Origin of the sequence: Cytobacillus sp. OWB-43, assembly GCF_034651445.1 — a bacterium.
In the GTDB taxonomy this organism is placed as follows: Bacteria; Bacillota; Bacilli; order Bacillales; family Cytobacillaceae; genus Cytobacillus; species Cytobacillus kochii.
Genome location: NZ_JAYEFF010000008.1, coordinates 57672 through 115342 on the forward strand (window position 1 = coordinate 57672; position 57671 = coordinate 115342).

Below are 57671 nucleotides of genomic sequence, written 5' to 3' on the forward strand. Positions count from 1 at the left end.
TTGGATTAGCGAAGGGTAAAAAGAAATATGATAAGCGCGAAGACTTAAAACGAAAAGAAGCGAAACGAGAAGTTGAGCGTGCCTTCCGCGAAAGACAAAAAATGTAATATACCAAAAGCTTACAATTGATATTTCGTTTGTTTGTGCTATAATAGTAATTGTCACTTCAAATAGAAGTGCACAATCTTTGCTCAAAGTTTATCGAGCATTCCGTATGCTGCAACGACTCAGTTGCGCACCTAATACAGTTAGCAGCTTTAAAAAACTGCTACTATCCAATGGGGACGCTACGGATTCGACAGGGATAGTTTGAGCTTAGGTTGCGAGTCGAGGGGATCGTCCTCGTTAAAACGTCAAAGCCTATAACTGGCAAACAACAAAACAACTTCGCTTTAGCTGCCTAATAGGCCTTTAGCGGTTCCTCCCTCCATCGCCCATGTGGTAGGGTAAGGGACTCAAATTTAGTGGGCTACGCCGGATTCCACCGTCTGAGGATGAAGGAAGAGAACAACCAGACTAGCTGCCCGGACGCCCGTCGATAGGCATAAGGAGCAGCGAAACACGAATATATCGACTACACTCGTAGAAGCTTAAGTGCCAATATCTTTGGACGAGGGTTCGACTCCCTCCGTCTCCACCAAATACATATTTGGTGGTTTTTTATTTGGTTAAAACCAATAACATATAAAACCAAGCTATTCACAAAAATTAATAATCCTCCAATAGGTTAACATCAAACGTCTCTTTATTGCCATTCCATTCTATTTCGAATGTATGCATTTTATTTGGCGTAAACATGAATGTCCCATCCTCTCTTTTACTAAGCTGGTTATTATCATCAAGCGTTTCCCCACCGTCGCCGGTGCCAAATAGTGAAGAATGAAAATACCAATGGTCAACTAATACATTTTTGTCATCACCAGTATATTCTATTTTTATCTCATGCCTATAGTTATCCTGATGAATAGATGTATATTTAGAGGTAACAACCCAGTTTTGTCCTTCACCCCTAAAAGAATAAACTTCACTAGCAAATCTATAATTGTTTATATAGTTATAAATCAAAAAAGTAATGACACCTAGCAGAATTAATAAGGCAAATATTTTATAGTATCTTTTTTTCATTAGGGTTTACCCCTCCTTTTTCTGCTACTACACATCCTATTATAATTGAAAATTAGGAATATTATGTACATAATAAGCAGGATTTGAGAGGCACTAAGAAGTACAGTATTGTTGTTAAGCAAACATATTAATACTAAAGGTAGTTATATTTCACTTTATGCTCCATGTGGAGGATTATAGTAAGTTAAAAACAAGGCACTGATTAGTATATATGTTTTTTAAATTACTTGTTATTTTAGGAAATGAAAGAAATATCCCTTAAATATCTACACAGCATCCCTCACTCTGAACTTCACTATCCGCCTTCGTATAAAAAAACTCCCACTCATTCCCATCTGGATCGGTGATCCAAAACTTGTCTTGCAGAGCGTAGCAGCAAGTGGTATCCCGTTCTTCACGTGCGAAGAATCCTTCTTGTTCTAATCGTTGTTTATGGTGATCGATTTCTTCTTGTGTTTCTACTTGGAAACCAAAGTGATTCACTTGATTACCGTTTACTTCGTCTTTAACATTAAGGGTAAAGTTGAGTCCAGGTTGTTCTAGTAAAAACTTACTGTAAGTGGGTTCGACCTTGATTGGAGAAACACCAAATACTTTTGAATAAAAGGCGATAGATGCTTCTAAATTGGTTACGTTAATGCCGATATGCACATATTTCATTTGAAATGCCTCCTTTTAATTGCAACAAGAATTACTTGATTTTCTAAAGATACAACAAAGTTCTTCTGATAAGAGATGGTTAACGGATTGCTCATTTAATTCATAGTAATTCCATTTTCCTTTTGTCTCTTTTGTAATTAAACCAGCATCGAGCAAAATCTTTAAATGATAGGATAATTTCGATTGCGGAAGAGAGAAAATCTCGGATAAATCACAAACGCATGTCTGTCCCCGTTGGCATAGCTCATACATAATTTCTAGTCTTTTTTGGTCGGCTAATGCTTTAAATTGTTTTTCATATTCAATGAATGGTTTCATGGTTTGCACTTCCTATCAAATTTTTTTGATGTGTTATCAGTATACTTTAACTATAATTGGAAAATCAAGAAATAAATCAAAAAAATTTGATGCGTTTTTTTCTAACAGGGATTGCTTAACTATAGATTTATCTATAAAATAGCATAAGGATATAAGCATTTACTTATACGATAAAGGAGTACCTTAATGAAAAGTACAATTGAGGAAGTTGCGCTTGTGTTAAAGCTGTTAGGCGATAAAACAAGGCTAAAGATGGTGAAGATTCTTGAATCAAGGGAATGCTGTGTTTGTGAGCTTGTTCATTTATTTGATATGAGCCAGCCAGCTATTAGTCAGCATTTACGTAAGTTACGTGATGTTGGTTTGATCTTTGAATCAAGAAGGGGTCAATGGGTTTATTACGGTTTAAATAAACAATATGAGAACTTTCCCTTCGTTTGTATTTTATTAAATCAGCTTCCAAGTCAAGAGGGGCTACTTGAAAGTCTTGAAAAACAAGGTTTGCGCGTATTGTGTGATTAAGGAGGAATGGGTATGACAACGTCAGTGGTTTTGGCATCAGTGATTTTTTTAATCACACTTATTTTAGTCATCTGGCAACCTAAAGGGTTGTCTATTGGTTGGTCTGCCTGTGGTGGAGCGATATTGGCTTTACTAGTTGGTGTGGTAGATTTCCAAGATGTTTTGGATGTAACGTCGATTGTATGGAATGCAACGTTAACATTTATCGCTATTATTATTATTTCTTTAATTTTAGATGAGATCGGTTTCTTTGAATGGTCTGCCTTGCATATGGCGAGAGCGGCAAAAGGGCATGGTGTAAAAATGTTTGTCTACGTGATTTTGCTTGGAGCGATTGTATCTGCTCTGTTTGCGAATGACGGGGCTGCCTTGATTTTGACACCGATTGTTCTTTCGATGGTAAGGAACTTGAATTTTAATGAGAAAATGGTCTTTCCATTCATTATTGCAAGTGGTTTTATCGCTGATACAGCGTCATTACCCCTTGTGGTAAGTAATCTTGTTAATATTGTATCGGCCGATTTCTTTGGCATCGGATTTGTGGAATTTTTCACTGTCATGATTGTACCGAATTTATTTTCTGTTGCGGCAAGTATTTTGGTTCTCTATTTGTTTTTTAGAAAAAGCATACCCGGTCGTTATGATGGTACGCAATTACGGGAGCCACGTGTAGCGATAAAGGATCCACGATTATTCAAGTACTCATGGTGGATTTTGGCGATATTACTAGTTGGCTATTTTGCAAGTGAGTTTGTTGGTGTGCCTGTATCGATTATTGCTAGTATCATTGCTTTTATTTTTCTTATGATCTCTAGAAGAAGTGATGCAGTTGATGTGAAATCCGTCATGAAGGGGGCTCCGTGGAATATTGTTTTCTTCTCAGTCGGAATGTATGTTGTTGTGTATGGTTTGCGGAATGTTGGGCTAACGAGCTTATTAACAGATGTTCTTCAATTAACCGTTGATCAAGGATTGTTTGCCGCAACAATGGGCATGGGCTTTATTGCTGCCATTTTGTCTTCGGTCATGAATAACATGCCGACAGTGATGATTGATGCGTTAGCCATTGCAGATACGAATGCAACAGGTATGATGAAAGATGCCTTGATTTATGCCAATGTCATCGGATCTGACCTTGGACCAAAAATCACGCCAATTGGTTCACTTGCTACTTTATTATGGTTACATGTGTTATCGCGTAAAGGGGTGAAGATTTCTTGGGGTACCTACTTTAAAACAGGTATCATTCTAACGATTCCCACCTTATTTATCACCTTATTAGGTCTTTATATATGGTTATTAATTATTCATTAAAGGAGTGTTCATATGACGAAAAAAATCATTTATTTTCTTTGCACAGGGAATTCTTGCAGAAGTCAAATGGCTGAAGGTTGGGCAAAGCATTATTTAAACGAAGATTGGCAAGTCTATAGTGCAGGCATTGAAGCACATGGACTCAATCCAAAAGCTGTAGAAGCGATGAAAGAAGCAGGGATAGATATCTCACAGCAAACTTCGGATGTGATAAATACCGACATCTTAAATCAAGCGGATTTGGTTGTCACCTTATGTGGCGATGCTGCTGATAAATGTCCTATAACACCGAAAGAAGTGAAACGAGAACATTGGGGATTTGATGATCCTGCCAAAGCAATTGGCACGGAAGAGGAAAAGTGGCAAACGTTTACTCGTGTAAGAGATGAGATAGGCGAGCGGTTGAAGCGGTTTGCTGATGCTGGTGAAAAGTAGTCATACACCGTCATGGAAGTACCTCCATGGCGGGTATTTTTATTCTGAATAGTTAAAATATATAGTTAATTAAACTTTTGTTATGCTACACTTGTAATAAATAACGACCAACATTGTCTAAGTCACTCAATGAAATAAGGGTAGGAGGGAATAGACGGTTTATGACTAAAAAAGTTGTTCGTAGGAATGGGAAGCGTAATGAAGGCAAAGCTAGACAATTGACAAATGAAATTGATAATTTTTTAATTCTATGTATTTATGAACAGCAAAAAGAAGCAATTGCCAAACAAGAGTCGATTGAAAAAGAGAAGGCACCTATTTATTATATCTCAGGTGTCAAATCTTTTATGATTTGGGAAAAGGCATATCAAGAAAATCCGGCTGTTTTTAATTCGTTAAGACAAATCGCAAGAGATCGCTTTATTCATCAATTGGCAGATCATATCGTGCATTTTCTTATCGAGAAAAACAAAAATTATTCCTCCCTATTTACAATGGTTTTTTTAGATCATCAACTAAGGGGACTTGCCATTTCAGCAATTGAAAATAGGCTAAGGGCGGATACCTTTTTAAATGAGGAAGCTGCTTGGGAAGAGTTTTGTCAGTGGTTTCAGCGGGGAATCGCAGAGTGGGTATTAGATGTAATGGCTGACGAACTTGGGATGGAGCACCTCAGTCAACTAAAGAAAGCTGAATTAAATCAGCTCTTCTATCAATACCTGTCTAATTTTTTGCTGAACAGTAAAGAATTTCTTTCTATGTTCACGATAATCGTAAATGATTATGCTGATAAATGGATCAATCAACTTTTTAAATATAGTAAATGCACTGTACAGGAATTAGAAAAGGCTATCGCTCATGGAGTAGATTGGAGAAATTCATCTCTAGTCCCTTCTCAGAGAGAGAATATTTGTGTAATGAATAATGCCCCTTATCAAGCGGTACGAGAGGCGCTATATCAAGTTTTTCATTGGGATCAAGAGAAAGAAAGGTATTGTAGAAGAATCCAGAAAGGTCATGTGCAAGGCTTATTGATGATTAACGAGATAGTAGAAGATCAAAATGTAGATCGCTTTACGTTAACAGATTTGGATGTTGATGTACTCGATATGTTATGTGCCAACTTTCTTGCTATCGCCAAGCATCATGAAGATGTTATTACGATAGAGGTGGATGAACTGCTTCGGATGAGGGGCTTGTTACCTAAACGCGGTGGAGAAGGGAGACGCGGAGGGTATGAGCGGAGTCAACGTCTAAGAATTATGAAATCGCTTACAATCATAAAAAATCTTTGGATCGATATAGAGACTGTGGTATATCAAAAAGGAAAACCAGTCGAGAAAAGGTTAATGGGTAATGCTTTTGACGTGTATGACCAAAATGAATCACAGCAAGTGTTGAAATATAAAATGGGTCCTATATTTTCCCCATTTCTATATGGATCCGGTAGGCAGGTTATACATCTACCACTTAAAATATTGCAGTATGATCCTTACAGAAGGTCTTGGGAGAAGAGGTTAGGGAGATATATGCATTGGCGTTGGAGAGTCCAGGCAAAGAAGGGCGATTATTTAAAACCACATTATATTTCAACATTACTCGCAGCGATAGGTGAATCATTAAATATAAGATTGCCTTCAAGGACAAGAGAACGATTTGAGAGCGCGCTTGATACGCTACAAGAGGATGGTTTACTCTCTGCATGGTATTACGAAGCATGGGAAGAATCCATTGTGGATAGTAAAGGCTGGGGGAATACTTGGAAGCAAGCAAAGATTATTATTCAGCCACCTGAGGAAGTTGTTGAAAGGTATGCTCAATTGAAGAAAACGACTTTTGAAGTGAAAGTGAAAGACCATCAATCGTTAACAGATCACGTCCTTTTAGGTAAACGTGTAAGAGAAGTAAGAGTGACAAATGGCTTGTCGTTATCACAATTAGCGCAAGAAGTTGAGGTGTCACAAGCTTATATCAGTACGATAGAACGAGGAATTAAAGTCCCATCTAAACGGGTGGAAGGTAAGTTATTACGCTGGATAGAGATAATGGAAAAGAGGCAATGAGCACAAGTTGTGTGATCATTGTCTTTTTTTCGTGGTAATCCCTTGCCATTGTCGAGGTGATCTTGTGTCATAGTCGAGATGATATAGTACGTAAAAAAATAATTGTGAAAGTTTCTGCCTACGGTAAGTAAAGGTTTAGTTGATATTTACTTTTTTTTACTACCTAATAATTAAATGTTTAATGTTTTCTTTACGCCTGATCCATTAGCGTTCATTTTGTAAGCTATCGATAGAAAGAAATTGATTTTTATTTAGTGAGGTGAATGTAATGATAAATGAAAACGTTTCCGCAAAGGATGAGCTACATTCTTTTTTTTATCCGCAATCAGTAGCCGTGTTAGGTGCATCTGAAAACCCGAAGAAGCTTGGCAATATCCAGGTGAAGGCATTATTAGATGGGGGCTTTCAAGGAGATATTTTTCCTATTCATCCTACTTCAAATGCAATTCATGGAGTGAAGTGCTACTCATCCTTACAAGCGGTTTCACATGCAGTTGATTTAGTCATCTTTTGTTTAAGTGCTCACCAGATTCAGCAAGGGCTAGAGCAATGTGTAGAAAAGAAAGTGAAGGCAGCGATTATTTTTGCTTCAGGATTTTCTGAAACTGGAGAGTCGGGAGAAAAACAACAAAAACAAATAGCGGATTATGCAAAAAAGCATGGTCTCCGTTTACTTGGTCCAAATTGTGTCGGCCTTGTTAATACGCTGAATGGTCTGGTCGGTACATTTTCTCCTGCTGTTATGAGCTATCCTCTTAGTGAACAACGCGCAGTTGGGTATGTATCGCAAAGCGGCGCCTTTGGTGTGCTTACGTATATGGCTGCTGCCCAACATGGATTAACGTTCAATTATTTTGTGAGTGTTGGAAATGAAATGGATACCAGTTTTGAAGATGTAGTTGAGTATATGGTTCATGAAAAGCAAACGAAAGTGATCAGCGGTTATTTGGAAGGTGCGAAAAAACCTAAAAAATTAAGGGGATTGGCATACGAGGCGCTTGAAAAAGGGAAACCGATTATCGTTATGAAGGCAGGGCGAGGAACTGCAGGAAAAAGAGCAGCCGCTTCTCATACGGGTTCATTAGCCGGCTCGAACGATATTTATGACGCATTTTTTAAACAAACTGGCATGATTAGAGCCAATGATTATGATGAAATTATTTCATTCTCGAAATTATTCTTATCTGGCAAACTGCCAACAGGGAGAAATACCGTAATTATTACAAGCTCGGGTGGCAGAGGGATTAACGAAGCCGATCGTTGTGAAGCTAATGGCTTGTTGATTCCAAAATTAAATGAGGAAACTCAACGGAAAATCAAACAAGTGATTCCTTCCTTTGCTAGTGCAGCCAACCCAATTGATCTAACTGCAGCGGCTTCTGTATCGGCACCAGAGCTATTTACTGCGCCATTAAAAGCCTTAATGGAGGATCCGGATGTAGACAATATCATTCTTACAGAGTTCCCCTTATTTTGGGATGAAGAGACGAAGGAATTACAAGAATTTGTTGAGATGTGTAAAAACACGAATAAATTTGTGTTTGTAAGTACATTTCCGTTAGAAGGAATGAGTATACCTAAAGGGCAACAATATATGGTCGACCATGGTGTTCCAGTGATACCGGGTAACTTACAAGCGATATCTGCGCTCGCAAAGTTAGTCGAATATAGCGAAAAATATCGTGCGTATCAAAAAGAGAGTGTTCGAGAACGGGCATCTATTCAGAAGAAAGAGAACGTAGCGTATTTACTGCAAGAGAATCAAATTTTAAGCGAATGGGATGCAAGCAAAGTGCTACAGGCTTACGAAATTCCCACTACAAAAAAGAGCTTAGCAACTACCGTGGATGAAGCGGTTCAGCAAGCGAACAGTATTGGTTATCCTGTTGTATTAAAAATTGATTCAAAAGACATTTTGCATAAAACAGAAGCAGGTGGTATACGTCTTTCCTTGCAAAATGCAGAGCAAGTAAAGCAAGCATTCGATGACATTCTTCTGTCCGCTCACAAATATCATCCTGATGCCCACATTAATGGGGTGATGGTGCAGGAAATGGTGGCAAAGGGGACGGAAGTTATCGTTGGTGTGACGAGAGATGCCAGCTTTGGACCGGTGATTATGTTTGGTTTAGGCGGCATTTTTGTTGAAGTGTTCAAAGATATTGCTTTCCGGGTTGCACCGATCACAAGACAAGATGCGCTTGAAATGATAAATGAGATTAAAGGAAAAGCCATTTTCGACGGTGTACGAGGTGAAGAAGCGCTTGATGTAGAGGGCATTGTCGACATCTTACTGCGTGTATCCTCACTTGTACAAGATTATGACATTGAAGAGCTAGATTTAAATCCAATCATTGTGACTGAAAAGTGCGCAAAAGCGGTAGATGCACTAATTGTAACAAGCGCTGCACAAACAGAAAATATGCTCGCTAGGAGGTAGTGGTATCGATGCTCGATCAGACAATTATCGGTAAGACTGGGTCAACGTTCATGTTTGAAGTGGATAAAAGACATGTTAAACAATTTGCTCAAGCTATAGGTGATGACAATCCATTATATACGGAACCAACTTATGCTAATCAGAGTCCCTATAATGGGCTGATTGCGCCACCTACTTTTCCGGTGGTAGCAGGGGTAGAGGGTGAAGGAATAGAGCTAGATTTAGATAAAAAGAGAATGCTTCATGGTGAGCAGTCCTTTATTTATCATCGCCCACTAAAAGTAGGCGAGTCTCTTACTTGCCAAATAAAAGTAGCAGACCTTTATGAAAAAGAAGGAAAAAAAGGAAAGATGCAATTTATTATTCTGGATACCGAAATGAGAGACACAGAGGGGGATTTAGTGGTTACAAGTCGCATGAATATCATCTATACCCAGCCTCCAGTCCAGGCAGTATAACGATACGAGGAGGAATGACAATGCTAAGATTTGCCGATTTGGTAGACGGTCAAGAGTTAAAACCATTAGTGAAGCCTGCGGTATCGAAGGTTCAACTCGTCAAATACGCGGGAGCATCAGGAGATTACAACTTATTGCATACCGACGATGCTTTTGCTAGAAGTATGGGATTACCAGGAGCCATCGCACATGGCATGTTAGTCATGGGATTCTTAGGAGAATATATCCAACAATTAGCTGGTGTGACTGCGAGAGTAGCGAAGTTTAACATGCGTTTTGGAGCGATGACTAAACCGGGGGATGAGATTACTTGCGCAGCTACTGTAAAACGCGTATACGAGGACGAAGGAAAGAAATATGTGGAATTTGAGTTGCAAGCGGCTAAATCAATAAAAGAAATCGTTGGATCAGGTTCTGCATTGTTGGAATTCTTTGAATAAGGAGGAGTTGACGATGGAAAACATTAAAAACAAATATGCAATCGTCGGAGTTGGAGAAAGCGAACGTTCAAAAAAGTCGGGTACAACCCCGTTACATTTGGCGTTAGATGCAGCGCGAGCAGCTATTGCTGATGCTGGACTTGAGACAAAAGAGATTGATGGATTTATGAGTTACAGTGAAAACGATTCATGTACGGCACATCAATTATCTACCTATTTAGGCGTGAGACCGAAATATGTAAAAGATATTATGGGTGGCGGAAGCAGTACAGAAATGTTAATTGCTGACGCGATTGGTCTGATTGAAACAGGTCAAGTAAATACCGTCCTTATTTATCGATCTATGAATGGCAGATCAGGCGTAAGAATGGGCGGTGGTGGCTGGGATGTGAACATGCTGCAAAATGCGATGGATGGCGGTAGCTTTCTCATCCCATATGGAGCAGGTAGTCCTGGGCAATGGTTTGGCTTATTTGCCACACGTCATATGCATGAAACAGGGTTAACGAAGGAGCATCTAGGTCATGTTTGTGTGAGTTTTTATGAGCATGCACAAAGAAATCCGAAAGCCTTCTTTTATGGAAAGCCATTAACAATGAAAGCTTATCATGATACGCCTGATTTAAGCTTCCCATTTAATAAGCATGATTTCTGCTTAGAGTCAGACGAAGCAAATGCAATCATTGTTACATCCGCCAAACGAGCTGAACAATTACCGAAGCAGCCCGCTTATATTATGGGAATCGCCGCTAGACAATGTGTTTCACACGCACATTATTGGAACAATGTAGATGAAGTCGCTTCAGACTATGTTGCTAAGGATGTATACAAGAAGGCAGGGGTTACCGCAAAGGACCTCGATGTCGCATCTATTTATGACTGCTATAGTTGGGTTGTGTTGCGGCAGTTAGAGGCATATGAGATAGCGAAAAGAGGCGAAGTGGGAGACTTTGTTGCCGATGGACATCTCAAGATGGGTGGGAAGCTGCCGAGTAATACAGCTGGTGGCATGCTTTCAGAAGGATACACACATGGAATGAATAATGTGATTGAAATTGTGCGACAGATTCGTCACGACTATGAGGGATCAGACCGACAAGTGAAGGATTGTGAAGTTGGTTTATGTACGGGCTGGGCAGGTCCAGATATTGCTGGTGCGATGATATTAAGGAATTAGGAGGAATACGAATGAGCTATGAGAAACCGATACCGTTAAAAAATGAAGATAATGCCCCCTTTTGGGATGCGGCTGACCGCCATGAACTTTTTTTGCAAAAATGTCATACATGCCAACAGTTCGCCCATCCACCTGGACCGGCATGTGCAAAGTGTAGCAGCAGTGATCTGACATGGGAGAACTTAGGCACAAATATTAAAGGACGTGTGTATTCTTACGTCATTTCCCACCGCCCTTTCTTGCCAGGATTTCACAATGATACGCCACTTGTCATTGCCGTTATTGAATTGGCTGCCTATCCAGAAGTGAAAATGATCGGTAACATTTTGGATCATGCGATAGAAGACATCCATATCGGGATGGAAGTAGAAATGACGTGGCAGAAGATCAATGATGAGCGTGCCCTACCACAATGGGAATAGGATGGGAGGAGAGAAAAGATGGACTTTTCATTTTCAAAAAAAGAAGAAAAGTTTAGACATGAATTACGTACATGGCTCAAGGAAAACTTGCCAGAAGGGTGGTTGCATGGAGACAGAAAATTACCAGAAGATATGAATGAGTATTCTCGCTTCTTAAGAGATTGGCAGCGCAAGCTTTATGAAGGTAGCTGGGGGGCAATTGCTTGGCCAAAAGCGTACGGAGGAAGAGAAGCTAGTTTAATTGAAGAAATCATCTATCAACAAGAAATGGTTCGCGTTAGTGCACCGCCTCTAGTAAATTATGTCGGCATCCATATGGTTGCCCCTTTGCTTATGCAAATGGGAAGTGACGAACAGAAATCAGCTTATATTACTAAAATCATTTCTGGAGAAGAGGTTTGGTGCCAAGGATATTCTGAACCAAATGCGGGCTCAGACTTAACAGCTATTCAGACAACTGCAGTAAAAAAAGGTGATCGTTGGGTGATTAATGGGCAGAAGGTTTGGACGAGTTTTGGTCATTTAGCAGATCGCTGTTTCCTATTAGCGCGTACTTCAAAAGGGGAGAAGAAACATCATGGTATTACCGTTTTCCTTTTGGATATGCATCAAGAAGGTGTAGAGACTAGGCCTATTATCCAGATGGATGGGGAACATGACTTTAATGAAGTCTATTTAAATGATGCGATTGCTTATGATAGTGATATTGTTGGTGAGATCGATTGTGGCTGGCAAGTAATGATTGCTTTACTTATGCATGAACGTACGGGTATTGGTGGTCAAGTATTTACATTAGAGCAGCAATTTCAAGATTTAGTAACGATGGCTAAGGAATGGACGGAGGACGGGCAGCCTGTCATAAAAAAGGAAAGTGTAAGAAATGCATTAGTTGATTTATATGCAAAATCTAGGGGATCTTTGTTGAACTATTATCGTAATTTAACGAAAACATTGAAGAATGGTCAACCGGGCTCTGAGGGCTCTTTAGATAAACTGATAGTAAGTGAGGCGACACAAGAACTCTTTGCCTTATCCGTATCTATTCAAGGTCCACACGGGATTCTTTGGAAGCAGGATGCGGCAATTGGTGATTCGTATTGGCAGAAACAGTATCTTTATTCCTTTGGTATGACAATTGGCGGGGGAACAAGTGAGGTACAAAGAAATACTATTGCAGAAAGAATACTAGGACTACCTAAGGATCTAGGACGTTAACATTGTTGGAGGTGAAAAAGAATGGATTTCGCATTAAATAAAGAACAGGAATTATTCGGTAGTTATGTAAGGAAGTATTTAACTGAGCAAGGTACAACCAATATTGCCCGTGCTTTTATTGATGGTGATGGACAAAGATTTAATCAAGCATTTCAAGGATTAGTTGAATTAGGCTATCCAAGTATCAATGTGTCAGAAGACTATGCGGGAATGGGCTTAGGTTTATTAGACATGGTATTACCACTTGAGGAGATGGGGAGAAGTGTCCTGCCGGGGCTGTTTTTGGAAACGAATAGTTTCTCTGTACCACTTATCGAAAAATATGGTACAGAGAAACAAAAGCAAAAGTATCTACCTGCAATTGCCGATGGTTCCCTGCAGATTTCGGTTGCTTGGATAGAGCCAAAAGGAAGTTACAAGGCGTCGTCGATCCAAGTAAGTGGGGTAGAAAAAGGTGATGATTTTGTTCTTAACGGCGTAAAATCGTTAGTAGTAGATGTCGAACTAGCTGATACTTTTCTCGTTCCGATTCGAACCACTTCATCTAGCCATGAAGAGGGAATTTCACTTTTTCTAGTGGATAAGGCAATGATAAAAAACGTTACACAGCAGCAAAGTATTGATGAAACACGGAAGCTATCGCAAATTCACTTTGAAGATGTAATCGTTAATAAAGAGCAATTACTAGGAGAGCTAAACCAAGGTGATAACATTCTCGAAGAAGGACTGCTATCTATTAATGCATCAATTTGCGCCATTATGGTGGGTTGTATGGCTGCGATTGTGGATATGGCAGCAGAATACGCAAAGATACGGGAACAATTCGGGCAACCGATTGGCCGTTTCCAAGCCATTAAACATGCGATTGCCAATATGAAAGTGGATTTAGAACTGTCAAGGTCACTATCCTATTATGCCAATTGGGCTTACGATACAGCAGCTGAAGATCGTCAGGAATCCATATTTGCGGCGCGTATTTTTATTCATAACGCCCTGCAAAAAGCAGCAGCAGCCAATGTACAAATACATGGCGGGATTGGATTTACTGAAGAATTAGATTGTCATTTATATGTGAAAAGAGCGCGCTATTATGAACACTATCTAGGTAGTAGAGAGAGCTATTATGAAAAGGCAGCAGCAGCTTTAGGATGGTAAAAGAAAAAAGGGGAGTGATTGTAATGCAGACCATAAATGAAATCGAACATTATTTAAATGTAATCAATGGAAAGCAATTGCCAGCTACTCAAGGAAAACAATTAACAAGTATAAACCCTGCAAATGGCAAGGTATGGGCGACAATCCCCTGTAGTACAGAAGAAGATATTGACTTAGCAATCAAGCATGCCAAACAGGCCGTCCCAGCTTGGTCGCAATTATCAGCAATGGAACGTGCAAAATATTTAAGAGAAATTGCGTTACAGGTTGAAAAGTATGGCGAAGAGTTAGCGATGTTAGAAACGAAGGATAATGGGTGGGTTTATCGGGAAACATTGCACGGTCTCATTCCATCATTAGTGAGTATTTGGTTAGACGCAGCAGGAGCGGCGTCACATGTCAATAAAGGTGAAACGGTCCAACTTGATGAGGAAACAATCGGGTACACGCTTAGGGAACCGTTAGGCATTGTTGTTGGTATTCTTCCATGGAATGCCCCATTATTTACCTTTACGATTAAAGCGGCGTATGCCCTTGCAGCAGGCAATGCCGTGATTATCAAACCTTCCGAGCATGCGAGTGTATCGAGCTTAAAATATACAGAACTGCTTAATCAAATTCTTCCTCCGGGAATATTAAACGTCATCTCAGGAGATGGTTCTACAGGTTCGTACTTGGTCGGTCATAGAGATGTTGATCGGGTGACGTTAACGGGATCAGGTCAAACTGCTCGTGCGATTACAAAGAAGCTGGCACAATCGCCAAAGCCTGTCACTTTTGAACTTGGAGGGAAATCCCCCAATATTGTGTTCGCTGATGCGGATGTAAAGAAAGCGGCAGAAGGCGTCACATTAAATGGTATTTTCACGGGGAATGCTGGACAAATTTGTGTCGGCGGCTCTCGCATTCTTGTACAAAAAGACATCTTACCCGATTTTCTTCCTTTAATGAAAAAGTCCATTGAAGAGTCAATTCATTTTGGTGATCCTATGAATCTAGCGACATCGATGGGACCAATTGCGAACAATGTCCAATATAAAAAGGTTTGCGACTTTATTGAATTAGGAAAGCAGGAGGGGGGAGAAGTCATCTTTGGAGGAAATTACGGTGGGGAGAGCTTCTTTGACGATCAAGCAGATCTTCAAAAAGGATACTGGGTGGAACCAACGCTGCTACTAGTGAAGGATTCTTCTCTACGAATCTGTCAGGAAGAGGTTTTTGGTCCGGTGTCGGTCGTCTTGCCATTCGATAATGAAGAAGATGCCCTGCGTCTTGCCAATGATACAAGCTTTGGCCTCGGAGCGGGCATATGGACAAACAATTTAGGGAGAGCCCATCGTATGATGAAGAAAATTGATAGTGGAAATGTTTGGGTCAACACGTATCGAAGAGTAGGACCAGAATTACCGTTTGGTGGATTTAAGGAGAGTGGATTTGGTAAAGATTCCTTATTAGAGAACACCCGTGAAAAGGCGTGCGTGATCCATATCGGGTAATTAAGGAGGGAATGGAGTGGAGGAAAAGTCTGTTAATCGTTCGTTTCATATTCTTTGCATCGGCATTTTACTTGTCGTGTTAGCAGAGGCAACACACATCCCAGCTTATCCAAAAATGCTCGAACATTTCGATTTAACTGCAGGCTATTCTGTCTATATGCAGCTAGGGTTTGCTTTAGGATTAACAGGCTTTCAACCGATGATGGGTTGGTTGTCTGATTCGTTTGGCCAAAAAATAGTCATATTGATCGGTTCAGGATTACTAACAATCGGTTCGATTATGGTGGCCATTGCTCCATCTTTTTGGTTGTTGGTGTTCGGTTTATTTTTAAAAGGCTTCGCCGGAGCGGCTGTGATTCCTGCCGGAGTGAACTTTGTCGGTACCGTATATACCGATAGTATGCGTGGTAAAATGATGGGTGTGTATGGATTTTATACGGTTGTAGGTGGTCTCATTGGTCCTATATTAAGTGGGGTTCTCGTGGATCGCATCGGTTGGTCGTCTATCTTTTGGCTCTGCTCAGTCTTTGGTATTATTGCTTTCCTGCTGTTTACTTTTGGCGTACCTTCTGTACAAAGAAGCAAGAAGAGCACAATTGATTGGTTAGGCGTAATATTTGTCTTTCTTCTTTTAGCAGGTCTACTTACGATTCCAACATTTATCAATCAGTATGGTGTGACATCATGGATGTGGTCACCAGCATTAGTAGTTGCTGTTGTTTCATTCATCTTTTTAATTATCGTTGAAAAGAGGACTAAGCAACCGTTACTGGATATTGACTATGCAAAGACACGTCATTTTTGGGTGCCATCTATCATTGCTATTATCATGTACATGTCTTTTAGTAGTGTGATGTATTTATTAACGTTCTTCGTGCAAAGTGTTCAAGGCCATTCGTCTACGGTGGTAGGGTTATTGCAATTTCCATTATTCCTAACTATGGCTATATGCAACCTTATTAGTGGGCGTTTAATGAGTAAAATCCAACCAGTGCATTTAATTCTCTGCAGTATTTTCTTGCTGAATGGTGGGGTTAGCATGTTGATCTTTGCTAATGAGGATACCTCTTTTGTCTATTTATTTATCTCTATGAGTCTTATAGGTTCTGCAATTGGGACAGTAGGACCAATCGTAAAAGCACTCGTTGTCTCTCGGGCACCTGTTACAAGGGTTGGCGTGGTCTCCTTTACTTATTTAACGATAGAAAATGTCGCTTCTCGTGTAGGGGCATCGTTTGCTTTAGTTACTTTCGCAATCTTTGCTGCTGGAGGAAATGGCGCGAAAGGATTATCATCAACCGCAGTTTTACTGACAATCTTTACGACTTTGAGTCTTTTTTTCATCTTTCTCATGCCTAAAGGGGAAGAAAAAGAAGCCCCCGCATCTGTTTCTCAAAAACAAACGATAGAAAAATAGATAGATTTAGCATTGTTGCACTTCCTAATGGGAGTGTTTTTTTGTCTAAGATTATGGACGATGTTAAGAAATAGTCATCCTTTAAATAGTAATAAATGAAATTATTAATAAGGTTGGGTTACTACCATGTACAATGCTTAAATTTACTTCTTGTTTATTTTTCTTTTCATGAGGAAAAAAACAACCGGAATACTAAAAGGAATAAGCGAAAGTACCAAAAGTGAGGCAACAAGATGTTGTTCTACAATGGGCATTTGCCCCAATAAAAGCCCTGTTAGTAACCAAAAAAACACCCAGAGGAATCCGCCAAGGGCATTATGTCTAAAGAAAGATCGATAGGAATAATTCATTATCGCACTTGCTACCGGAACGGTTGTACGCATAAGTGGAATAAATCTTGCGGTGATAATGGATATTTTTCCGTAACGGTTCATAAATTGCTCAGCCCGTTGGAGTTGTGTTTCTTTTAATAAAAATGGCTTTAATCTTTTACTATTCCAGCCTTTGATTAATCTTCCAATAGAGAAGTTTTGGTTATCTCCACAGATGGTAGCAAGAAAGAAAACAATGGCTAGTGTTTCGATATTCAAACTACCCACTGCTGCAAGAGCGCCACTAGCAAATACAAGTGAGTCCCCTGGAATAAATGTAAGTACCACGAAGGCAGTCTTTAAATAAACAAGCAAAAATAACAGTGCATATATATATAATCCATAAGAAGTAAGGAACTCCCCCAGTTGTTTATCAAACGTACTCATCGTGTAAAAGAATGTTCCCATTATACCCGCCCCTGATAGTAGACTCATTAGAGGCATCATATTCATCCAAGGTGAAGAAAGAAATAAGGAATTCGCCCTTTTTTGTTATATAGAAAAAAGAGTCATATGTGTTCCTTAACGGTGACACATAATGACTCTTTCAATTATTCTGCCGTGCTTTCAACAAACTCCTTCTCACGCCATATATATGTTATCCCTAAGCCTAGAAGCATGACGACACCTGCAAATAGGTAAGGATAATGGATATTTACATCGAATAGAATGCCTGCAACTGCTGGTCCGGCAATGTTACCGAGACTTGTGTAAGTTGAGTTCATTCCAGCGACAAAGCCTTGTTCTTTCCCAGCTGATCGGGAAAGGAAAGTGGTAAGTGCCGGACGTAGTAAATCAAATGCTAAGAAGATGAAGGCCGTAACTAATAACACCATCCAAAATCCAGATATGACTGTTGAGGCAAATGCTAAGACAACACCCATGATTAAACAGGCCTGGATCACTTTTTTCTCTCCGAGTTTCTCGACCATCTTTCCGAATAAGAAAATTTGGACGATGACGCCGAATATCGAGCTGATGGTTATAATGATCGCAATATCTTGCGGTGTAAAGCCAAATTTATGGTCTGAGAATAAGCTAAATACTGTCTCATAGGCAGATAGACCGAACGCTAGGATAAAGACGATGATAAACGCAATAAAGTATAACGGATTAAACGAGCGTTTAAAATCTGCGATAAAACTGCTTTTCGTTGCATTTTCAGAAAGCTCTTTCATCTGCTCTTTTGTTAGTGGTTCTTTTAATATAAAGATAGATAAAATACAGGCAAAGAAGGCAATACCCGCTGCAAAGAAGAAAGGCAGACGAATACCATACTCGGCGATAAAGCCACCGATTCCTGGGCCTATGATGAATCCAGTGCTAATAGCTGCTGACACGTAACCCATTGCCTTTGGTCTCTCTTTTAATGTAGTGATGTCGGCTACATAGGCTGTTACCCCAGGCATAATGAAAGCTGCACTGATTCCGCCTAAAATTCTTGATAGATATAAAGCAGAAATATGAGTACCTAATCCAAAAACCAATTCACTGATAGCGAATAGAAATAACCCGATGGTAATGATTCTTTTTCGGCCAAATCGGTCAACGAATCTACCTGCAAATGGGGAAGTAATCAATTGAGCGAAAGCGAAGACAGCGACTAAATAGCCCATTGTACTTCCAGATAAATGCATAATATTCATAAAAGAAGGCATGACCGGAATAATTAGTCCGATGCCTAAAAAGGCAATGAAAATATTACTTAATAAAATGAGTAAGACAGCTTTTTGTTCTTTTAACGGTTTTTGTTCCATTTGAAACACCTCTTTTTTTCTCAACGTATCGAGATGCCTCTCCAGAATACTTTCCATGAGGCTTCTAGTTTTTCTTGTAATCGTTTTGTATCACTCATATAGACAAGCTCAAGCATGATGCTATCGACAACACCAAAGAATGCGAGTGTAGGTATGCGTGGATGTTCTACATGCAATAGCCCTTCATTTATCCACTTCTGAAATTTTTCCTGTAATAAGGCTTGCGTTTTTTCTTCTATATCCATGACTTCAAGGTCAACCTCTTTTTGTAGATGAGCTGGTGGGAAGAATGACATTCTTAGCCAGAACTTCAATTGCTCATTTTGTTGAAAGAGATCTACAATTAGTTGTAAAAATCCATATAAATCTTTTTCTGGTTGCGAGCTTCGTATGTTGCTAAAATATTGTAATTTGCTTAGTAGTTCAGTTTCTTTGGCATCATGTAACACTTGAAGAAATAAATCATCTTTACCGCGAAAATGCGCATATAATGACTGTTTCTTCATGCCCACTTCTTCTGCTATTTGGGAAAGGGAAGCACCTTCATATCCATGAATCGTAAAATATTTCAAAGCTGCTTCCTTTATATCATCACTTTTCATTTCACTCACCCCTGATTAACGAACGTTCGTAAGTTATCTTATCAGAGGGTTTAAGTAAAAGCAATAAAAATTAGTTGGCAAATTTCAGCAATATCAGTAGCTATAATAAGTGAAATTACATTACTTAGAATCTGTAGATGATGTGATAGAAACCATTAGATATACACGGGGTTTGATATGTTAAAATAAACTCTTAAAGGATGGATAGGTGCGAGGGAGGTGGATAAGCATGTGTGAGTCTCTTCGGGAAGATATAAAAGAAAAGCTAGAAAGTGGTTATTACCACTGTGCGAAGGAGTTCACTTTATCAGTGATAAGTGGCAAGTACAAAGTTGTTATCCTTTGGCATTTAGGTATAGAAGGTCCTTACCGTTTTAATGGCCTACAAAAGCTTTTTGATGGTGTATCGCATAAAACGCTATCTAATCAATTAAAAGAGTTAGTAGAAGATGGGATAATCAGTAGAAAAGTGTATCCAGAGATGCCGCCGAAAGTGGAGTATTCTATGACGGAATTAGGTTATTCGCTATTACCTATTATTGAAATGATGTATGAATGGGGTACGAACCGCATCCAACAGCTACAAGAAGAAGGCATATTAAAAACCAGCTTTGAGGAGAAGTAATCCTAAGCTGGTTTTTAATGTTAGTTATGCTTTGGCCTTATTAGTTATTTAATAATTTTAATGCTTCACGATTAAAAGCGGGTAAGTCATCTGGTGTACGACTTGTTACAAGTTGCTGATCAACAACTACTTCTTCATCGACAAATTGAGCCCCAGCATTAATTAAGTCTTTACGTACAGAAATGAAGCTCGTCACCCTTTTTCCTTCTAATAAATCTGTATCAATTAAAAATTGAGGTCCATGGCAAATAGCGAATACCGGTTTGCCTTCTGCGATAAAATGTTTGGCAAAACTGGCGTGGTCAGGATTAATTCTTAATAAATCCGGAGAAAAACCTCCAGGAATAAGCAAAGCGTCAAAGTCTTCTGGACTAACTTCATCAAGCCCTTTATCCACAGTGAAATTTTGACCATTTTTTCCTCTGATTTCTTTTCCTGCTTCAGCATTTACAATGGAAACCGTGTGGCCAGCTTCTCTCATTTTCTCAGCGGGATCAGTGAATTCAATTTCTTCCACCATATCTGTTACAAGTGCGGCAATTTTTTTACCCATTCCATATCACTCCTTCTTTGTCATCTATTCTTATCGTAAATGGTTAAACAACAAATGTGAAGAACGCACTTTCGTTACACATAGTTACATTAAAGTAACTATAAAATATCAGAATATACACTTGATTTACATATATTAAAATAATGATTGACATAGATTTGACTCATATGATAGATTTATTTTATCACTCTAATATATTAGCATACTAAAGTATTTATTATAAATTGGGGGCTTAATCATGGGAAAAAAATTGACGCTTTTTGTTTTATCACTTTTAGTATTCGGGTTTTTAGCTGCTTGCGGCTCAACAACATCTAGTGAGGAAAACGGTTCAGAAGAAGGAAAGGAAATCGTTATCGGAATAGATGATAAGTTTGCACCAATGGGGTTCAGAGATGAAAATAATGAGATTGTCGGTTTTGACATTGATTTAGCAAAAGCGGCAGTAGAAAAAATGGGTGCAACCCCTGTCTTTCAACCGATTGATTGGAAAACAAAGGAGTCTGAATTAAGTAGTGGTCGTATCGACCTCATATGGAATGGTTATACGATTACAGATGAAAGAAAAGAGAAGGTCTTATTTACTAAGCCATATTTAAGTAATGCACAAGTGGTTGTGACACAGGCAGATTCTAATATTCAAACGATTAATGATTTAGAAGGAAAAGTAGTAGGTTTACAATCATTATCATCGGCTGCTGATGCCTTAAGTGGAAATGAAATTAGTGAAAAAGTAAAAGAGGTTACAGAGTTCTCTGATAATGTGTTAGCATTAGCGGACTTGAGAAATGGTCGCGTCGAAGCAGTAGTCATTGATGAAATCGTCATTGATTATTATATGACAAAAGAAAATGAAAACTTTAAAGTTCTTGAGGAATCACTGGCGCCAGAAGAGTATGGTATTGGTGTAAAAAAAGGAAACGATGAATTGCTAGCAGATTTACAAACAGCATTAGATGAATTGATTGCTGATGGTACAGCGGCAGATATTTCCGAGAAATGGTTTGGTGAAGATTTATTATTGAAGTAAATGAATAACAGCAGGTTTTCCTAATTGGAGGAAACCCTGTTTTGTTTTTGGAGGATGAACGATGTCACTTGATTATATTATGACGTTACTTAAGCCTATGCTAGAAGGCGCGCAAATTACAGTGTTACTCTTTATCATTGCCATTATTGCCTCAATTCCACTTGGATTTTTATTAACACTAGCAGCTCGTAGTAAGATAAAGCCTTTATCTTGGTTTGCCCATACGTATATTTATGTGATGCGGGGAACACCATTACTACTACAATTATTATTTATTTGTTTCGGGTTACCAATGCTTCCAGTCGTAGGTGAATATTTAGTCCTTGATCGGTTTGTTGCCGCATCTTTAGGGTTCATCTTGAATTATGCCGCTTATTTTGCTGAGATATTTCGCGGGGGCCTAATTTCAGTAGATAAGGGTCAATATGAAGCTGCGCATGTACTAGGGTTAAATCGTTGGCAAACAATGACACGTATCATCATTCCTCAAATGATCCGAGTAGCATTACCAGCGATTGCGAATGAATCAATTACGTTAGTAAAGGATACAGCGTTATTATATGCAGTCGCTGTTCCGGAACTTTTACACTTTGCTCAAACGGCAGTCAATCGTGATTTTACTATCATGCCATTCTTCTTAGCGGGCATCATTTATCTATTGATGACACTTGTACTCTCGTTTATTTTTAAATGGATTGAAAGAAGATTTAGACGCATAGGAAGGAGCGCTTAGTATGACAGTTATTTCTGTGGTTGATTTAAAAAAGTCATTCGGTAAAACAGAAGTATTAAAAGGAATCAACCTTAATATTAAGAAAAATGAAGTTGTGTCAATTATCGGTCCTTCAGGTTCAGGAAAAAGTACGCTACTTCGCAGTATGATTAAATTAGAAGAAATCAATAGCGGTTCAATCATGATTGATGGGGAGGCATTAGTCGAAAATGGAAAGTATGCTAAACCTCAAAATGTGAAAAATATGATTGCGAAAATGGGTATGGTCTTTCAACATTTTAATTTATTCCCACATTTAACCGTCCGAGAGAACTTAGAAATCGCACCGAAAATGGCTAAAATGGGGACAAAAGCGGAAATCAGACAACGAAGCGAGACTTTATTAGCTAAGGTAGGATTAAGCGAATGGATGGATGCCTTTCCTGGTAATTTATCCGGTGGGCAAAAGCAACGGGTGGCCATTGCAAGAGCTTTAATGATGGAACCAGAAATTCTGTTGTTCGATGAACCAACCTCAGCATTGGACCCTGAGCTAACCGTTGAAGTATTACAAGTAATGAAAGATTTAGCGAAAGAAAAAATGACGATGATCGTCGTTACCCATGAAATGGGCTTCGCCAAAGAAGTCTCAACAAAAACCATATTTATGGATCAAGGTGAAGTCGTTGAAGAAGGTAAGCCAGATCAATTATTTACTTCACCTCAACATGAGAGAACAAAAGCGTTTCTAAAGAGAAATCTGAAATAAAGTGTAACACCCTCTATCTAATAGGTAGAGGGTGTTACTGTGCTGCCTTAAACGATTCAGAAGGGGAGCAAGAATAAAAGAAGTTTCCTTCGAACCAATGTTAAACGAGACAGAATAAGTAAAGAGTTAGCAGGCTGTCCCGATTTGAAACTAATTAGACCAGGTCCACTAAGAAACTAAGGAAATTCCCATTTTTAGGAAACGAATAAAAAAAAGTCAAGTGCTTCGCAAAAAAAGAAACCTGTTTTACCGAAACAAACGGATTATCACCAGCTATAGTCTAAATACAAAAATGAGAACGGAGTGCCATTGTTTGTACACTCCGTTCTCATTTCATTAAGCATCAAAATAGGCTTTTGCCTTCGCAATAAAAGACTCTTCCTCTTCAGGTACATCTTCTTCATAGAAGATAGCATCTACTGGACAAACAGCTTCACATGCTCCGCAATCAATACAAATTGAAGGATCAATCAAATATTGATCTTCCCCTTTTTCAATGCAATCGACTGGGCATGAGTCAAGGCAATCAGCGGCCTGTTCATCAATACAAGGAGATGTAATTACATAAGCCATTTTTCTCTTCCCTCCCATCGTTTATATCTGAAGTGTTTTCCTCACAAATGTGTGTCTATTGTATAATTAAATATTTTTATCTGTATTCCTCTTTTCTCTAGCGGTTAAACCTATTTTTGGTAATTAGTATGGAGTATTATTTTTCAAATATTCTTCATTTTTCTTTGACAATAACCACTTCCATTACATAGACTGAAGTTATAATCAAATATTCGTTTGAATGAGGTGCTTTTATTTTGGTTTCCAAGATTAAGCTAGATGCTGAGGTTTGTGAAGTTATTTGTAATGATGAAGAGAAGGTTAGTCGAGTCAAACAAGAAATGAGCGATATAACAGGCCTTGAGCTAATCTTTAAAGCTTTATCTGATGCTACACGTATAAAAATTGCTTATGCTCTCACAATAGAAGAAGAACTTTGTGTATGTGATGTTGCAACAATCATTGATTGTTCAATGGCAACAGCCTCCCATCATTTAAGATTATTAAAAAATATTGGGTTAGCGAAATTTCGTAAAGAAGGAAAGCTTGTTTATTATTCTTTAGATGATCACCATGTCAAACAACTAATTCAGATTGCCTATATCCATCATCAAGAAGGGCGGCCAAATCAATGAGTGAAGGTGAAGCTAAACAGAACTATCGGATTGAAGGATTTTCATGCGCTCATTGTGCGGGGAAATTTGAGAAAAACGTACAGAACATACCTGGAGTGAAAGAAGCCCATGTGAATTTTGGTGCTTCTAAACTTTCAATTGTAGGAAATGCCTCTCTTAGCGACATTGAAAAAGCGGGTGCGTTTGAAAAACTTAAAGTCATTCCTGAACAAAAAATAAATGAAAAGACTTATCGTGTGGAAGGGTTTTCCTGTGCGAATTGTGCTGCTAAGTTTGAAAGAAATGTAAAGAATTTGTCTGGTGTACAAGATGCCCATGTGAATTTTGGTGCAAGTAAACTCTCTGTACAGGGGGAGGTATCGATTGCAGAGTTAGAACAAGCAGGCGCTTTTGAAAATCTAAAGGTAGCCGAAGAGAATGCCCATGTCGGATTAAATGAAAAGGAGCCCACCTCTTTTATAAAAAAATACAGTCGTGTGCTTATTGCTAGTTTGTTTGTTCTGTTTGGCTATCTATCTTGGATTGGGTTTGGAGAGAGCCATTATCTCACGGTTTCAATGTTTCTCTTCTCAATAATTATTGGTGGCTTAGATTTATTAAAAATAGGGGTAAAGAATCTAATAAAGCTAGATTTTGATATGAAAACATTAATGACTGTAGCCGTCATTGGCGGGGCGATCATTGGCGAGTGGGGAGAAGTAGCTGTTGTTGTCATTTTGTTTGCTATAAGTGAAGAACTTGAGCGTTATTCTATGGAAAAAGCCAGACAGTCTATTCGCTCGCTCATGAGAATTGCTCCGAAGAAGGCAATAATCAGAAGGAGCGGTATAGAGCAGGTTGTGTCTGTTGAAGAAATTCTAGTTGGCGATATTATGTTAGTAAAACCAGGACAAAAAATTGCCATGGATGGCATAATTGTTAAAGGTATATCATCCATCAATCAGGCATCGATTACTGGTGAGTCCATTCCAGTTGAAAAGGGTATAGATAATGAGGTATTTGCAGGTACATTGAATCAAGACGGTTATTTAGAAGTGAAAATTACGAAATTGGTCGGTGATACGACAATTGCCAAAATCATTCATTTAGTAGAGGAAGCACAGGGTGAAAAAGCACCTGCACAAGCTTTCATCGATCGTTTTGCGAGATACTACACACCAGTTATTATGTTAATAGCTGTTCTCATTGCCATTATCCCGCCATTATTTTTAGATGGGAGCTGGGAATCTTGGGTTTACCAAGCATTAGCTGTTTTGGTTGTAGGTTGTCCTTGTGCCCTTGTCATTTCGACACCAATTGCACTCGTTTCAGCAATCGGTAATGCAGCTAGACACGGCGTTCTCATTAAAGGTGGTATCTATTTAGAAGAGTTGTCGCATATACAAACAGTAGCTTTTGATAAAACAGGGACGTTAACAAGAGGAGAACCGGTAGTTACTGATTTTAATGTCCATGATGATGAGAAAGAAAGTGATGAATGGCTACGAATGATTGCTAGTATTGAAAAACTTTCCCAACATCCATTAGCTTCTGCTGTTATTCATTTAGCAGATGAAAAAGGGTTAAAAGATAAAGACATCGAAGTTACAGACTTTGCTTCATTAACAGGTAAAGGGGTCCAGGCAAAGATAAATGGAGAAAAATATTATATTGGAAACCCACAACTTTTTACACAATTACAAGTAATGCCCGAGACTATAGGTGAAATGATTGGAAGACAACAAAGCGAAGGAAAAACAGTCGTTGTTTTTGGAACAGCAAAAAGGATAATCGTGACAATGGCCATTGCTGATGAAATCCGTCAAATAAGCAAAGCAGTAGTAGAAAAGTTACACCAATTAGGGATGAAACAAACGGTGATGTTAACCGGCGACCATCATAAGGCAGCCAGTAGAATCGGGGAATTAGCTGGGGTATCGAAAGTGTATGCAGAATTATTACCGGAAGAAAAATTGGCACTGGTAAAAAGGCTACAAAAAGAGTCAGGACATGTGGCAATGGTCGGTGATGGCGTAAATGATGCCCCTGCTCTTGCTTCTGCACAAGTGGGAATTGCGATGGGAGGAGCAGGTACGGATGCTGCCTTAGAAACGGCGGATATTGCTCTCATGGGTGACGATTTATCAAAGCTCCCATTTGCGATTAAGTTAAGTAGAAAAACCATGAGAATTATAAAAGGAAATATTACCTTCTCACTTACGATTAAACTCATTGCTCTACTACTTGTTGTCCCAAGTTGGTTAACTTTATGGATTGCAATTGTAGCAGATATTGGTGCTACTTTAATTGTAGCCTTAAATAGTATGCGCTTAATGAAAGTGAAAGAGTAGGGGGAGGCGTAAAGCCTCCTTTTTGCTTGAATAGGAGAATATTATTTCAGTTGTTCTATTGTTTTACCGAAAAATTCTGCAAACTTAATTAATGTTTTTTCCTTTGGATTTGCCTGATTCAATTCATACCGTGAAATCGTACGTGCACTAATGCCGATGTGCTCACTTAATTCCTTTTGCGTCATATGCTTCTTTAATCTTTCTACTTTTAAGTTTAATCCTAATTGTTTAGACATAGAGGCTCCTTGTATTTTATGGGTATAATTAACTGGTTATATAGTACCATATAAAATGAATGTTTTCAGTATTATTGTGCATTTACACTGTGATAATAGGAAAAAAGGTGGGGAATAGATGGAAATAAGAAATGCGAGTAGAGCAATCACGATAGAAGGTGACCGCTTAAATGTATTGATGAATTAGGCATTTTTTATGTTTTTCCTGGAGGAGGGCAAAATCACGGGGAAACCCTTGAAGAAACAGTGAAAAGAGAGTGTTTAGAAGAAACTGGAGCAATTATAAAAGTAGGAAACCTTCGTTATATTCGTGAATACATAGGAAGAAATCATGAGTTTTCATCGCAACATAAGAATGTACATCAAGTTGAATTCTTCTTCACCTGTCATCTGGTAGATCAGAATGATGCTATTCTGGCAGATGATCACCAAGTGGGGATAGAGTGGATACCAATAAAAAGCCTTGAGACAATTCGGATCTATCCGCAAGAGCTAACAAAATACATACTCGATAATCATTCACCTGTCTATCTTGGGGATGTGAACTAAGATAAAAGAATGTAGTACTTAAATCAATTTGTCTAACTGCCATGCCTATATAGAAAAATGGTCAAAAGTATCCATACTTTTGACCATTACTGCAAGCAAATATTTTACACTTTCTCCATATAGGATCTATTTATAACGTGAAATTATTTATAGATTTTCTTCTTTAATTCTTTATTCCGCTCACTAAACAATTCGTTATGTGAAGAAACCATTCCGAATCCATTGGCTTCTGGATCGATGTATGTCTTCGCATGGTTAACAGCATTGGCAGCGTCTTGGAAGGCGCCGGCAATGAGATGAACTTTACCATCATGCTTCAGAATATCTCCTGCAGCATATAACCCAGGGATAGATGATTCACTTCTGCTACTACCAGCAATATAAAAATCATCAATCATGTCAATTTGCATATCACAATTATTGAGGAGTGCTGAGTCTCTTTCGTATCCATGGTTGATAATTACATCATCTATCGCAAGGTTTGATACCTCATCCGACTCATGATTAGTTAACTCCACATGCTCAATACGATCCTGTCCATCACCAGCAACAAGCTTAGTAATAGAAGAGTGGAAAATGACTTCAGCTGAGCTATTTTTAAGTTGTTCTACTTGTGCCTCATGTCCACTGAGTTCACCTTTACGGTAAGTCAAATAAACTTTTTTTGCATAAGGAACAAGTTCATTTGCCCAATCGACAGCTGAGTTTCCTCCGCCTGATATCACAACCGTTTTATCACGGAAGCTTTGAATGGATTTAACTGTATAGTGAAGATTTGATACCTCATATTTTTCCGCGCCTTCAATTTGAAGCTTCTGTGGTTTTAAAATACCCCCACCTACAGCGACAATGACCGCTTTGGAATAATGTATTTGACCTGATGCGGTATGTAGATGAAAAATACGGTTGTCATCTTGGTCGATTTTTACAATTTTTTCATTTAATACAACAGTGGGATCAAATGTTAAGCCTTGAGTAACGAGTTGTTCGATTAGTTTCTCACCAGGTACAGGAGCTAGGCCACCTACGTCCCAAATCATCTTCTCTGGGTACACATGGATTTTTCCGCCAAGCTGTGGTTGAAATTCAATAATCTTGGTCTTCATGGAACGTAACCCACTATAAAAAGTAGAATACAAGCCTGCTGGACCTCCACCAATAACCGTCACATCAAATAACTCATGCTGTTCCATCTTGATCCCTCCTAAATTCCGCAATTGATTATCATTCTCATTAAAGGATAACGCTTTTTTCCCTTTTCTGCAAGAGAAACTTCCTACTTTTTCATTATAAGATAAATAGGCCAATGGATTTAACAAAAAAAATCGCAGAGTTTGTGGATATCTCTACGATTTTTTATTCCTTTACTCTAATCGTTAAAAGGATGATAAATGAAATAATAATCATAGCCCCTACCCAAAGCCAAGCCATGGTCATTTGTCCGGAATCGATGGCTAGATAGATAGCAATAGGAATCGTTTGTGTTTCACCAGGAATATTACCTGCAAACATCAATGTTGCGCCAAATTCTCCTAGTGCTCTGGCAAAGCTTAAAATAGCCCCAGAAATGAGCGCCTTAGAAGCTAATGGAACAGATATTAGCCAAAATACTTTCCAATCACTTGCACCATCCACACGTGCTGCATCCTCGATATCACGATCAATACTGAGAAAGCCAGATTTAGCTGATTGATACATTAAAGGGAAAGAGACAACGATGGCGGCAAGGACTGCAGCCCACCAAGTGAAAATAATGGGTCTGTCGAATAGCCAAGTTATAGCTTGACCAGCCCAACTATTTTTACCAAAGATGACAATTAATAAGAAGCCAACGACTGTCGGTGGTAGTACCATTGGCAACATTAAAATCGTTTCGACGACTGCTTTGCCTTTAAAAGACCTTCTTGCTAGAAAATAGCCAGCAATTGTTCCAATTATAACGACGATTATTCCAGCGAGAAGGGCAATTTTTAATGAAATCCATATGGGACTTAGAAAGGTTGAACTAGTAATATTATTGAGCAGTGAATCCATATTCCTCAAAGACCTTTAATGCTTCATCAGATTGTAAGAAGGTATAGAATTCTTTCGCTGCATCGTAATTTTTCGTGTCTTTTACTATACCAACAGGGTAAATAATAGGTGTATGTGTATCAGCATCTGCTGTATCAATAATTTCAACTTTATCAGAAACGAGTGCATCTGTTTTATAAACAATGCCTGCATTTACGTTGCCAGTCTCTACATAAGAAAGAACTTGTCTTACATCTTTTGCGTAAACGGTTTTAGCTTCTAGCTCGTTCCATAAGCCCATATTTTTAAGTGATTCGACACCGTAAGCGCCAGCAGGGACAGATTCAGGTGTGCCAAGTGAAATTTGTTCAACTTCCTTTTTTGTTAAATCTGTAAAACCTGTTAGATTTTTTTCATCGGCTGGCGTGATTAACACTAAGCTATTTCCTAATAGGTCAACACCATCTTCTTTTGCAATACTTCCTTCTTCTACTAAAATATCGAATTTATCTTCTGCAGCTGAGAAGAAGAGGTCAACTGGTGCCCCCTGGGATATTTGCTGTTGGAGAGAACCTGATCCACCGAAATTGAATGTGAGTTTTGTCTCAGGGTGTTGTTCTGCATACATTTCATCTATTTCTGACATGGCATCTTGCAAACTAGCAGCAGCAGAAATAGTTAATTCTACGGGTTCTTTTTCTTTATTATTCGTTTCTTTTAGGGCAGTTTCTCCTTCATTTGAAGAACATGCTACGGTAAATAAAGTAACTAAGAGTAATAAACAGATCAGCTTTAAATGTTTTAACAAGTTGAATCATCTCCATCTTTCTTCTAATTAATTATATCTTTTTATATCTTATTATAACTAATTATAAAAGAAAATACTTTTTTATACTAAAGGATTATTTTTTTTGACTCTTTATCAAATAGGAGAAGATGCTTACCAGCGAGTGACAAAGGTAATCGGTCACCTTTAGTGAAGGATAACAATCCAGGTGCTTTTATCGTTAAATGAATGCGGTTGTATTTAGCATAAATAATTGTATCTGCACCAAGAGTTTCTAAGTCTTCAACGGTGGCAATCAAGAGTGGATTATATTTATCAATGATTAAATGCTCCGGACGAATACCGATTAGTGCCTCATTAGTATTTTTTAAATTTTCACGTGAAAAATGAGTCGGAATTCCGTCAATTGTAATGACATTGGATTCGACCTTTCCTTCTAAAACATTGATAGCTGGTGATCCAATAAAGCTGGCGACAAAGAGATTTGCTGGTGTTTCATAAATTTCATGTGGTGTACCCACTTGTTGAATACTTCCATCTTTTAATACGATAATACGATCAGCCATTGTCATTGCCTCTGTTTGATCATGAGTGACATAAATTGTCGTAGTTGCTAGCCTTTTATGCAAAAGGGTAATTTCTCTGCGCATTTGTGTACGCAGCTTGGCATCAAGGTTAGAGAGTGGTTCATCCATTAGAAAAACGGGATTATCGCAAACGATTGCCCTAGCAAGGGCTACACGCTGCCTTTGTCCGCCCGATAGATCTTTCGGTTTTCTTGTTAACAAAGTTGTTAAGCCAGTAATCTCTGCGGTTTTCAACACTTTTTTCTTAATATCAGTTTTCTTTTCTTTCCTCATCTTTAAACCGAAAGCGATATTTTGATATACTGTCATATGAGGATATAACGCATAATTTTGAAAGACCATTGATAGATTACGTTCTCTAGTAGGGACGTTATTCATTTCTCTCCCATCAATTATTAATCTTCCGGAAGTGATGTTTTCTAAGCCGGCTATCATTTTTAGGATCGTTGATTTTCCGCAACCAGATGGTCCAACAAAGACTATAAACTCTTGTTCTTTTGTTTCAAAGTGGAAATCTTTTATGACCGGTTCACCTGAATGATAAGATTTAGAAATATGTTCAAAGATTAATTGTGCCATTTTGCCCACCTTTTGATTAGTTATAATTAGTTAGTATTAATTATAATAAAAACATAAACAAAAAACGAATCCTTTTTGAAATATCCTGGAGGTGATACTTTTGACGAACGATGCATCTTATACAATAGAAGAAGTTTCACAATTATTAAAGGTTTCAAAGTTAACAGTATATGATCTTATTAAAAAGGATCAACTCCCTGCTTATCGTGTAGGGAGGCAAATGAGAATTGATGCCATCGACTTGGAGCGATACAAATCCAAGAGTAAAACAGGTATCACCAAGAATAAAGCTGTGAAAGAAGTAAAAGAGAAAGTTCATTCAGTTGATGATGGTCATGTGATTATAAGTGGACAAGATATTGTTTTAGATATACTAGCTAAACATATAGAAAATGAAAAAGGACAACCGCCATTAAGAATGTATAGTGGTAGCTTGAATAGTTTATTTTCGATGTATCGTGGAGAATGTAATGTCGTTAGTTGTCATTTGTTTGATGGTGATACAGGAGAATATAATACGTCTTATGTGAAGAAAATTCTTGTCAGTCAACCGTTTATCCAACTGAATCTTGTTTACCGTACGGCAGGTATCTACGTACAAAAAGGAAACCCTCTGCATATTCAAGGATGGGCAGATCTAGGGCGTGCGGATGTTACCATCATGAATAGGGAAGTTGGCTCTGGCGCAAGAGTGTTATTGGATGAACAACTTAGAGTTCATGGATTCAATGCGAGCAAGCTTAATGGGTATGACCATGTGTTAACAAGCCATTACTCTGTGGCTTCAGCTGTCGCGAGTGGTCAGGCGGATATTGGTATAGGTATTGAAAATGTAACAAAAATGGTCAATGTTGACTTTATTCCATTAATATCTGAGCAGTATGACCTTATCATTCTTAAAGAAAATGAAGAACTTGTACAATTGTTGAAAGAAACGGTTAATTCCCAAAGTTATAAAAAGGAAATCGAACAGCTATACGGCTATGATTTACGTAAGTGTGGGGAAGTTATTTATGAATCATAAGAGAAGGAAAAACCTATTGTCTGAAAAAGACAGTAGGTTTTTTGTTGAGGATAACAAGTCTTGCCATCCATCACTTCTTTCTATGGTAAAATTAGAGTAATAAAATTCTGATTTTTCCATGAATAGGGGATAAATATGATACAAATCATTCAAGCTAATTCAACCCATATTAATGGGATTATTAAGGTGTGTTCAAATGGATATCGGGCGACCTATAAGGATTTATATACGAAGGAATATATTGAGAGTGTGATCAGTGATTTTTACAATGTTGCTAGAGTTTCAGCAGAAGTTGAAACGAGAATCGACAATGGGGAGGTTACTTTGTAGCAGTAGATAATGAGCGTGTTATTGGTGCAGGTGGCGGTGGATTGACTGGTGAAGGAATCGGGGAAATATTTGTTTTATACCTTGATCCAGCTAGGAAAAACGAAGGTATCGGCACAAAACTATTACATGCTATTACGAAACAACAAAAAGAAATCTACGGTGTAAAAGAACAATGGGTATCTGTTCAAAAGGGAAATAGAATGGGCATTCCCTTTTATGAGGCAAAAGGTTTCGTTTTGCAACATGAACAGAAAGGTTGGTATAACAAGGGGCAAGATGAATATAAAACTTTGCGATATGCGCGGGATATTTAGTAGGAAAAAGAGTTGGTGAAATTTAGCTCGTTGTATTCACTAAACAAAGTAACTAAGCTACAGGGCACAATTAAATATCGGTGGTGAGAAACGGATGAAACTAGTTTTTTTGCATGGATTAGGCCAGACCAATGATAGTTGGATAAAGGTTAAGAAGTTTATGGGGGACGGATACGATGCTAGGTTCATCTCTATAGATGAATTAGTGAAAACATCTGAATCTATTACTTTCAATCAGTTATCTAAATCTTTAACTAATGTGCTTCATACAATAGATGGTCCGTTTATCATCATTGGACTATCATTAGGAGGATGCTTTGCATTACATCAATCCCTTATCACGAACCCTCATTTAAAAGGGATGGTATTATCGGGAACGCCATACTCATTAGTAAATGGATGGAAGATTAAAAGCATATTTCAGCTGCAAAAATATATATTTAAGCTCATACCAACAAAAGTGTGGAGGAAGCAAGGGATAGAAAAGTCAACAATTATTCCCCTTTATCAATCTATGGAAAGTTATGATTTATCTCATTCATTGCATCAAATAAATATTCCGACCTTAGTATTGGTTGGTTCTAAAGACCGTATAAATATGCCTACTGCAAAAGAATTGGCAAATTTGATCCCACATGCGCAATTACAAATCATAAATAATGGTAGCCATGAACTGAATACACAAATGCCGCAACAGTTTGCAGAGGAAGTGGAAACTTTCTTAGTGAATACGAATTTAAAATAAGTGATTTTACTAAGGAGGATAAATGGTGATTCTTTCAATTTTGATGATTGTTTTTATTGCCATTGCCAATATAGCAGGGGCATTTGTAGTTTTTAAAAAAAGAAGTGTATACAAGGGAGCACTCATTATTCTAGCATTTGCCCCTGTATTTGGTGGTATGGGGAGTTTAATAGCTATCTCTATAATCCGAGATCCGTTTACCGTTTTTTATGGTCTGCAAATAGGCTATATGTTGCTTGTTAATAGTGGGATAGTATTATTTATCGCCGTGATAGTAAGTTGCTTACAAAAAGTACTCAAAATGATGTAAATATAATCAAAAGAAGTACTGTTAAGGAACAGCACTTCTTTTAGTTTGATTCTAGTTTTCTCTTTTTGTCACTTATTGCGCCGTATACCCACCATCCATCACAATCGCCTGGCCTGTTACGCCTCCAGCTAAATCACTGGCTAGGAACATGGCATAGTCAGCAATTTCTTTTACTTGTAGTAAGCGTTTTTGTGGAACGAGTGGATAGATGACTTCTTCAAGGACATTTTCTAATGGCACATTTCTTGTTGTTGCTAAGTCTTGTAATTGGTTTTGCACAAGTGGTGTGTCAACATAACCAGGGCAAAGGGCATTGACTGTAATGCCATCTGCTGCGGACTCTAGTGCGGCCACTTTTGTTAAGCCGATTACACCATGTTTCGCACTATTGTAGGCTGCTTTGTTGGCAAATCCAATTAATCCGTTAATGGATGCAATATTTAAGATACGACCAAATTGTTGTTCTTTCATAATTGGTAATACGTGTTTGAGTGAAATAAATGGTGCTGTAAGCATGATTTTAATCATCAGCTCAAATTTCTCAGTAGGGAAATCTTCAATGGGTGCCACATGTTGCAAACCGGCATTATTAATAAAGATATCGATTCTTCCATGTGTTTTCTTTGTTTCTTCAATCAAGCTGATAATGTCTTCTTCTTTTGTTACATCAGCTTTCAGGCCAGACACTTCTAGCCCTTTTTCTTGAAGAGATTGCGCAGAATTTTTGACTTCCTCTTCATTAATATCGGAAAGAACGACCTTGGCTCCGTTTTCGGCAAAAATTTTGCCAATCTCATAACCAATGCCTCGTGCTGAACCTGTTATAATTGCCACTTTATTAGATACCATTTTGACATTCCTCCATATCAATCTAGTGGCTTATTCCAGTATGAAGATGTGTAAAGTCAGTAATAGGGAGTTGGGGAGTTAAAACTGGAAAAATCGTAACATAGATTCACGGTTTTCGCAATTATTTTATTTTTGGCACAGTAATTGCATTTTTAATTTTTGAAAAGTTAAAGGAGGTTACAACGATGATAAGAAATATTACTGTGATTGGTTCAGGTGTAATGGGGACTGGTATTGCGATATCGTTTGCAACTAAAGGATACGACGTAATACTGAATGATTTAAACGATGAATTATTACATAAAGCAGAAAAAAGAGTAGCTGCAGATGTAGCATTACTTGTTGAAGAGGAAGTGTTATTAGAAAAGGAAGCGGATACAAGCTTGAATGCTATTCGATATGTTGCTAACTTATCTCAAGCAGTTCAAGAAGCAGATTTAATTATTGAAGCAATACCAGAAGTGATTGAATGGAAGTGGGATTTATATAAACAGTTGGAAGAAATGAAGCAACCAACAGCGATCGTTGCCTCAAATACATCAACTTTTCCTATTACGAGATTAATGGAGAAGTGCACGTTTGCTGATCAAATGGTGATCATGCATTTCTTTAACCCAGCACATCTAGTTCCCTTAGTAGAAATTATTAAACATGAACAGACTTCGGATGCAATTGTTGAAGAAGTGAGAAACATTATGAAAGAAATCGGCAAAGCACCTGTTATTTTACAAAAAGAAAAGTCTGGCTTTATTGCTAATCGATTACAAACAGCCTTAATGAGAGAAGCTTTTTCATTATTGGCTGAAGGCGTGGCAACAGCTGAAGATATAGATACGGCTATTACCGCAGGGCCAGGTTTCCGCTGGGCATTTACAGGGCCGATTGAGATTGCTGACTTCGGGGGATTAGATACTTGGGAAAGAGTATTTAATAACGTTGCTTCAGAATTAAATGACACAAAGGAAGCGCCAGCCATTATCTCTGACTTAGTAGCCGAGAAGAAGCTTGGTGTAAAGACAGGTGAAGGGATTTTCCAATATGAAGGTGAGATGGTCTCTAATAAACTATTAGAAAGAGACCGTTCCTTTATTCGCTTAGCAAAAATGAAAAAATAATGCGTAGGTGTAGAACGACAAAAAGTTCTACACCTTTTATGTGATTAAAAAATTTCTTTTGCCTGGCTATGATATAATAATGAAAATTATCAGATTGTAAAAAGTAGATTGTAAGGAGAGATCTAAGATGCAAAACAGTCATGCCATCCAGAATGAACAGTTATTTAACAAAATCATAGATGAGCTGCCGTTAGGGGTGATGATACTTAATCATCAAAAGGAGATACTGTTTTGTAATCAAAGATTGTTGTGGATGATGGATGACGATGAAAACGAAATGACTCATCTTCTCCAACAAGACTTCCTTCTCAGTACAATCGTTAAGATGAAAATAAATAAAAAAGAGCTATTAATTAAGGGTGAACGGTTAGAAGGTATAAATGGCGCTGCCTATATGTATCTTTGTGCACTTTCAAATGAAGCTATTGCAGATTTGCTACCTACCGGCCAAGGACAGCAAGAGAATGAGATGCTAATAGAAGACATTCTAGAATATGCTTATGACGGCTTAGTGCTTGTTGATGCAAAAGGCTATGTCGTTCTGTTGACGCAAGCATATGCGGAATTTTTGAAGGTCGATCAGAAAAGCTCAATAGGTAAGCATGTTACAGAAGTGATCGAAAATACGAGAATGCATATCGTTGTAAAAACAGGTAAGCAAGAAGCAGCCTCTTTACAGAAAGTAAATGGTGGCTATATGATTGCTACTCGTTCGCCTATTTTTAAAAATGGAAAAGTAGTAGGTGCGGTTGGAAAGCTCCTATTTAAAAATGTTGGTCAGTTTTCCGCATTATTTAAACGATTGCACTCATTAGAAAAAGAGTTGAAGAAATATAAGGGTGATTTTAGAGAAAGTAATAAAGCATCATACTCTTTTCATCATTTAATTGGTGAATCTCCTGCTTTTAAACAAGTAAAAGCGCAAGCAGTCAAAGTGGCCGAAAATGATTCTAATGTGTTGCTCTTAGGTGAGAGCGGGACAGGCAAGGAATTATTTGCACATGCGATTCATCAGGCAAGCAGTAGGGGAATGGGGCTGTTTGTAAAAGTGAATTGTGCTGCTATCCCAGCTGAATTAATTGAATCCGAACTATTTGGCTATGAAGAGGGAGCGTTTACAGGTGCAAGAAAAGGCGGCAAAGCAGGAAAGTTTGAAACAGCAGATGGAGGCACAATTTTTTTAGATGAAATAGGTGAGCTGCCCATTCATATGCAAGTGAAGTTATTACGCGTGTTACAAGAAAAAGAAGTTGAACGAGTCGGTTCAACTAATAGTAAAGCCATTGATGTTCGTATTATTGCAGCAACTAACCGTAATCTAGAGGATATGGTTAATAAAGGAGAATTCCGATTGGATCTTTACTATCGCTTAAAGGTGATGGAAATAACCATTCCTTCTTTAAAAGATAGAAAAGAAGATGTTTCACGACTGTCTCATTATTTTACAGAAAAATACGCAACAATGATGGCAAAACCAGTCAAGGGGATTGACGAAAAGGCGCTCCATATCTTGAAAAACTACCATTGGCCAGGCAATATTCGAGAACTTGAAAATGTAATCGAGCGCGCGATGAATATGGTTGATCTCAATTGTTTTATTGAACCGAAGCACTTGTCAACAAATATTAAATTACAAGAAACAGTAATACCTACACGTACATTAGCAGAAGTCATGGAAGAAACAGAAAAACAAACCATTATTCAATGTCTAACAGCAGTTGGTGGCAAGAAAACAGAAGCAGCCAAACGTCTCGGCATTAGCCGTACGACATTGTATGAAAAAATGAACAAATATCATTTGCTAGAAGAGTAAGCAAGGTTTAGAACGGGATTCTACCAAATACTTGTTATAGTGTTTGGTAGGATTTTTTTTGTATGATACCCAAAACGGTACAACTGTAGATGATGATTGTTAATTATCCACACAAAAAGACGGAAAAACTCGAAGGAGTGTGGGCAATTGGAGTTTGCCCACACAAAAGAGTGGAAAATCCAGAAGAAATGCGGGTAATAAATTACGATTTGTCCACACAAAAGAGTAGAAATCCCAAGAGTAGTGTGGATATCAATGTTTATCCACATTATCTGTAACCCCTATTCTCACAAAAACAAAAAAGATAAATGATTCGATATTCCGTAAATCTGTTAAGTAATCCGTACAAGAACTGAGTGGATATTCTTAGAGTGTGCGTAAATCCATACAGAATAACCGCAGTGTTTTAAAAGTGACAGTTTTTCTGAACGGTTTTTGCGAAAAAAATGTGCATGAATATAAAAAAGAATAAGAATAGAGGGAATTTTTAAGTTGGCACGTTCATTGCATAGTTTTAACAGACGGTTTATTGTCAGTATGACTCCAAAAGAAATTTTTGGGGAGATGTATATGGAAATGAAAACGTTTTCTACAAGTAAAAGTAAGAGGGAGTTACAAAGGGGGAGAAAAGCAACAATCGGACGACTCTGGGGAGAAGTCAGTTTGACTTGTTAGCGAAAATAAAGGGGGATTTCATTGTTTATTGAGATTTTTGCTATTATACTAGCATTAGGACTTTTAATTTTCTTAGCTTATCGTGGTTATCCAGTTATTATTATTGCCCCAATTGTTACGTTATTAGCTGTTGTCATATCTGGAGGGTTATTATTACCAAGCTACACAGAGACGTATATGTCGAATGCAGCTAATTATATCAAATCATTTTTCCCAATCTTCCTACTAGGTGCGATTTTCGGAAAAGTGATGGAAATGACAGGAGCAGCAGCAGCCATTGCAAGGACAATTGTATCCTCGCTAGGATCAAAACATGCTATTTTAGCTGTTGTACTTGCATGTTCTGCGTTAACATATGGAGGCGTTTCCCTGTTTGTCGTCGCATTTGCTGTTTATCCGTTTGCTGCAGCTATCTTCAAAGAAGCTGATATTCCTAAACGGTTAATTCCAGGCGCTATTGCATTAGGAGCATTCACGTATACAATGGACGCACTACCTGGTACGCCACAAATTCAAAATATTATACCAACGAATTATTTTGGAACAGATGCTTATGCTGCCCCTCTTGTAGGTATCATTGGAGCAATTATTATCTTCACTGGCGGGATGATTTGGTTAGAACGTCGTAGAAGGAAAGCGCTTGCGAATGGCGAAGGTTATGGTACAGGGCATAAAAACGAGCCTGAAAAAGTCGACCCGAATACGTTACCAAGTTTTTGGTTAGCAATCTTACCACTCGTTGTCGTGATTGCATTAAACTTTATTTTTAGCCGCACAAGTTGGTCTGCGAAATTCTGGTATGATGCATCACAGCTTTCTGAACAATACAATATTGCTGATCCAAGCACAGTCACTTCAACATGGGCACTCGTTGCAGCATTAACCATCGGAATAATTGTCGCAATGCTCACGAATGTGAGAAAAATAAAAACAGGTTTGGCAGCAGGGTTAACGACAGCTGCTATGGGTTCATTACTAGCAATCTTTAATACTGCTTCTGAAGTTGGCTTCGGTAATGTTGTGAAAACGCTACCGGGTTTTACAGCGATTCAAGACTGGGTATTTAATGCAAGCAATAATCCGTTAGTCTCTGAAGCAATTGCTGTAAACGTACTCTCAGGGGTAACTGGATCTGCCTCAGGTGGGTTATCAATCGCATTAGAGGTAATGGGTGCACAATATTTACAGATGGCACAAACATTAGGTATTTCGCCAGAGTTACTTCATCGTATTGCTTCTATGGCTTCAGGTGGAATGGATACCCTTCCTCATAACGGTGCTGTTATTACATTATTAGCGATTACTGGCTTAACACATAGACAATCATATGGAGATATCTTTGTGTTGACAATATTAAAAACGATTACTGTATTTGCATTAGCTTTTGCTATTTCACTATTTATTTAATTTAATAGTTTATAAGGAAGATGGAAGGAGAGTCATACCATGAGTAAAATAATTACATCTTTAGATGAAGTGTTAGAACAAGTTCAGGACGGTGCTTCTATAGCAGTAGGTGGTTTTGGTTTATGCGGTATTCCAGAGAAACTAATTATAGCCCTGCAAGAAAAAGGAACGAAGGAACTAACGGTATACAGTAATAACTGTGGTGTGGATGACTGGGGATTAGGCTTACTTCTACAAAATAAACAAATCAAAAAAATGGTCGCCTCTTATGTAGGAGAAAATAAAACATTTGAAAAACAATTTTTAAGCGGTGAGCTTGAAGTTGAACTCGTTCCTCAAGGTACATTAGCTGAAAGGTTAAGAGCTGGTGGCGCTGGAATTCCAGGATTTTATACTGCAACTGGTGTAGGCACAGAGGTCGCTAAAGATAAAGAACATAAAGAATTTGATGGAAAAACATATATTTTAGAAAGAGGCATTGTAGCGGATTTCGCTTTTGTAAAAGCATGGAAAGCAGATCCATTTGGCAACTTAGTCTTTAGAAAAACAGCTCGTAATTTTAATCCAACTGTGGCGACAGCAGGAAAAATAACGATTGTTGAAGTAGAAGAGTTAGTTGGTGCGGGAGAATTAGATGCAGATGAGATTCATACACCGGGCGTATATGTTCAACATGTATATGAAGGAGAAGCTTATGAGAAAAGAATAGAGAGACTAACAACGAGAAAAGAAGCTTAAAAGGAGGACATAATCATGAGTGGAAGAGAAAAAATACTCAATAGAGCAGTAAAAGAAATTAAAGATGGTATGTGTGTAAACCTTGGTATTGGCATGCCTACTTTAATTGCAGATCGCATCCCTGAAGAATTTGATGTGATGCTTCAATCCGAAAATGGTTTATTGGGCATTGGTAGCTACCCGAAAGAGTCTGAAGTAGACGCTGATCTTATCAATGCTGGAAAAGAAACAGTGACAGCTAAACGTAATGCTTCGTATTTTGATAGCGCAGAATCCTTCTCTATGATTCGTGGCGGTCATATCGATCTTGCTATCCTTGGTGGTATGGAAGTATCTGAAACAGGTGATTTAGCCAATTGGATGATACCAGGAAAAATGGTTAAAGGTATGGGTGGCGCCATGGACCTTGTTCAAGGAGCAAAAAGAATCGTTGTCATCATGGACCATCGTAATAAATATGGTGAATCTAAAGTGAAAAAGAGTTGTGAATTGCCACTAACTGGTGAAGGAGTTGTTCATGTACTTATTACGGACATGGCAGTCTTCGAATTCACTGAAATGGGCATGGAACTTGTAGAATTACAAGAGGGCGTGACTTTAGAAGAATTAAAAGAGGCAACTGCCGCTTCTTTTATTGTACGTGAATCGGTGAAATAAATTTGTAGCAAAAAGACTGACTTTATTCTTGAGTCAGTCTTTTTGCTATATGTAAGAGGGGTTAGGAAGATAAGTAAAATAAAGTGGGAGTTTGTGAACAAGTCAGGCATCGTTAGGTGAGTTGTTCTTTAAGTAATGAATACACACAAAAGTGGGAAGGAAAAGGCAGGGAAATGCGTATAGTTCAAGTATACGCGCAAAGGTGGTAGGGAGAAGCCAAAGAACTGCGCGCAAATCATGAATACGCGCAAAAGCGAGGAGTAGCAAACAAAGAACTGCGCGCAAATGATGAATACGCGCAAAAGCGAGAAGTGGCAAACAAAGAATTGCGCGCAAATGATGAATACGCGCAAAAGCGAGGAGTAGCCAACAAAGAACTGCGCGCAAAACATAAATACGCGCAAAAGCGAGGAGTAGCCAACAAAGAACTGCGCGCAACCCATGAATACGCGCAAAAGTGAGAAGTGGCAAACAAAGAACTGCGCGCAAAACATAAATACGCGCAAAAGTGAGAAGTGGCAAACAAAGAACTGCACGCAAAACATAAATATGCGCAAAAGCGAGAAGTGGCAAACAAAGAATTGCGCGCAAATGATGAATACGCGCAAAAGCGAGGAGTAACAAACAAAGAACTGCGCGCAAATGATGAATACGCGCAAAAGCGAGGAGTGGCAAACAAAGAATTGCGCGCAACCCATGAATACGCGCAAAAGCGAGGAGTAACAAACAAAGAACTGCGCGCAAATCATAAATACGCGCAAAAGCGAGGAGTAGCCAACAAAGAACTGCGCGCAACCCATAAATACGCGCAAAAGCGAGAAGTGGCAAACAAAGAATTGCGCGCAAATGATGAATACGCGCAAAAGCGAGGAGTGGCAAACAAAGAATTGCGCGCAAATGATGAATACGTGCAAAAGCGAGGAGTAGCCAACAAAGAACTGCGCGCAACCCATATATAAACCCAAACTCACAAAAACGCAGATGGTGTGTTAAATAGTTGTTTGTGTACATCTTCCTATAGTCAATGGCAAGTCTGCCATTTTTGCTTAAAGTCCAAATACCTCTCTCTTTTCCCTTGTAAAATATAAAAAAATATATTATTCTATTCCCAAAAGGAATGAATGTTCATTCCGAACCATATATTGACTAAAGTGAGGAGCGAGTATATGACGGACGCAAAAAAGTCGAAGCGGCAAGATATATTGGATGCCGCGATTGTTTTGTTTGCAGAGAGGGGGTATAACGGGACGACGGTACCAATGATTGCTGATGCTGCAAAGGTTGGGGCAGGAACGATTTATCGTTATTTTGATCATAAAGAGAACTTAGTTAATGTGCTCTTCCAGGAAAAACTAAATGCGTTATTTGAACAATTATTAAAGGATTATCCGACTGATGCAAGTATCCGTGAACAATTTCATCATATCTTTGAGAGTATTCACCACTTTGCGATGGGAGATACACATGCGCTACATTTCATTGATTCTCATTGTAATGAAATGTTTTTAACAGAAGAGAGTCAGGAACTTTTTGATTCGTTTATAGAGTATATCTCCAATGTTGTTAGGGTTGGTCAAGAAAGAGGAGAAATTATTGTTCTACAAACAGAGGCTTTGATAGGTATTGTTTATGGTGCCATTGTACAAATCCTAAAAATGGTGCGGGCAGGAACGATCGATGGTAGTTCTCCTTTAATGGATAACTTAGAGGAATGTTGTTGGAATGCGATTAAAGCCAACTAGTTAAGCTAGCTTGAAAGTTGATTTCAAGCTGAACATAAATAGGAATGAATATTCATTCCGTTATTTAAAAAAGAGAAAGGAGCCAGAACGTGTCAAAGTTTAAAAATGTAAGAACCCTATTATTTTTCGGGTGGGTTGTCATCTCAATATTAAGTTTCCTTTGGATGCCGAATATGGATGACCTTGTTAGAGAAAAGGGGCAAATAACCATACCAGATAATGCCTTAAGTAGAGAAGCGTCACACATGTTAGAGGAAATGGATGAGAATGCAAATACGTATGATTTTATAGCAGTAATAGGATCAAAAGATGGCAAGAAAATGTCTAATCAGGAGAAAGAGGAATTAGATAAACTTCTTGCAGAATTAAAAGCCAGACAATCAACACTTGGTATCGAAGAGATGACAACGCATTTAGATGGTAAAGAAGCAGCTTCGGTTCTAACAGCTGAAGATGGTTCGACCATACTAGCGCAGATTTCTATTGACCGAGAGCAAGGAGAATTACAGGAAGTCGCTAATTCTCTTAGACGTGAGCTCATAACAGATTCACTCCAAGTTTCTATTACTGGCAATGAACTTGTCATGGAAGACTTTGTACAGGCGACGCAGGATGGGATTAAGAAAACCGAGGCAATTGCCGTCGTATTCATCCTACTCGTATTAATTCTAGTTTTCCGTTCACCTATTATACCGTTTATCTCATTATTATCTGTGGGTGTATCCTATATCGTCTCTATGTCTATTATTGCCAACTTAGTAGAATCATTTAATTACCCATTTTCAAATTTTACGCAAGTATTCTTAGTAGTGATTTTATTTGGAATAGGTACGGACTATAATATTTTACTTTTTACGAGGTTTAAAGAAGAGCTGAGTAAGCAAGAAACCATTTTAGAAGCACTTAAAGTTACCTATCGTACGGCAGGAATTACTGTTTTATATAGTGGTTTAGCGGTGTTTATTGGTTTTATTGTATTAATGTTTGCTCAATTTAGCTTGTATCAAGCTAGTTCGGCAGTAGCTATTGGTGTAGCAGTCCTTGTCGGAGTGTTGTATACATTTAATCCATTTTTCATGTACGTATTAGGGAAGAAAATGTTTTGGCCATCTAAGAAATTTGATGGTCATGCAGACAGTAAATTTTGGGGATTTCTATCAGGACATTCAATAATGCGTCCTTTTCTCTCATTATTTATTGTCCTCCTTATCTCTTTACCATTTGTATTCAAATACTCGGGAGAATTAAGCTATAACGACCTTCTTGAAGTAGATGATTCTTTTGAATCAAAACAGGGGATCAATCGGATAGAAGACCATTTTCCTTCTGGTTTCTCAGCACCGGTAACATTAGTTATAAAAAATGAGCAATCACTCAATCAACAAGAGTCATTGCAAGCGATAGATGAATTGACAGAGAAAATATTAGCTGTCGATGGCGTATCCAAGGTACAATCTGTAACAAGACCAGCTGGAGAAAAAATAGCAGAACTCTATTTAAATGATCAAACAGATCAATTAAATCAAGGGATTGGGGATGCTAACAAAGGGGTAGGAACGATACATGATGGTTTATCTTCTGCTGAAGGAGAATTATCAGCCAATCAAAATAGTAATCAATTAGAAGATGTGCAAACACTCATTGATGGAACAACAAATGCTAAAAACGGAGCGTCGACCTTAGTTGAGGCACTGAATGAATTAACATCTGGAATTCAATCAGGTAGTAGTGGGGCAAGTGAGTTAAATCAAGGGATTGCAGATGTGAAGGCAAGTGTGGAACAGCTTTCTGGTGCAACTGGCACATTATTGAATGGCTATACAGATCTGCAAACAGGTCTTTCGAATACAGGCAATGTATTTATACAGATGAATACTGCAGTAACAAGCATGACTTTGGCATTTACGCAAATTGAGCAATCTTTAACAAACTATATTGAAGAAAATCCCGAAGCTGCTTCAGATGAACATATGCAATTCGCATTAGGAACAGCAGGGGAGGCGAAGCAACAAGTTGAGGGGTTAAATACGCAATTAGAAGCTGTTCATCCGCAATATGAAAGAGCGATGTCCCAGTTTGAAGAAGCGAATGCAGGACTAGAGCATGTGGATGCTGGTTTAGAAAAACTGCATAACGGTTTAGTTGCATTAGAGTCAGGCGCAAATGAATTGCAAGCAGGGCTAGCAAATGGTGCAAATGCATCAGACGAAATGGCAACAAAATCGGGTGAATTAGCGTCTGGTTTAGCCCAGATTAATGAGGGACAAACCATGCTCCAAACGGGTTTAAATGATTTAAGTGAGAAAATGGTGGAGTTACAAAAGGGATTAGTAGAAAGTACAGATGGATTAAATCAAGTAGGAGAAGGTTTACAGGATGCAAATAAGTACCTTAGCGGGTTAAGTGACTCGAAAGCTTCAGAGAAATTCTTTATTCCAGAGGAAGTGTTAAATGGAGAGGAATTCCAGCAAGCACTTGATATGTATGTATCAGATAATCAAAAAATGACGACGTTGACGATTGTGTTAGAAGAAAATCCTTATACAAATGAAGCCATGAAGGTAATGGAGGAAGTCAATCGTCAAGTGCCGGCAAGCTTGAAGGCAACCATTTTACAAGATGCTGAATATGCAATCGGTGGGCAAACACAGCAAAATCTAGATTTACAAAATATTGCTACAGAAGATTTCGCTCGAACGGCAACAATAATGTTAATTGGCATTGGCGTCGTTCTAATGGTCATTACCCGTTCTGTTATGCAGCCATTATATATTATTGCTGCACTTCTATTAGCCTACTATACTTCATTAGGTATTAGTGAATGGATGAGTCAATCTATTCTTGGCGTGGGTGAACTCGCTTGGAATGTGCCGTTTTTTGGCTTTATTATGATTATCGCTCTTGGGGTCGATTATAGTATCTTTCTTATGATGCGTTTTAATGAAGTGGATGGTAATCCAGTAAATGCGATCTTAACGGCAGCGAAAAATATAGGTGGAGTAGTGATATCGGCTGCTATTATTTTAGGAGGGACCTTTGCTGCATTAATCCCTTCAGGTGTTATTACACTGATTGAAGTGGCGCTAGTTGTGATAATTGGGCTAATCATGCTGAGCTTACTTATGCTACCAATCTTAGTCCCATCATTTTTAGCCATTGGGGAGAAATTAAAGAGAAGAAGAGAAGAGACCTAAAGTTAAGAAGAACAATCTCTTCCCCGGTTTTCTTAAGACCCTTCTATCAGAAATAAGAAAAGAGCCGAACATTCGCTTCGGCTCTTTTGCTTTAATCCTTCTTTAACTTCGCAGCCCAGAAATTCCCTAATGACTGTAATCCTTGTACTAAAATAATCAGTAAAATGACTGTGACATACATCACATCAACTTCATATCTTAAATGTCCATAACGGTAGGCTAAGTCACCAAGTCCTCCGCCGCCAACGAGTCCCGCCATTGCTGTAGCACCAATTAATCCAATTGTTGCAATCGTGAGTCCAAGAACGATTGAAGAGCGAGATTCTCTAACAAGTACATTCCATATAATATGTCTTGTTTTAATTCCCATTGCTTCATAGGCTTCGACTACGCCACGGTCAACCTCAAGTAATGCTGATTCCATTAAGCGCGCAATATATGGAGCAGTATAAATAACAAGTGGGACAATTACGCCTTTTACACCAATCGATGTACCGACAATAAATTTGGTAAACGGTAGAATGAAAAATAATAAGATAATAAAAGGTACGGAACGAATGACGTTAATCACTACGTTGAGCACATTATATACAAATTTATTATCTAGGGCTTTACCTGGTCTAGTCAAAACAAGGAGAATCCCTAATGGTAGCCCGATCAGAATGGAAATAGCGAGAGAGATACCAACCATTTGGAAGGTTTGTATCGTTGATTCCCATAAATCAGCACCCCATGCATCAAGAAATTCGTTGATGGCGTTCATTGAGTGTCACTCCTTCCACATGGACTTGTTTCTCTTGTAAAAATTGTATGGCTTTGTTAATTTCTGCTGTATCGCCTTTAAAATGGACAAGCAACTGTCCGAATGCTTCATCTTTTAATCTTGTAATATTACCAGATAAGATATTAGGGAAAATATCATATTTTTTCGTTACTAATGCAAGTGCAGGATCACCTGATGATTCACCAAAGAAAGATAATGTTGCCACTTGGCCACTTTCACTTAATTCCTCTAATAGATCATCGGGGATATCATGTGAAAATAAGCTATTAACGAATCTTTTTGTTGTACTGTGTTGAGGAGAGGTAAAGATATCCTTCGTTCGTCCCTCTTCAATAATTTCCCCATTTTCCATAACGGCCACACAATCGCAAATCCTTTGGATAACATTCATCTCATGTGTAATAAGGAGAATCGTAATCCCTAATTCTTTATTGATTTTTAATAGCAAATCAAGAATTGCCTCTGTTGTATCTGGATCTAAGGCGCTTGTTGCTTCATCGCTGAGTAATACTTCTGGTTCATGCGATAATGCACGTGCAATAGCAACCCTTTGCTTTTGGCCACCAGATAACTCAGCTGGATAAGCATTTTGTTTTTCACTTAAACCGACAATCTCTAAATATTTATTAACGCGGCTCTTTACTTCTTTCTTATCTAATCCTGTTAGTTTAAGAGGGATAGCAATATTATCATAAACTGTTGCTGTTTTTAATAAGTTAAACCCTTGAAAAATCATGCCGATATGACTTCTTGCTTCACGGAGTTTTCCTGGTGTCAGCGTGGTTAAATCCACCCCATTGACTTTTACAGAACCACTATCAGGTTTTTCAAGTAAGTTCACACAGCGAATTAATGTACTTTTACCAGCGCCGCTGTATCCGATAACCCCGTAGATTTCTCCTTGATTCACTGATAGTGAGACATCCTTTAATGCATGGATGCTTCCTTGTTTTCCTGTAAAGGTTTTGGTTATATTCTTAAGCTCTATCATGATTTGATGCTCCCTCCGTAACGCTCATTTTTAATCATTTTACCAAGAGACGATAACTGATCCGTCAAATTCCTCTTCAACAAACTTTTCAATTTCTTCACTGCGGTAGATATCAGCTAATTTTTCAAGAATTTCATCATCTTTATTCTCCGTACGGACAGCAGCGTGGTTTACGTAAGGTGAATCCTTAGGCTCGATAAAGATAGCGTCTTTAGAAGGGACAAAACCAGCTTCAATTGCAAAGTTCGTGTTAATAGCTGCAGCGTCAAGCTCTTCTAGCTGACGAGCGATTTGAGCAGAGTCAAGTTCAATAAATTCATAGTTACCATTGTTTTTTTCAATATCACGAACTGTTGAATTAATACCTGTTTCAGGATCTAATTCGATTAATCCCGCTTTTTCAAATAGTAATAGAGCTCGGCCACTATTTGTTGGGTCACTCGGAAGACCGATTTTTGCGCCATCTTTTAATTCAGCTACATCTTTTACATTGAGTGCATAGATGCCCATCGGGAATGAAACGGTATCAAAAGATTTAACTAAATCTAAATTTCTATCTTCTTTAAATGCATTAAAATAAGGCTCAGTTTGAAAAATGTTTAAGTCAATCTCTTTTTCAGCTAATGCGACATTTGGCATCACATAATCAGTAAATACTTGTGATTTAATGTTGATATCTTCTTCTTTAGCTAATTCAATTACTTTTTCTAAGATTTGCTCATGTGGACCTGCAGTGACACCAATGACTAATTCTTCATCGTCATATAATCCTTCTGTAGAGTTGCTGGCTTCATCACTACCACATGCAGCTAAGCCTGTTAAAGATAAAAAGAATGTTCCAGTTAGTAACCATTTTTTCATGATGTTTGAACTCCTTTTTGTTCATTTTGTTTTTCTAATAATCGAAGTGCTTGTAAAACAGAATGTTCACTTATCTCGTTTTTCATAAAGTGAATAGATTCAGTTGGGCGTATCGCCTTTTTTACAATTGTCTTCATTAATTGCTCATCATTCACATCAATAGTTAGACTAGAGAGACTACTTGGCAATTGCCAGCTCTCATAAAACGGGAGAAGGTAATCAACTTCCGTCCATTTTTCTTCAATGGCCAATTGACCAAGAATCCCGTAAGCGACTAATTCCCCATGAAGAAAATCTTGGGCTGCATCCGCTACGGTTAGTCCATTATGAAACGAATGGGCACCAGCGATTCGTCCTGCCTTTTCGCCGAATCCACCGACCATACCCCCAGTCATGATAATCGTTTCAATCACACGGATAAGTGCTTTTGAGGTTTCGTTTTTGGCTACTGATTGTAGTGCGGCTTCACCATCATTAAGCAATGTATCTCGGCAAATTTTAGCTGAAAATTGCGAAACTTGTTTAGGTACAGGAAGTGTTTCTTCAGGGTAAAAACTTTCAATTAGAGCTTCAGCTTCATAAAACTTGGCTAATGTATCCCCAATTCCTGCTTTTAAATAAGTAATAGGCGCTTTAGCAATAATTTCAGGTTCAACCAATACGAGGGTTGTCGCAATAGGGAACTCGGTATAATGAGTAAAGCTGCCTTCTTCATTATAAAAAACACTTAATGGTGTCCATGCGGCACAGGTAGCTGCGATTGTCGGTATAAGAATGGATTGAACAGATGCTTCAATCGCAACTGCTTTTGTTATATCTAATGCTGTCCCACCACCAATACCTATTACGCCATTAGCACCATCATTTGTTATTATTTCTTGGATGTCATGGACCTTTTTTAAGGTAGTGTGACCATCTATATAATGAAGGTGAATGTTGTTATCTATTACTTCCTTGGGCAAGTAGGGTTGCACGGCTTGCCAAGCTTTTTTACCGGTTATTATATGGTATTTGGAAACAGAAATATCTTTAAGTAGGTCGGGGAGTTCTGTTAGAATGCCTGAACCTAATAAATAATGTCCTGGAGCCCCTTTTACGATTGTTACAGTCATTTCCTCTCCTCGTTTCTCTTTTGATGTGATGATAAAAACAAAAATGCCTCTCATCATGAGAGGCATAAATATACTAGAATAGTAGTAAACCTCTCTCATATATCAAAATACCAAAAAGTATTTTGCAGGATTTAGCACCTGTTCATATGGGTATATGAATGGTTGCCGGGCGTCGCAGGGCCAGTCCCTCAGCCGCTCTTTATAAGAGAAAATGCTTTATTAAATTATATTCATAATATTATCTATTACATGAAAAGTCAATAACATAATTGAAATTAATCATTAAACTAGTGATGGTGTTCTACTTGTGGGGTGTTTTCTTCAATCGGATGAATTGAGTTCTTCGCTTCTTGATGAATTCCCGATGCACAGATAATGGCGATGCTTAATAAGAATGTTAGATAGAAGGGCACAGGTCGATTTTTCAATGCTTCCTTTAATGAATGTTTTTTGTGCATGAGAAGCATCATGGCAAAAATACTAATTAAATAAATCAGATCCATGCTAATGATCATAAATGTAACTTCACTGGGTACCAACATAATGCCTAGCATTGCCCCCATCATACTTCCCATGAGACTTGACGCTTGAGCTTCAACGAGTCCGTTTGTTGTAAACGGTAGTCCTATAAAAATGGCAATGACAGCGCTAATGAGAATTGATAATACAGTTGCTTTAGCCATTTCTGGTAACCACACAGATATAATCAAACCGATTGTTAAGCTACTCGTCATACCAACCACCATGGGAATACATTTAGAATATTTTGTAGCTATTTCTTTCTTTTTTCTAACGGCACTAATAAAGAAAAAGAAACTGTAGCCGACAACTAGAAAAAGACTGAACAAAGCAAGCATATACAAATTACCCTCCTTTGGATGCTCATAAAATACCTCGATGCCTCCTTTCATATATATTTTGTATCGTAGTGATTATGTCAGTGCAATGATAAGAAACTTTTTATACTGTTCATTCGTAAATGAATAAAGCAATATTTTCAAACTAAGAAAAGTGGTAGTCTTGGTTTATAAGTTTTCATTCAGAACAGTTTTATAAAAAAAGGAGTTTTTATATGAGGGAAGAAATAAAGATTAGACCGATACATATAAATGATGCAAGAGATATTCATGAAATGCATAGGCAAGATTCTATTATTCAACAAACAATGGCCTTATCATCGAGGAGATTAAAAGATATTGAAGATTATATTGAAGGACTTACATAAGAAGACCATGTATTTGTTGCAGAATGTAACGGTCATGTTCGAGGGATAGCTTCCTTAGAAGAGAGAAGTGGAAAGTTAAGATATAGCGGGAATGTGTCCATCTCTATTAATGAAGAAGTACAAGGAAGAGGGATTGGCAAGACGCTTCTTGAGCGAATAGTAAAGCTTGCCGATGAAGAGTTAGGACTCATCAGATTAGAGTTAGATGTATGTGCAGATAATATAAGGGCGATTGCATTATATGAAATGTTTAACGAGGCTTTGTCTAGCTCCGGACGCCATCGGCTCGAGGTCATAAGCCAATCCGTCAAAAAGGTTAAAAAACAACCTTTCTGCCGGCTCGTCTTATGCTTGTCACCGATAAGCGGGCGCCCTGCGCTTTTCTAATTTATAGATGTTATTATTATGGGAAGAATTAAAGAGAACCTTTAAATAGAAACGATTTAATGTTAAAATTTCACTTCCTGCACGTTAATTAAATCATAACTAAAGGAGAACAGCTGCTTTGAATCACTTAATAATGGAACAACTAAAAACCTATTTTAAAGGAATCAACCCAGATGATTTAGTTATGGAGCAGATGGAATTTGAAGAAAATGTGTATGATATCCTGTTGGAAGATTGGGGAGAGTCAATTGGCTCGGTTCGTATGGATGAATTAGGTGTGGCAGAGTTTTTCATTTATACGGATGAACTAGATGAAATTCCAGGGGAAATGAGTAAGTTTGATATGATCATGCAAGCAGAGCAGTTTATAGAAAGGTTCTATGATTCGACTTTCAGGCATGGGTTATATTTGTCAGCATACATTGACTTAGGTGAATATCATATGATTTTATATAATCGCAAAGATGAGCGGTTGAATAAGGAACTCCCTCATTCTGGAATTAGTTTTACAATGCTTAGTAATGGGGTATTAAGTGCAGTCGAAAGAGAAAGCATGGATTTTGAACTTGTCTATCCCAAAACACTGATTACGAATGAAGAAGCGAAGCGGATTTATTTAAATCATTTAGGAATTCTACCTGTTATTGCAAAGTATGATAATAACATATTTGTCAATGGTGATGATGAGTATCACTATGTTTATCAGTTGGAGGATTTTATTCTTGGTGTACACACAAATGGGGGAATACTTACCTCGGATTCGTTTGGTGTTGGCAAAACGCTGATGACATCCTTACCCGATTTGGCTGAATTTATAGATATTTATACATTGGCGGGAATGACGGAAGACCATATGCTTGTAGCTGAAGCAAAAACGAAAAGTGGTAGACTAGAGGTATGGAGTAAGTTACCTAAAAAATCTTTACGGGTGAGTGAGGAAGATTTATTAGATGATGAATTAGATATCCCTGGTGCGATAAAATTTGTATTCAATGCGGATGGAAGACTGCTTAAATTAATGGGCTTAGATGATTCTGAAACGTTTGTTTCTGGACATGTTAATTCGAAAGTGGCGCTTTTAACTGCTACATCAGTGTTACAAGCAGTTTGTGATAACCCTCATGATTATTTTAAACTGCAACAATTAGACAATAATGGAATAAGTCAAAAACCCGCAAACGGCATATACGATTTTACGTTTATTCGACAAGAAAGGGGCGTTCAAGTAGCTGATGCTTTGGTTCATATTCAAATAGACGATACAGGCTTGGTGAAATATGTAGATGTAGATAGTGAGGTACTCCAAGACTTCTCAAAGGTATCATTTGTCGCAAGCCTTACATTTAAAGCGGCAACAGAAATGATTAAGGAAAAGCTTTTTATGGAATTAAGCTGGGGAAAGAATATAGAGAAGCATCAATACACATTAACTTATTTACCGACCTATCCACTTACTACTGGTCATATTAAAATGATTGATATGAATACAGGGGAACCGTGGGTTATTGACACGAGTTGTATGGATCAATATTAAAACGAATACTGCCTTTTATGCTGAATAATGTATAAAGGCATTTTTTAATTAAGTGGCTAATACAAAGATACAAGGCTAAAGGTCTTGAAAATCGAGTTTAATATATTTTTAATTGGGTAAAAGGTGTAAGGGATTTGTCGAACGGTTGTGTATTCTGTCAGACAAAGAATAATAAATAAAATTTGTCTTAAACTATAACAAAGGTTTTTAGAGGCAGATTAAAGTGAAGTAGAAAAGATTTTTGGGAAAGGAACAATCTATGAAGAGAGTATCGAATGTTTTTTGGATAACTGTAGTAATTGTATTTATTTTTGTCGCTTTAGGTGTAGCGATTCCTAGTGTGTTCGAAAGGATAACAGCTAATTTACAAGATTTATTAACAAATGGTTTTGGATGGTATTACCTTATTTTGGTAACGATCATTGTCGTATTTTGTCTATTTCTCATTTTTAGTCCTATTGGCTCGATTAAATTAGGGAAACAGGATTCTAAACCGGAATTCTCTACTATCTCTTGGTTTGCGATGTTGTTTAGTGCTGGTATGGGCATCGGGCTTGTATTCTGGGGAGCGGCAGAACCGGTATCTCATTATGTCACACCTCCACTGGCGAACGGAGAGACAGATGAAGCGTTTAGAGAATCTTTACGATATACTTTCTTTCATTGGGGCATACATGCATGGGCTATATATGGACTTGTCGCTTTAGTATTAGCCTATTTTCAATTTAGAAAAGATGAACCGGGTTTAATCTCAGCCACATTAAAGCCTCTTTTTGGAAAAGCGATGGACGGTTTTTGGGGTACACTAATTGATGTATTGGCTGTATTTGCAACAGTTGTAGGGGTAGCAACGACCTTAGGGTTTGGTGCAGCACAAATTAATGGAGGATTAACGTATTTATTCGGGATCCCTGACAGTTTTATAGTACAAGTAATCATCGTTGCGATTGTCACAGTATTATTTATGCTTTCAGCGTGGTCAGGCTTGAGTAAAGGCATTCAATATTTAAGTAATGTAAATATGGTTTTAGCAGTAATATTGGTACTGCTTGTCTTTGTTTTAGGTCCAACAGTACTTATTTTAAATATGTTCACAGATACGATAGGTGGTTACATACAAAATATAATGCGAATGAGTTTTAGTATTTCACCACTGAATGAGGACCATCGATCATGGATAAATGATTGGACTATATTTTACTGGGCATGGTGGATTTCATGGTCTCCATTTGTCGGAATTTTTATCGCTCGTGTTTCAAAAGGTAGAACAATAAGAGAGTTTATCTCAGGTGTACTATTAGCTCCAGCGTTAGTTAGTCTTTTCTGGTTTGCGGTATTTGGTACATCAGCCGTGGACGTTCAAAGAAGTGGAGCGGTTGATTTAAGTCAATTTCCAACGGAACAAGTACTATTTGGTGTTTTCAGTGAGTTTCCAGGGTCTATGGTGATTTCGATTATTGCTATTCTATTGGTAGCCATTTTTTTCATTACTTCAGCAGATTCGGCCACATTTGTGCTAGGTATGCAAACAACTTATGGCTCTTTAAATCCTCATAATTCTGTTAAGCTGACTTGGGGAGTGGCACAATCATTAGTAGCCTTAATTTTGTTATATAGTGGGGGCTTACAAGGTTTACAAAATGCATTGATTATTTCCGCTTTCCCTTTCTCATTTATAATGATATTAATGATGATTTCAATTTATCGGTCATTAATGCAAGAAAAGAAAGAATTGGGTTTATATATTAAACCGAAGAAAAGAAAAAAAGAGCAATAAATAAAAGAAGCGCGGGGCTTTTATTCGCGCTTCTTTTTAGTTACAGTAAAGTATCATTCTTTATTTTACTTTTCTTAAAACCATCATACGAAGCATAAACAGCTGAAATGATTGTAATCGCAATAGATACCCCAATAATTGTGTCAAGAATTGAGCTTATACTTGTTGTTGTTGTGTTAAAGAGCTGACTAAGTTCATTGATTAAATTACTGTGAAAGAGATTTGGTTGCAGAATAATTAATAGGAACAAAATTGTATACAAGAGTTGATAGATAGTGTTAATGGTTGCTAAAGATTTGGTCCACTGCCTCTTTACCCATTTATATACCGTTAATGTGAGCTCGCATAAAAGAACAATCAAAACAAGTGGCCAGAATGAGAGAAGAAGCTCTTGGTTGAAAATCGGCGTCAGTAGGGTTAACCCTGTTTCTTGATTATTTTGTGTATAGATACCGACCCTATCAAGTGCGATGAAGTAAATGGTACCCCATATTGCTGTCCAAAGGAACGCAGCAAAAATATCGATCTTCGTGATTCCTTTTTTCTTGGGAATAACAGTGATATTTTTCAAATCATCTGGTGTCCATTTTTCTCCTGTACCGGCGATTTCATAAGGCGCGACGCCAGTTCGTTCCATAATGATGAAGACAATAGCGACCCAGAATACGACTTGGATAGCTGTAGATATAACCGTCCAAATCCCTTTGCCAAAGACAGTAAATATATAAGTCCAATCTTGATCGCTGTTTAGGTAAGTAATTACTCCTTCAAAAACGATAAAAGCAACAGCAAACCCAATGGCAAGTTGTAAAATCATCTTCATAGTGGTCATGAATAAGTCATAATAATCAGGACCGATTAAATAGGAGGGCGCATCGCGATAATTCTTCGCGATTTCTGCAGGATCTCCTAAGTCCTCCAATACAGCTTTAACATCTTCGAGCGAATAATTCTCTGGTAGCGCATCTAAGATGGATGATTTTAGCTCTAAAGCAATGTCATTCCGTTGTTTTTCTGGTAGACGCTTTGTAACCTCATGGATGTAAACATCAATCCATTCCATTGTTATTTCCCCCCTCTAATAATAAATTCATTTCAGTAGACATTTTTGCCCACTCCTCCTTTAATACTGCGAATATTTTCTTCCCATATTCACTAAGCTGATAATATTTTCTTGGTCTGCTTTCGGTTGTGTCCCAACTACTAGTGACAAGTTCTTGTTTTTCCAGTCGTCTAAGTAGAGGGTATAAAGTACTTTGTTCTATTTCGATGCCTGATTGTTCTAAGTTTTGTACTAAAGAGTAGCCATATTGTGGTTCGTCTAACTGACTTAAAACCGCTAATGTAAGTGTTCCACGTTTTAGCTCTGTTGTAAGGGAATGTAATAAGTCTTTCAATTGTAATCACCTCGTTAATAACAATAGTGTATATCATACAGTATTATGAAATCAATAATAATGTGCATAATATTTTTCGACAGCATTTCTTAACATAAATCTCCAAGGTAGAATAGCTGAAAATGAGAAAGAATAAGAATGCAGAGGACAAGATACATTCGACATTATTTTCAACCATCAGGTTTGTTAACGTGTGGAACGGTTATTTACATAAAGTAATATCTTTTTACTAATGGTAACAAGCGGTGTTATGGTATGATAAACACTAGATTATAAGGAGGGACAGATAAATGGAAGGCGCTTTTTCATTCCTTGATTCTGAGAACACCTGGATACAGCTAGGGATATCAATAGGAATCGTAATACTTTTTTTAATTTTTCGCGGTATTTTTGCAAAATATTTGTTTCAACTATTAATGAAGGTGAGTAATAAGGCAAACTCTCAGCTTTTATCTCATATCTTTCTTTCTTTTGAAAAACCGGTGAAATGGATTTTCATCATTGTCGGTCTATATATCGCAATGGACTTTTTCCCATATTTAGAACAACATAATAGGATATTTGTTGCACTTATAAAATCCGCATTTATCACTATGATTGCTTGGGGATTATATAATGTAGCATCAGCTTCATCAGCAGTCTTTATAAAAATGCGTGATAAGTATAAGTTAGAGGTGGATGATATTCTCATTCCATTTTTATCACGTATGTTAAGAATAGTGATTATGGTTATTGCTGCAAGTATTATCTTGCAAGAGTTTGGATACCATATCAGTGGTCTTGTAGCAGGGCTTGGTATCGGTGGTGCTGCAATTGCTTTTGCAGCGAAGGATGCAATCGGTAACTTATTCGGAGGTTTCGTCATCATAACCGAGAAACCTTTTACAATCGGTGATTGGATTATGACGCCGAGTGTTGAAGGGACCGTAGAAGATATTTCCTTCAGAAGTACAAAAGTCCGGACATTCGCACAGGCGATTGTTACATTACCAAATGGGACAATTGCGAATGAACCCATTACGAATTGGAGCCGAATGGGAAAAAGACAAATTACCTTTAATTTATCGATCTCACATGAGACACCAAGACATAAGCTACAACGTATTGTTGATAGAATTCATTCAACTTTAGTAAATAATGATGATATCCATCCAGAAACCATCTTTGTTACTTTTGATGAAATTAAAGATAATTCATATGACTTATTTTTGTATTTCTTTACGAACACAACCAATTGGGGAGAATTCCTTAAAATTAAAGAGAATATTAACTTTCAAATCATTGATATTCTAGAGCAAGAAGGTGTCATCATTGCGCTAGAAAGCACTCGCGTATATGTTGATTCC

General features: G+C 38.0%; 60 protein-coding genes, 1 other RNA gene, 1 pseudogene and 1 riboswitch (2 of these 63 cut by a window edge). Of the genes and pseudogenes, 41 read left to right on the top strand and 21 right to left on the bottom strand.

Annotated features, from left to right (window positions below; genetic code table 11):
- Together smpB and ssrA are read left to right on the top strand one after the other, a co-directional pair.
- Positions 1-107 carry the final stretch of an SsrA-binding protein SmpB gene (smpB, locus tag U9M49_RS20430; RefSeq protein ID WP_095371914.1) on the top strand. The gene continues 361 nt to the left of window position 1, outside the view, so the window shows 107 of its 468 coding nt (coding positions 362-468); its start codon lies off the left edge, out of view; the stop codon is at positions 105-107.
- A gap of 173 nt (positions 108-280) precedes the next feature.
- Positions 281-640: a transfer-messenger RNA gene (ssrA, locus tag U9M49_RS20435) on the top strand.
- A 68-nt stretch (positions 641-708) separates the two neighbouring features.
- Here the strand turns inward: ssrA and U9M49_RS20440 are convergent.
- The 3 genes from U9M49_RS20440 to U9M49_RS20450 form a co-directional block, all read right to left on the bottom strand.
- Positions 709-1125 (bottom strand): hypothetical protein, encoded by a 417-nt coding sequence (locus U9M49_RS20440; protein WP_322910456.1) that lies wholly within the window; start codon positions 1123-1125, stop codon positions 709-711.
- Between the two features lie 258 nt (positions 1126-1383).
- Positions 1384-1785: an ArsI/CadI family heavy metal resistance metalloenzyme gene (locus tag U9M49_RS20445; protein WP_095371916.1), complete on the bottom strand. Its 402-nt coding sequence runs from the start codon at positions 1783-1785 to the stop codon at positions 1384-1386.
- Positions 1786-1800: 15 nt separating this feature from the next.
- Complete coding sequence (locus tag U9M49_RS20450; protein WP_095371917.1) at positions 1801-2103, bottom strand: ArsR/SmtB family transcription factor; 303 nt, start codon at positions 2101-2103, stop codon at positions 1801-1803.
- Between the two features lie 186 nt (positions 2104-2289).
- On the opposite strand from U9M49_RS20450, the gene U9M49_RS20455 reads away from it, so the two are divergent.
- From U9M49_RS20455 to U9M49_RS20515, 13 genes are all read left to right on the top strand, one after another.
- Complete coding sequence (locus U9M49_RS20455) at positions 2290-2625, top strand: metalloregulator ArsR/SmtB family transcription factor (RefSeq protein WP_322910457.1); 336 nt, start codon at positions 2290-2292, stop codon at positions 2623-2625.
- 12 nt (positions 2626-2637) lie between these two features.
- Positions 2638-3939 carry an arsenic transporter gene (locus U9M49_RS20460; RefSeq protein WP_322910458.1) on the top strand — a complete coding sequence of 434 codons (1302 nt, stop codon included), beginning with the start codon at positions 2638-2640 and terminating at the stop codon, positions 3937-3939.
- Between the two features lie 12 nt (positions 3940-3951).
- A complete protein-coding gene (arsC, locus tag U9M49_RS20465; protein WP_307317771.1) occupies positions 3952-4374 on the top strand; it encodes an arsenate reductase (thioredoxin) in 423 nt (140 codons plus the stop codon).
- Between the two features lie 161 nt (positions 4375-4535).
- Positions 4536-6437: a helix-turn-helix domain-containing protein gene (locus tag U9M49_RS20470; RefSeq protein ID WP_322910459.1), complete on the top strand. Its 1902-nt coding sequence runs from the start codon at positions 4536-4538 to the stop codon at positions 6435-6437.
- A 268-nt stretch (positions 6438-6705) separates the two neighbouring features.
- Positions 6706-8877, top strand: coding sequence for an acetate--CoA ligase family protein (locus tag U9M49_RS20475; RefSeq protein WP_095371923.1), 2172 nt, complete (start codon positions 6706-6708; stop codon positions 8875-8877).
- Positions 8878-8885: 8 nt separating this feature from the next.
- Positions 8886-9335: a MaoC family dehydratase N-terminal domain-containing protein gene (locus U9M49_RS20480; RefSeq protein ID WP_095371924.1), complete on the top strand. Its 450-nt coding sequence runs from the start codon at positions 8886-8888 to the stop codon at positions 9333-9335.
- Between the two features lie 20 nt (positions 9336-9355).
- The gene (locus U9M49_RS20485; protein ID WP_307317766.1) at positions 9356-9775 is read left to right on the top strand and encodes a MaoC/PaaZ C-terminal domain-containing protein; all 420 of its coding nucleotides are present in this window, start codon (positions 9356-9358) and stop codon (positions 9773-9775) included.
- A gap of 13 nt (positions 9776-9788) precedes the next feature.
- Positions 9789-10952, top strand: a complete 1164-nt coding sequence (locus U9M49_RS20490) for a thiolase C-terminal domain-containing protein (protein WP_322910460.1) — start codon at positions 9789-9791, stop codon at positions 10950-10952.
- Between the two features lie 11 nt (positions 10953-10963).
- Complete coding sequence (locus U9M49_RS20495; protein ID WP_095371927.1) at positions 10964-11374, top strand: Zn-ribbon domain-containing OB-fold protein; 411 nt, start codon at positions 10964-10966, stop codon at positions 11372-11374.
- A gap of 18 nt (positions 11375-11392) precedes the next feature.
- The gene (locus U9M49_RS20500) at positions 11393-12589 is read left to right on the top strand and encodes an acyl-CoA dehydrogenase family protein (protein WP_322910461.1); all 1197 of its coding nucleotides are present in this window, start codon (positions 11393-11395) and stop codon (positions 12587-12589) included.
- 21 nt (positions 12590-12610) lie between these two features.
- On the top strand, positions 12611-13744 hold the full coding sequence (locus tag U9M49_RS20505) for an acyl-CoA dehydrogenase family protein (RefSeq protein ID WP_322910462.1): 1134 nt from the start codon (positions 12611-12613) through the stop codon (positions 13742-13744).
- A 23-nt stretch (positions 13745-13767) separates the two neighbouring features.
- Complete coding sequence (locus tag U9M49_RS20510) at positions 13768-15240, top strand: aldehyde dehydrogenase family protein (RefSeq protein ID WP_095371930.1); 1473 nt, start codon at positions 13768-13770, stop codon at positions 15238-15240.
- 16 nt (positions 15241-15256) lie between these two features.
- Positions 15257-16657 (top strand): MFS transporter, encoded by a 1401-nt coding sequence (locus U9M49_RS20515; RefSeq protein WP_322910463.1) that lies wholly within the window; start codon positions 15257-15259, stop codon positions 16655-16657.
- 143 nt (positions 16658-16800) lie between these two features.
- Here the strand turns inward: U9M49_RS20515 and U9M49_RS20520 are convergent, their stop codons facing one another.
- The 3 genes from U9M49_RS20520 to U9M49_RS20530 all read right to left on the bottom strand — a co-directional run bounded on the left by U9M49_RS20520 (position 16801) and on the right by U9M49_RS20530 (position 19387).
- The gene (locus U9M49_RS20520; protein WP_157733896.1) at positions 16801-17436 is read right to left on the bottom strand and encodes a DedA family protein; all 636 of its coding nucleotides are present in this window, start codon (positions 17434-17436) and stop codon (positions 16801-16803) included.
- Between the two features lie 143 nt (positions 17437-17579).
- Positions 17580-18785 (bottom strand): MFS transporter, encoded by a 1206-nt coding sequence (locus U9M49_RS20525; protein ID WP_095371933.1) that lies wholly within the window; start codon positions 18783-18785, stop codon positions 17580-17582.
- 20 nt (positions 18786-18805) lie between these two features.
- Entirely contained in the window at positions 18806-19387 is a 582-nt protein-coding gene (locus U9M49_RS20530) for a TetR/AcrR family transcriptional regulator (RefSeq protein WP_322910464.1), read from the bottom strand.
- Between the two features lie 229 nt (positions 19388-19616).
- On the opposite strand from U9M49_RS20530, the gene U9M49_RS20535 reads away from it, so the two are divergent.
- A complete protein-coding gene (locus U9M49_RS20535; protein WP_095371935.1) occupies positions 19617-20012 on the top strand; it encodes a winged helix-turn-helix transcriptional regulator in 396 nt (131 codons plus the stop codon).
- Between the two features lie 40 nt (positions 20013-20052).
- On the opposite strand, the gene U9M49_RS20540 is transcribed toward U9M49_RS20535, so the two are convergent.
- Positions 20053-20565, bottom strand: coding sequence for a type 1 glutamine amidotransferase domain-containing protein (locus U9M49_RS20540; protein WP_095371936.1), 513 nt, complete (start codon positions 20563-20565; stop codon positions 20053-20055).
- 238 nt (positions 20566-20803) lie between these two features.
- Here U9M49_RS20540 and U9M49_RS20545 point away from each other — a divergent pair, with 238 nt between their 5' ends.
- The 3 genes from U9M49_RS20545 to U9M49_RS20555 all read left to right on the top strand — a co-directional run bounded on the left by U9M49_RS20545 (position 20804) and on the right by U9M49_RS20555 (position 23076).
- Positions 20804-21595, top strand: a complete 792-nt coding sequence (locus U9M49_RS20545; RefSeq protein ID WP_322910465.1) for an amino acid ABC transporter substrate-binding protein — start codon at positions 20804-20806, stop codon at positions 21593-21595.
- Positions 21596-21656: 61 nt separating this feature from the next.
- On the top strand, positions 21657-22328 hold the full coding sequence (locus U9M49_RS20550) for an amino acid ABC transporter permease (RefSeq protein WP_322910466.1): 672 nt from the start codon (positions 21657-21659) through the stop codon (positions 22326-22328).
- A 1-nt stretch (position 22329) separates the two neighbouring features.
- Positions 22330-23076: an amino acid ABC transporter ATP-binding protein gene (locus U9M49_RS20555; RefSeq protein ID WP_322910467.1), complete on the top strand. Its 747-nt coding sequence runs from the start codon at positions 22330-22332 to the stop codon at positions 23074-23076.
- Positions 23077-23412: 336 nt separating this feature from the next.
- On the opposite strand, the gene U9M49_RS20560 is transcribed toward U9M49_RS20555, so the two are convergent.
- Entirely contained in the window at positions 23413-23649 is a 237-nt protein-coding gene (locus U9M49_RS20560) for an indolepyruvate ferredoxin oxidoreductase subunit alpha (protein WP_095371940.1), read from the bottom strand.
- A gap of 236 nt (positions 23650-23885) precedes the next feature.
- Between U9M49_RS20560 and U9M49_RS20565 the strand changes: the two genes are divergently transcribed.
- Positions 23886-24263: an ArsR/SmtB family transcription factor gene (locus tag U9M49_RS20565; RefSeq protein ID WP_370873380.1), complete on the top strand. Its 378-nt coding sequence runs from the start codon at positions 23886-23888 to the stop codon at positions 24261-24263.
- Complete coding sequence (locus tag U9M49_RS20570; RefSeq protein ID WP_322910468.1) at positions 24260-26593, top strand: heavy metal translocating P-type ATPase; 2334 nt, start codon at positions 24260-24262, stop codon at positions 26591-26593. The genes U9M49_RS20565 and U9M49_RS20570 overlap by 4 nt, the downstream gene beginning before the upstream one ends.
- 41 nt (positions 26594-26634) lie before the next feature.
- On the opposite strand, the gene U9M49_RS20575 is transcribed toward U9M49_RS20570, so the two are convergent.
- Complete coding sequence (locus U9M49_RS20575; protein WP_307317744.1) at positions 26635-26829, bottom strand: helix-turn-helix transcriptional regulator; 195 nt, start codon at positions 26827-26829, stop codon at positions 26635-26637.
- A gap of 246 nt (positions 26830-27075) precedes the next feature.
- Between U9M49_RS20575 and U9M49_RS20580 the strand changes: the two genes are divergently transcribed.
- Positions 27076-27378 carry an NUDIX domain-containing protein gene (locus tag U9M49_RS20580; protein WP_322910469.1) on the top strand — a complete coding sequence of 101 codons (303 nt, stop codon included), beginning with the start codon at positions 27076-27078 and terminating at the stop codon, positions 27376-27378.
- 143 nt (positions 27379-27521) lie between these two features.
- Here U9M49_RS20580 and U9M49_RS20585 read toward each other — a convergent pair whose 3' ends face one another.
- The 4 genes from U9M49_RS20585 to U9M49_RS20600 form a co-directional block, all read right to left on the bottom strand.
- Positions 27522-28571, bottom strand: a complete 1050-nt coding sequence (locus tag U9M49_RS20585) for an NAD(P)/FAD-dependent oxidoreductase (protein ID WP_322910470.1) — start codon at positions 28569-28571, stop codon at positions 27522-27524.
- Positions 28572-28734: 163 nt separating this feature from the next.
- Entirely contained in the window at positions 28735-29412 is a 678-nt protein-coding gene (modB, locus tag U9M49_RS20590) for a molybdate ABC transporter permease subunit (protein WP_095371945.1), read from the bottom strand.
- Entirely contained in the window at positions 29393-30199 is an 807-nt protein-coding gene (modA, locus tag U9M49_RS20595) for a molybdate ABC transporter substrate-binding protein (RefSeq protein ID WP_095371946.1), read from the bottom strand. Before modA ends, modB begins: the two co-directional genes overlap by 20 nt.
- Positions 30200-30285: 86 nt before the next feature.
- The gene (locus U9M49_RS20600) at positions 30286-31344 is read right to left on the bottom strand and encodes an ABC transporter ATP-binding protein (RefSeq protein WP_095371947.1); all 1059 of its coding nucleotides are present in this window, start codon (positions 31342-31344) and stop codon (positions 30286-30288) included.
- A 100-nt stretch (positions 31345-31444) separates the two neighbouring features.
- Here U9M49_RS20600 and U9M49_RS20605 point away from each other — a divergent pair, with 100 nt between their 5' ends.
- From U9M49_RS20605 to U9M49_RS20625, 5 genes are all read left to right on the top strand, one after another.
- Positions 31445-32368: a helix-turn-helix transcriptional regulator gene (locus U9M49_RS20605; RefSeq protein ID WP_095371948.1), complete on the top strand. Its 924-nt coding sequence runs from the start codon at positions 31445-31447 to the stop codon at positions 32366-32368.
- Between the two features lie 135 nt (positions 32369-32503).
- Positions 32504-32698, top strand: coding sequence for a hypothetical protein (locus U9M49_RS20610; protein ID WP_322910471.1), 195 nt, complete (start codon positions 32504-32506; stop codon positions 32696-32698).
- A gap of 20 nt (positions 32699-32718) precedes the next feature.
- Positions 32719-33012 (top strand): GNAT family N-acetyltransferase, encoded by a 294-nt coding sequence (locus U9M49_RS20615; RefSeq protein ID WP_322910486.1) that lies wholly within the window; start codon positions 32719-32721, stop codon positions 33010-33012.
- A 94-nt stretch (positions 33013-33106) separates the two neighbouring features.
- Positions 33107-33757 carry an alpha/beta fold hydrolase gene (locus U9M49_RS20620; RefSeq protein WP_307317734.1) on the top strand — a complete coding sequence of 217 codons (651 nt, stop codon included), beginning with the start codon at positions 33107-33109 and terminating at the stop codon, positions 33755-33757.
- 25 nt (positions 33758-33782) lie between these two features.
- Positions 33783-34067, top strand: a complete 285-nt coding sequence (locus tag U9M49_RS20625; RefSeq protein ID WP_224937044.1) for a 3-isopropylmalate dehydrogenase — start codon at positions 33783-33785, stop codon at positions 34065-34067.
- 72 nt (positions 34068-34139) lie between these two features.
- On the opposite strand, the gene U9M49_RS20630 is transcribed toward U9M49_RS20625, so the two are convergent.
- A complete protein-coding gene (locus U9M49_RS20630) occupies positions 34140-34916 on the bottom strand; it encodes a 3-hydroxybutyrate dehydrogenase (protein ID WP_095371951.1) in 777 nt (258 codons plus the stop codon).
- A 185-nt stretch (positions 34917-35101) separates the two neighbouring features.
- On the opposite strand from U9M49_RS20630, the gene U9M49_RS20635 reads away from it, so the two are divergent.
- From U9M49_RS20635 to U9M49_RS20675, 9 genes are all read left to right on the top strand, one after another.
- A complete protein-coding gene (locus tag U9M49_RS20635) occupies positions 35102-36031 on the top strand; it encodes a 3-hydroxyacyl-CoA dehydrogenase family protein (protein WP_322910472.1) in 930 nt (309 codons plus the stop codon).
- Between the two features lie 127 nt (positions 36032-36158).
- The gene (locus U9M49_RS20640) at positions 36159-37844 is read left to right on the top strand and encodes a sigma-54 interaction domain-containing protein (RefSeq protein ID WP_322910473.1); all 1686 of its coding nucleotides are present in this window, start codon (positions 36159-36161) and stop codon (positions 37842-37844) included.
- Between the two features lie 696 nt (positions 37845-38540).
- A complete protein-coding gene (locus U9M49_RS20645) occupies positions 38541-39926 on the top strand; it encodes a GntP family permease (RefSeq protein ID WP_095371953.1) in 1386 nt (461 codons plus the stop codon).
- A 39-nt stretch (positions 39927-39965) separates the two neighbouring features.
- Entirely contained in the window at positions 39966-40664 is a 699-nt protein-coding gene (locus U9M49_RS20650; protein ID WP_322910474.1) for a CoA transferase subunit A, read from the top strand.
- A gap of 15 nt (positions 40665-40679) precedes the next feature.
- A complete protein-coding gene (locus U9M49_RS20655; protein ID WP_416337113.1) occupies positions 40680-41321 on the top strand; it encodes a 3-oxoacid CoA-transferase subunit B in 642 nt (213 codons plus the stop codon).
- Positions 41322-41647: 326 nt separating this feature from the next.
- On the top strand, positions 41648-41782 hold the full coding sequence (locus U9M49_RS20660; protein WP_322910475.1) for a hypothetical protein: 135 nt from the start codon (positions 41648-41650) through the stop codon (positions 41780-41782).
- Between the two features lie 54 nt (positions 41783-41836).
- Positions 41837-42280, top strand: a complete 444-nt coding sequence (locus tag U9M49_RS20665; RefSeq protein WP_322910476.1) for a hypothetical protein — start codon at positions 41837-41839, stop codon at positions 42278-42280.
- A gap of 207 nt (positions 42281-42487) precedes the next feature.
- A complete protein-coding gene (locus tag U9M49_RS20670; protein ID WP_307317724.1) occupies positions 42488-43063 on the top strand; it encodes a TetR/AcrR family transcriptional regulator in 576 nt (191 codons plus the stop codon).
- A gap of 89 nt (positions 43064-43152) precedes the next feature.
- The gene (locus U9M49_RS20675) at positions 43153-46257 is read left to right on the top strand and encodes an MMPL family transporter (protein WP_322910477.1); all 3105 of its coding nucleotides are present in this window, start codon (positions 43153-43155) and stop codon (positions 46255-46257) included.
- Between the two features lie 91 nt (positions 46258-46348).
- Here U9M49_RS20675 and U9M49_RS20680 read toward each other — a convergent pair whose 3' ends face one another.
- The 5 genes from U9M49_RS20680 to U9M49_RS20700 all read right to left on the bottom strand — a co-directional run bounded on the left by U9M49_RS20680 (position 46349) and on the right by U9M49_RS20700 (position 50862).
- Positions 46349-47020: a methionine ABC transporter permease gene (locus U9M49_RS20680; protein ID WP_095371958.1), complete on the bottom strand. Its 672-nt coding sequence runs from the start codon at positions 47018-47020 to the stop codon at positions 46349-46351.
- Positions 46995-48032 (bottom strand): methionine ABC transporter ATP-binding protein, encoded by a 1038-nt coding sequence (locus tag U9M49_RS20685; RefSeq protein WP_251162039.1) that lies wholly within the window; start codon positions 48030-48032, stop codon positions 46995-46997. Before U9M49_RS20685 ends, U9M49_RS20680 begins: the two co-directional genes overlap by 26 nt.
- A gap of 39 nt (positions 48033-48071) precedes the next feature.
- Positions 48072-48893, bottom strand: a complete 822-nt coding sequence (locus U9M49_RS20690) for a MetQ/NlpA family ABC transporter substrate-binding protein (RefSeq protein ID WP_322910478.1) — start codon at positions 48891-48893, stop codon at positions 48072-48074.
- Positions 48890-50005: an iron-containing alcohol dehydrogenase family protein gene (locus U9M49_RS20695; protein WP_307317716.1), complete on the bottom strand. Its 1116-nt coding sequence runs from the start codon at positions 50003-50005 to the stop codon at positions 48890-48892. The genes U9M49_RS20690 and U9M49_RS20695 overlap by 4 nt, the downstream gene beginning before the upstream one ends.
- 92 nt (positions 50006-50097) lie before the next feature.
- A riboswitch (SAM riboswitch) is annotated at positions 50098-50213 on the bottom strand.
- A 79-nt stretch (positions 50214-50292) separates the two neighbouring features.
- On the bottom strand, positions 50293-50862 hold the full coding sequence (locus tag U9M49_RS20700) for a hypothetical protein (RefSeq protein ID WP_322910479.1): 570 nt from the start codon (positions 50860-50862) through the stop codon (positions 50293-50295).
- 215 nt (positions 50863-51077) lie between these two features.
- Between U9M49_RS20700 and U9M49_RS20705 the strand changes: the two genes are divergently transcribed.
- From U9M49_RS20705 to U9M49_RS20720, 4 genes and pseudogenes are all read left to right on the top strand, one after another.
- Entirely contained in the window at positions 51078-51230 is a 153-nt protein-coding gene (locus U9M49_RS20705) for a hypothetical protein (protein WP_322910480.1), read from the top strand.
- A gap of 15 nt (positions 51231-51245) precedes the next feature.
- Positions 51246-51617 (top strand): annotated as a pseudogene (locus U9M49_RS20710) (GNAT family N-acetyltransferase); the annotation flags it as partial.
- A 118-nt stretch (positions 51618-51735) separates the two neighbouring features.
- On the top strand, positions 51736-53151 hold the full coding sequence (locus U9M49_RS20715; protein ID WP_322910481.1) for a hypothetical protein: 1416 nt from the start codon (positions 51736-51738) through the stop codon (positions 53149-53151).
- A gap of 259 nt (positions 53152-53410) precedes the next feature.
- Complete coding sequence (locus U9M49_RS20720) at positions 53411-54928, top strand: glycine betaine uptake BCCT transporter (protein ID WP_095373605.1); 1518 nt, start codon at positions 53411-53413, stop codon at positions 54926-54928.
- A 40-nt stretch (positions 54929-54968) separates the two neighbouring features.
- On the opposite strand, the gene U9M49_RS20725 is transcribed toward U9M49_RS20720, so the two are convergent.
- Both U9M49_RS20725 and U9M49_RS20730 read right to left on the bottom strand, forming a co-directional pair.
- A complete protein-coding gene (locus U9M49_RS20725; RefSeq protein WP_307317709.1) occupies positions 54969-55991 on the bottom strand; it encodes an HAAS signaling domain-containing protein in 1023 nt (340 codons plus the stop codon).
- A complete protein-coding gene (locus U9M49_RS20730) occupies positions 55978-56325 on the bottom strand; it encodes a PadR family transcriptional regulator (RefSeq protein WP_095371966.1) in 348 nt (115 codons plus the stop codon). Before U9M49_RS20730 ends, U9M49_RS20725 begins: the two co-directional genes overlap by 14 nt.
- Before the next feature lie 290 nt (positions 56326-56615).
- Between U9M49_RS20730 and U9M49_RS20735 the strand changes: the two genes are divergently transcribed.
- On the top strand, positions 56616-57671 hold the 5' portion of the coding sequence (locus U9M49_RS20735; RefSeq protein ID WP_095371967.1) for a mechanosensitive ion channel family protein. The gene runs 63 nt beyond the window's last position; only the first 1056 of its 1119 coding nucleotides appear in the window; the start codon lies at positions 56616-56618; its stop codon lies beyond the right edge, outside the window.

Bases quoted from the DNA above. Each gene is read 5' to 3' on its own strand.
- arsC (WP_307317771.1), top strand. From the start codon at position 3,952: ATGACGAAAAAAATCATTTATTTTCTTTGCACAGGGAATTCTTGCAGA.
- U9M49_RS20550 (WP_322910466.1), top strand. From the start codon at position 21,657: ATGTCACTTGATTATATTATGACGTTACTTAAGCCTATGCTAGAAGGC.
- U9M49_RS20705 (WP_322910480.1), top strand. From the start codon at position 51,078: ATGAGGGAAGAAATAAAGATTAGACCGATACATATAAATGATGCAAGA.
- U9M49_RS20695 (WP_307317716.1), bottom strand. From the start codon at position 50,005: ATGACTGTAACAATCGTAAAAGGGGCTCCAGGACATTATTTATTAGGT.
- U9M49_RS20495 (WP_095371927.1), top strand. From the start codon at position 10,964: ATGAGCTATGAGAAACCGATACCGTTAAAAAATGAAGATAATGCCCCC.
- U9M49_RS20685 (WP_251162039.1), bottom strand. From the start codon at position 48,032: ATGATAGAGCTTAAGAATATAACCAAAACCTTTACAGGAAAACAAGGA.
- U9M49_RS20520 (WP_157733896.1), bottom strand. From the start codon at position 17,436: ATGGGAACATTCTTTTACACGATGAGTACGTTTGATAAACAACTGGGG.
- U9M49_RS20630 (WP_095371951.1), bottom strand. From the start codon at position 34,916: ATGGTATCTAATAAAGTGGCAATTATAACAGGTTCAGCACGAGGCATT.
- U9M49_RS20600 (WP_095371947.1), bottom strand. From the start codon at position 31,344: ATGGCACAATTAATCTTTGAACATATTTCTAAATCTTATCATTCAGGT.
- U9M49_RS20720 (WP_095373605.1), top strand. From the start codon at position 53,411: ATGAAGAGAGTATCGAATGTTTTTTGGATAACTGTAGTAATTGTATTT.
- U9M49_RS20650 (WP_322910474.1), top strand. From the start codon at position 39,966: ATGAGTAAAATAATTACATCTTTAGATGAAGTGTTAGAACAAGTTCAG.
- U9M49_RS20640 (WP_322910473.1), top strand. From the start codon at position 36,159: ATGCAAAACAGTCATGCCATCCAGAATGAACAGTTATTTAACAAAATC.
- U9M49_RS20610 (WP_322910471.1), top strand. From the start codon at position 32,504: ATGATACAAATCATTCAAGCTAATTCAACCCATATTAATGGGATTATT.
- U9M49_RS20475 (WP_095371923.1), top strand. From the start codon at position 6,706: ATGATAAATGAAAACGTTTCCGCAAAGGATGAGCTACATTCTTTTTTT.
- U9M49_RS20470 (WP_322910459.1), top strand. From the start codon at position 4,536: ATGACTAAAAAAGTTGTTCGTAGGAATGGGAAGCGTAATGAAGGCAAA.
- U9M49_RS20560 (WP_095371940.1), bottom strand. From the start codon at position 23,649: ATGGCTTATGTAATTACATCTCCTTGTATTGATGAACAGGCCGCTGAT.
- U9M49_RS20535 (WP_095371935.1), top strand. From the start codon at position 19,617: ATGTGTGAGTCTCTTCGGGAAGATATAAAAGAAAAGCTAGAAAGTGGT.
- U9M49_RS20555 (WP_322910467.1), top strand. From the start codon at position 22,330: ATGACAGTTATTTCTGTGGTTGATTTAAAAAAGTCATTCGGTAAAACA.
- U9M49_RS20510 (WP_095371930.1), top strand. From the start codon at position 13,768: ATGCAGACCATAAATGAAATCGAACATTATTTAAATGTAATCAATGGA.
- U9M49_RS20545 (WP_322910465.1), top strand. From the start codon at position 20,804: ATGGGAAAAAAATTGACGCTTTTTGTTTTATCACTTTTAGTATTCGGG.
- U9M49_RS20570 (WP_322910468.1), top strand. From the start codon at position 24,260: ATGAGTGAAGGTGAAGCTAAACAGAACTATCGGATTGAAGGATTTTCA.
- U9M49_RS20635 (WP_322910472.1), top strand. From the start codon at position 35,102: ATGATAAGAAATATTACTGTGATTGGTTCAGGTGTAATGGGGACTGGT.
- U9M49_RS20620 (WP_307317734.1), top strand. From the start codon at position 33,107: ATGAAACTAGTTTTTTTGCATGGATTAGGCCAGACCAATGATAGTTGG.
- U9M49_RS20690 (WP_322910478.1), bottom strand. From the start codon at position 48,893: ATGAAAAAATGGTTACTAACTGGAACATTCTTTTTATCTTTAACAGGC.
- U9M49_RS20440 (WP_322910456.1), bottom strand. From the start codon at position 1,125: ATGAAAAAAAGATACTATAAAATATTTGCCTTATTAATTCTGCTAGGT.
- U9M49_RS20455 (WP_322910457.1), top strand. From the start codon at position 2,290: ATGAAAAGTACAATTGAGGAAGTTGCGCTTGTGTTAAAGCTGTTAGGC.
- U9M49_RS20480 (WP_095371924.1), top strand. From the start codon at position 8,886: ATGCTCGATCAGACAATTATCGGTAAGACTGGGTCAACGTTCATGTTT.
- U9M49_RS20530 (WP_322910464.1), bottom strand. From the start codon at position 19,387: ATGAAAAGTGATGATATAAAGGAAGCAGCTTTGAAATATTTTACGATT.
- U9M49_RS20500 (WP_322910461.1), top strand. From the start codon at position 11,393: ATGGACTTTTCATTTTCAAAAAAAGAAGAAAAGTTTAGACATGAATTA.
- U9M49_RS20700 (WP_322910479.1), bottom strand. From the start codon at position 50,862: ATGCTTGCTTTGTTCAGTCTTTTTCTAGTTGTCGGCTACAGTTTCTTT.
- modB (WP_095371945.1), bottom strand. From the start codon at position 29,412: ATGGATTCACTGCTCAATAATATTACTAGTTCAACCTTTCTAAGTCCC.
- U9M49_RS20585 (WP_322910470.1), bottom strand. From the start codon at position 28,571: ATGGAACAGCATGAGTTATTTGATGTGACGGTTATTGGTGGAGGTCCA.
- U9M49_RS20525 (WP_095371933.1), bottom strand. From the start codon at position 18,785: ATGGAACAAAAACCGTTAAAAGAACAAAAAGCTGTCTTACTCATTTTA.
- U9M49_RS20450 (WP_095371917.1), bottom strand. From the start codon at position 2,103: ATGAAACCATTCATTGAATATGAAAAACAATTTAAAGCATTAGCCGAC.
- U9M49_RS20670 (WP_307317724.1), top strand. From the start codon at position 42,488: ATGACGGACGCAAAAAAGTCGAAGCGGCAAGATATATTGGATGCCGCG.
- U9M49_RS20485 (WP_307317766.1), top strand. From the start codon at position 9,356: ATGCTAAGATTTGCCGATTTGGTAGACGGTCAAGAGTTAAAACCATTA.
- U9M49_RS20725 (WP_307317709.1), bottom strand. From the start codon at position 55,991: ATGGAATGGATTGATGTTTACATCCATGAGGTTACAAAGCGTCTACCA.
- U9M49_RS20540 (WP_095371936.1), bottom strand. From the start codon at position 20,565: ATGGGTAAAAAAATTGCCGCACTTGTAACAGATATGGTGGAAGAAATT.
- U9M49_RS20680 (WP_095371958.1), bottom strand. From the start codon at position 47,020: ATGAACGCCATCAACGAATTTCTTGATGCATGGGGTGCTGATTTATGG.
- U9M49_RS20445 (WP_095371916.1), bottom strand. From the start codon at position 1,785: ATGAAATATGTGCATATCGGCATTAACGTAACCAATTTAGAAGCATCT.
- U9M49_RS20490 (WP_322910460.1), top strand. From the start codon at position 9,789: ATGGAAAACATTAAAAACAAATATGCAATCGTCGGAGTTGGAGAAAGC.
- U9M49_RS20655 (WP_416337113.1), top strand. From the start codon at position 40,680: ATGAGTGGAAGAGAAAAAATACTCAATAGAGCAGTAAAAGAAATTAAA.
- U9M49_RS20460 (WP_322910458.1), top strand. From the start codon at position 2,638: ATGACAACGTCAGTGGTTTTGGCATCAGTGATTTTTTTAATCACACTT.
- U9M49_RS20505 (WP_322910462.1), top strand. From the start codon at position 12,611: ATGGATTTCGCATTAAATAAAGAACAGGAATTATTCGGTAGTTATGTA.
- U9M49_RS20575 (WP_307317744.1), bottom strand. From the start codon at position 26,829: ATGTCTAAACAATTAGGATTAAACTTAAAAGTAGAAAGATTAAAGAAG.